60 protein-coding genes, 1 tRNA gene and 2 pseudogenes (2 of these 63 cut by a window edge) are annotated in these 55,043 nt (G+C 68.5%); 25 read left to right on the top strand and 38 right to left on the bottom strand.

Translation table 11 applies throughout. The features are described 5' to 3' along the window. The 4 genes in view from SBI80_RS12325 to SBI80_RS12310 are tightly spaced (at most 46 nt apart) and all read right to left on the bottom strand, a layout consistent with a single transcriptional unit that may run on beyond the window. Positions 1-659 carry the 5' portion of a shikimate 5-dehydrogenase gene (locus SBI80_RS12325; RefSeq protein ID WP_318974928.1) on the bottom strand. Its footprint begins 160 nt before the window's first position, so 659 of the gene's 819 nt are visible here — the first part of the coding sequence; the start codon lies at positions 657-659; the stop codon falls past the left edge of the window. Between the two features lie 3 nt (positions 660-662). Further along, positions 663-1,664 (bottom strand): acetyltransferase Pat, encoded by a 1,002-nt coding sequence (pat, locus tag SBI80_RS12320; protein ID WP_318974926.1) that lies wholly within the window; start codon positions 1,662-1,664, stop codon positions 663-665. A 41-nt stretch (positions 1,665-1,705) separates the two neighbouring features. Beyond that, positions 1,706-2,152, bottom strand: coding sequence for a hypothetical protein (locus tag SBI80_RS12315; protein ID WP_318974924.1), 447 nt, complete (start codon positions 2,150-2,152; stop codon positions 1,706-1,708). A 46-nt stretch (positions 2,153-2,198) separates the two neighbouring features. Further along, entirely contained in the window at positions 2,199-2,699 is a 501-nt protein-coding gene (locus tag SBI80_RS12310; protein WP_318975250.1) for a DUF6328 family protein, read from the bottom strand. Between the two features lie 263 nt (positions 2,700-2,962). On the opposite strand from SBI80_RS12310, the gene SBI80_RS12305 reads away from it, so the two are divergent. Then, complete coding sequence (locus tag SBI80_RS12305; protein ID WP_318974922.1) at positions 2,963-3,385, top strand: STAS domain-containing protein; 423 nt, start codon at positions 2,963-2,965, stop codon at positions 3,383-3,385. On the opposite strand, the gene SBI80_RS12300 is transcribed toward SBI80_RS12305, so the two are convergent. The 6 genes from SBI80_RS12300 to SBI80_RS12275 all read right to left on the bottom strand — a co-directional run bounded on the left by SBI80_RS12300 (position 3,382) and on the right by SBI80_RS12275 (position 7,406). Then, entirely contained in the window at positions 3,382-3,999 is a 618-nt protein-coding gene (locus SBI80_RS12300; RefSeq protein WP_318974921.1) for an SAM-dependent methyltransferase, read from the bottom strand. The two genes, SBI80_RS12305 and SBI80_RS12300, sit on opposite strands and share 4 nt — an antisense overlap. Next, complete coding sequence (locus tag SBI80_RS12295; protein WP_318974920.1) at positions 3,996-4,760, bottom strand: PIG-L deacetylase family protein; 765 nt, start codon at positions 4,758-4,760, stop codon at positions 3,996-3,998. Before SBI80_RS12295 ends, SBI80_RS12300 begins: the two co-directional genes overlap by 4 nt. After that, positions 4,757-5,701 carry an acyl-CoA dehydrogenase family protein gene (locus SBI80_RS12290; RefSeq protein WP_318974919.1) on the bottom strand — a complete coding sequence of 315 codons (945 nt, stop codon included), beginning with the start codon at positions 5,699-5,701 and terminating at the stop codon, positions 4,757-4,759. The genes SBI80_RS12295 and SBI80_RS12290 overlap by 4 nt, the downstream gene beginning before the upstream one ends. Further along, positions 5,698-6,408 (bottom strand): glycosyltransferase family 2 protein, encoded by a 711-nt coding sequence (locus SBI80_RS12285; protein ID WP_318974917.1) that lies wholly within the window; start codon positions 6,406-6,408, stop codon positions 5,698-5,700. The genes SBI80_RS12290 and SBI80_RS12285 overlap by 4 nt, the downstream gene beginning before the upstream one ends. 63 nt (positions 6,409-6,471) lie before the next feature. Further along, on the bottom strand, positions 6,472-6,747 hold the full coding sequence (locus SBI80_RS12280; protein WP_318974915.1) for a hypothetical protein: 276 nt from the start codon (positions 6,745-6,747) through the stop codon (positions 6,472-6,474). A gap of 92 nt (positions 6,748-6,839) precedes the next feature. After that, the gene (locus SBI80_RS12275; protein ID WP_318974913.1) at positions 6,840-7,406 is read right to left on the bottom strand and encodes a type 1 glutamine amidotransferase domain-containing protein; all 567 of its coding nucleotides are present in this window, start codon (positions 7,404-7,406) and stop codon (positions 6,840-6,842) included. 167 nt (positions 7,407-7,573) lie between these two features. On the opposite strand from SBI80_RS12275, the gene SBI80_RS12270 reads away from it, so the two are divergent. Next, positions 7,574-7,921, top strand: a complete 348-nt coding sequence (locus SBI80_RS12270) for a hypothetical protein (protein WP_318974911.1) — start codon at positions 7,574-7,576, stop codon at positions 7,919-7,921. Between the two features lie 45 nt (positions 7,922-7,966). Continuing rightward, positions 7,967-8,653 carry an HAD family hydrolase gene (locus SBI80_RS12265; protein ID WP_318974909.1) on the top strand — a complete coding sequence of 229 codons (687 nt, stop codon included), beginning with the start codon at positions 7,967-7,969 and terminating at the stop codon, positions 8,651-8,653. Positions 8,654-8,716: 63 nt separating this feature from the next. Here the strand turns inward: SBI80_RS12265 and SBI80_RS12260 are convergent, their stop codons facing one another. Continuing rightward, positions 8,717-8,935 carry a hypervirulence associated TUDOR domain-containing protein gene (locus SBI80_RS12260; protein WP_318974907.1) on the bottom strand — a complete coding sequence of 73 codons (219 nt, stop codon included), beginning with the start codon at positions 8,933-8,935 and terminating at the stop codon, positions 8,717-8,719. A 167-nt stretch (positions 8,936-9,102) separates the two neighbouring features. Between SBI80_RS12260 and SBI80_RS12255 the strand changes: the two genes are divergently transcribed. Both SBI80_RS12255 and SBI80_RS12250 read left to right on the top strand, forming a co-directional pair. Further along, positions 9,103-9,903, top strand: a complete 801-nt coding sequence (locus SBI80_RS12255) for an alpha/beta fold hydrolase (protein ID WP_318975249.1) — start codon at positions 9,103-9,105, stop codon at positions 9,901-9,903. Further along, complete coding sequence (locus tag SBI80_RS12250) at positions 9,900-11,054, top strand: PP2C family protein-serine/threonine phosphatase (protein WP_318974905.1); 1,155 nt, start codon at positions 9,900-9,902, stop codon at positions 11,052-11,054. Before SBI80_RS12255 ends, SBI80_RS12250 begins: the two co-directional genes overlap by 4 nt. Here SBI80_RS12250 and SBI80_RS12245 read toward each other — a convergent pair. Beyond that, positions 11,051-13,237: a SpoIIE family protein phosphatase gene (locus SBI80_RS12245; RefSeq protein WP_318974904.1), complete on the bottom strand. Its 2,187-nt coding sequence runs from the start codon at positions 13,235-13,237 to the stop codon at positions 11,051-11,053. The two genes, SBI80_RS12250 and SBI80_RS12245, sit on opposite strands and share 4 nt — an antisense overlap. Positions 13,238-13,523: 286 nt before the next feature. Here SBI80_RS12245 and SBI80_RS12240 point away from each other — a divergent pair, with 286 nt between their 5' ends. The 5 genes from SBI80_RS12240 to SBI80_RS12220 all read left to right on the top strand — a co-directional run bounded on the left by SBI80_RS12240 (position 13,524) and on the right by SBI80_RS12220 (position 18,670). After that, positions 13,524-13,877 carry an STAS domain-containing protein gene (locus SBI80_RS12240; RefSeq protein WP_318974902.1) on the top strand — a complete coding sequence of 118 codons (354 nt, stop codon included), beginning with the start codon at positions 13,524-13,526 and terminating at the stop codon, positions 13,875-13,877. Between the two features lie 106 nt (positions 13,878-13,983). Next, positions 13,984-15,204 carry a PP2C family protein-serine/threonine phosphatase gene (locus tag SBI80_RS12235; RefSeq protein ID WP_413232702.1) on the top strand — a complete coding sequence of 407 codons (1,221 nt, stop codon included), beginning with the start codon at positions 13,984-13,986 and terminating at the stop codon, positions 15,202-15,204. Positions 15,205-15,269: 65 nt separating this feature from the next. Continuing rightward, entirely contained in the window at positions 15,270-16,811 is a 1,542-nt protein-coding gene (locus SBI80_RS12230) for a sensor histidine kinase (protein ID WP_318975248.1), read from the top strand. Continuing rightward, a complete protein-coding gene (locus SBI80_RS12225) occupies positions 16,808-17,260 on the top strand; it encodes a response regulator (protein ID WP_318974900.1) in 453 nt (150 codons plus the stop codon). The genes SBI80_RS12230 and SBI80_RS12225 overlap by 4 nt, the downstream gene beginning before the upstream one ends. A 48-nt stretch (positions 17,261-17,308) precedes the next feature. Next, entirely contained in the window at positions 17,309-18,670 is a 1,362-nt protein-coding gene (locus SBI80_RS12220) for a WS/DGAT/MGAT family O-acyltransferase (RefSeq protein ID WP_318974898.1), read from the top strand. 14 nt (positions 18,671-18,684) lie between these two features. Here the strand turns inward: SBI80_RS12220 and SBI80_RS12215 are convergent, their stop codons facing one another. After that, positions 18,685-19,923, bottom strand: coding sequence for a KasA/KasB family beta-ketoacyl-ACP synthase (locus SBI80_RS12215; RefSeq protein WP_318974896.1), 1,239 nt, complete (start codon positions 19,921-19,923; stop codon positions 18,685-18,687). A 334-nt stretch (positions 19,924-20,257) separates the two neighbouring features. On the opposite strand from SBI80_RS12215, the gene SBI80_RS12210 reads away from it, so the two are divergent. Continuing rightward, positions 20,258-20,530, top strand: coding sequence for a hypothetical protein (locus tag SBI80_RS12210; RefSeq protein ID WP_318974894.1), 273 nt, complete (start codon positions 20,258-20,260; stop codon positions 20,528-20,530). Positions 20,531-20,539: 9 nt separating this feature from the next. Here SBI80_RS12210 and SBI80_RS12205 read toward each other — a convergent pair whose 3' ends face one another. From SBI80_RS12205 to SBI80_RS12190, 4 genes are all read right to left on the bottom strand, one after another. Then, positions 20,540-20,956: a DUF5078 domain-containing protein gene (locus SBI80_RS12205; protein ID WP_318975246.1), complete on the bottom strand. Its 417-nt coding sequence runs from the start codon at positions 20,954-20,956 to the stop codon at positions 20,540-20,542. A gap of 77 nt (positions 20,957-21,033) precedes the next feature. Next, positions 21,034-21,570, bottom strand: a complete 537-nt coding sequence (locus SBI80_RS12200; RefSeq protein ID WP_318974891.1) for a MarR family winged helix-turn-helix transcriptional regulator — start codon at positions 21,568-21,570, stop codon at positions 21,034-21,036. 233 nt (positions 21,571-21,803) lie between these two features. Next, entirely contained in the window at positions 21,804-22,043 is a 240-nt protein-coding gene (locus tag SBI80_RS12195; protein WP_318974889.1) for a hypothetical protein, read from the bottom strand. A 118-nt stretch (positions 22,044-22,161) separates the two neighbouring features. Then, on the bottom strand, positions 22,162-22,998 hold the full coding sequence (locus SBI80_RS12190) for a glycoside hydrolase family 16 protein (protein ID WP_318975245.1): 837 nt from the start codon (positions 22,996-22,998) through the stop codon (positions 22,162-22,164). A gap of 308 nt (positions 22,999-23,306) precedes the next feature. Between SBI80_RS12190 and SBI80_RS12185 the strand changes: the two genes are divergently transcribed. The 4 genes and pseudogenes from SBI80_RS12185 to hutH all read left to right on the top strand — a co-directional run bounded on the left by SBI80_RS12185 (position 23,307) and on the right by hutH (position 26,432). After that, positions 23,307-23,990, top strand: coding sequence for an ANTAR domain-containing protein (locus SBI80_RS12185; protein WP_318974887.1), 684 nt, complete (start codon positions 23,307-23,309; stop codon positions 23,988-23,990). A gap of 74 nt (positions 23,991-24,064) precedes the next feature. Further along, positions 24,065-24,187 (top strand): annotated as a pseudogene (locus SBI80_RS12180) (MerR family DNA-binding transcriptional regulator); the annotation flags it as partial. 64 nt (positions 24,188-24,251) lie between these two features. After that, positions 24,252-24,833, top strand: coding sequence for a GyrI-like domain-containing protein (locus SBI80_RS12175; protein WP_318974886.1), 582 nt, complete (start codon positions 24,252-24,254; stop codon positions 24,831-24,833). A gap of 63 nt (positions 24,834-24,896) precedes the next feature. After that, on the top strand, positions 24,897-26,432 hold the full coding sequence (gene hutH, locus SBI80_RS12170; RefSeq protein ID WP_318974884.1) for a histidine ammonia-lyase: 1,536 nt from the start codon (positions 24,897-24,899) through the stop codon (positions 26,430-26,432). Between the two features lie 23 nt (positions 26,433-26,455). On the opposite strand, the gene SBI80_RS12165 is transcribed toward hutH, so the two are convergent. Further along, positions 26,456-27,796, bottom strand: coding sequence for a serine/threonine-protein kinase (locus SBI80_RS12165; RefSeq protein ID WP_318974882.1), 1,341 nt, complete (start codon positions 27,794-27,796; stop codon positions 26,456-26,458). Between the two features lie 65 nt (positions 27,797-27,861). Further along, positions 27,862-29,775, bottom strand: coding sequence for an ArnT family glycosyltransferase (locus SBI80_RS12160; protein ID WP_318974880.1), 1,914 nt, complete (start codon positions 29,773-29,775; stop codon positions 27,862-27,864). A gap of 180 nt (positions 29,776-29,955) precedes the next feature. Here SBI80_RS12160 and aceA point away from each other — a divergent pair, with 180 nt between their 5' ends. Then, positions 29,956-32,268: an isocitrate lyase ICL2 gene (gene aceA, locus SBI80_RS12155; RefSeq protein WP_318974879.1), complete on the top strand. Its 2,313-nt coding sequence runs from the start codon at positions 29,956-29,958 to the stop codon at positions 32,266-32,268. A 68-nt stretch (positions 32,269-32,336) separates the two neighbouring features. Continuing rightward, entirely contained in the window at positions 32,337-32,621 is a 285-nt protein-coding gene (locus SBI80_RS12150) for a hypothetical protein (protein ID WP_318974878.1), read from the top strand. A gap of 5 nt (positions 32,622-32,626) precedes the next feature. Here SBI80_RS12150 and SBI80_RS12145 read toward each other — a convergent pair whose 3' ends face one another. Further along, positions 32,627-33,457: a class II aldolase/adducin family protein gene (locus SBI80_RS12145; protein WP_318974876.1), complete on the bottom strand. Its 831-nt coding sequence runs from the start codon at positions 33,455-33,457 to the stop codon at positions 32,627-32,629. A 171-nt stretch (positions 33,458-33,628) separates the two neighbouring features. Between SBI80_RS12145 and SBI80_RS12140 the strand changes: the two genes are divergently transcribed. Next, entirely contained in the window at positions 33,629-34,744 is a 1,116-nt protein-coding gene (locus tag SBI80_RS12140) for a GGDEF domain-containing protein (RefSeq protein WP_318974875.1), read from the top strand. A gap of 185 nt (positions 34,745-34,929) precedes the next feature. Then, complete coding sequence (locus SBI80_RS12135; RefSeq protein ID WP_413232701.1) at positions 34,930-35,631, top strand: cutinase family protein; 702 nt, start codon at positions 34,930-34,932, stop codon at positions 35,629-35,631. Between the two features lie 120 nt (positions 35,632-35,751). Here the strand turns inward: SBI80_RS12135 and SBI80_RS12130 are convergent, their stop codons facing one another. Further along, complete coding sequence (locus tag SBI80_RS12130) at positions 35,752-36,102, bottom strand: histone-like nucleoid-structuring protein Lsr2 (protein ID WP_318974873.1); 351 nt, start codon at positions 36,100-36,102, stop codon at positions 35,752-35,754. 203 nt (positions 36,103-36,305) lie between these two features. Continuing rightward, positions 36,306-36,890 (bottom strand): TetR/AcrR family transcriptional regulator, encoded by a 585-nt coding sequence (locus SBI80_RS12125; RefSeq protein ID WP_318974871.1) that lies wholly within the window; start codon positions 36,888-36,890, stop codon positions 36,306-36,308. 87 nt (positions 36,891-36,977) lie between these two features. On the opposite strand from SBI80_RS12125, the gene SBI80_RS12120 reads away from it, so the two are divergent. Further along, a complete protein-coding gene (locus SBI80_RS12120) occupies positions 36,978-38,120 on the top strand; it encodes an acyl-CoA dehydrogenase family protein (protein WP_318974870.1) in 1,143 nt (380 codons plus the stop codon). 28 nt (positions 38,121-38,148) lie between these two features. On the opposite strand, the gene SBI80_RS12115 is transcribed toward SBI80_RS12120, so the two are convergent. From SBI80_RS12115 to SBI80_RS12105, 4 genes and pseudogenes are all read right to left on the bottom strand, one after another. Beyond that, the gene (locus tag SBI80_RS12115) at positions 38,149-38,490 is read right to left on the bottom strand and encodes a rhodanese-like domain-containing protein (protein WP_318974868.1); all 342 of its coding nucleotides are present in this window, start codon (positions 38,488-38,490) and stop codon (positions 38,149-38,151) included. After that, positions 38,487-38,657 carry a DUF8730 family Cys-rich protein gene (locus SBI80_RS28295; protein WP_489685603.1) on the bottom strand — a complete coding sequence of 57 codons (171 nt, stop codon included), beginning with the start codon at positions 38,655-38,657 and terminating at the stop codon, positions 38,487-38,489. Before SBI80_RS28295 ends, SBI80_RS12115 begins: the two co-directional genes overlap by 4 nt. 59 nt (positions 38,658-38,716) lie before the next feature. Continuing rightward, positions 38,717-39,918 (bottom strand): annotated as a pseudogene (locus SBI80_RS12110) (NAD(P)/FAD-dependent oxidoreductase). 36 nt (positions 39,919-39,954) lie between these two features. After that, a complete protein-coding gene (locus SBI80_RS12105; protein ID WP_318974866.1) occupies positions 39,955-41,334 on the bottom strand; it encodes an MBL fold metallo-hydrolase in 1,380 nt (459 codons plus the stop codon). Between the two features lie 205 nt (positions 41,335-41,539). Here SBI80_RS12105 and SBI80_RS12100 point away from each other — a divergent pair, with 205 nt between their 5' ends. After that, a complete protein-coding gene (locus tag SBI80_RS12100; protein ID WP_318974865.1) occupies positions 41,540-42,415 on the top strand; it encodes a sulfite exporter TauE/SafE family protein in 876 nt (291 codons plus the stop codon). Between the two features lie 322 nt (positions 42,416-42,737). Here the strand turns inward: SBI80_RS12100 and SBI80_RS12095 are convergent. From SBI80_RS12095 to SBI80_RS12075, 5 genes are all read right to left on the bottom strand, one after another. Next, positions 42,738-42,810 (bottom strand) — tRNA-Ala (locus SBI80_RS12095). Between the two features lie 51 nt (positions 42,811-42,861). Continuing rightward, entirely contained in the window at positions 42,862-43,974 is a 1,113-nt protein-coding gene (gene sepX / locus SBI80_RS12090) for a divisome protein SepX/GlpR (protein WP_318974863.1), read from the bottom strand. Between the two features lie 133 nt (positions 43,975-44,107). Next, a complete protein-coding gene (locus SBI80_RS12085) occupies positions 44,108-44,761 on the bottom strand; it encodes a GNAT family N-acetyltransferase (RefSeq protein WP_318974862.1) in 654 nt (217 codons plus the stop codon). Positions 44,762-44,803: 42 nt separating this feature from the next. Then, entirely contained in the window at positions 44,804-46,066 is a 1,263-nt protein-coding gene (gene glp, locus SBI80_RS12080; protein WP_318974861.1) for a molybdotransferase-like divisome protein Glp, read from the bottom strand. 38 nt (positions 46,067-46,104) lie between these two features. Continuing rightward, positions 46,105-47,019: a UTP--glucose-1-phosphate uridylyltransferase gene (locus SBI80_RS12075; RefSeq protein ID WP_318974860.1), complete on the bottom strand. Its 915-nt coding sequence runs from the start codon at positions 47,017-47,019 to the stop codon at positions 46,105-46,107. A 72-nt stretch (positions 47,020-47,091) separates the two neighbouring features. Here SBI80_RS12075 and SBI80_RS12070 point away from each other — a divergent pair, with 72 nt between their 5' ends. From SBI80_RS12070 to SBI80_RS12060, 3 genes are all read left to right on the top strand, one after another. Beyond that, entirely contained in the window at positions 47,092-47,673 is a 582-nt protein-coding gene (locus tag SBI80_RS12070; RefSeq protein WP_318974859.1) for a 5-formyltetrahydrofolate cyclo-ligase, read from the top strand. Between the two features lie 103 nt (positions 47,674-47,776). Then, positions 47,777-48,136, top strand: coding sequence for an FmdB family zinc ribbon protein (locus tag SBI80_RS12065; protein WP_318974857.1), 360 nt, complete (start codon positions 47,777-47,779; stop codon positions 48,134-48,136). Positions 48,137-48,200: 64 nt separating this feature from the next. Further along, positions 48,201-48,866, top strand: a complete 666-nt coding sequence (locus tag SBI80_RS12060; protein WP_318974855.1) for an SAF domain-containing protein — start codon at positions 48,201-48,203, stop codon at positions 48,864-48,866. A 2-nt stretch (positions 48,867-48,868) separates the two neighbouring features. Here the strand turns inward: SBI80_RS12060 and SBI80_RS12055 are convergent, their stop codons facing one another. Further along, positions 48,869-49,078, bottom strand: a complete 210-nt coding sequence (locus SBI80_RS12055; RefSeq protein ID WP_318974853.1) for a hypothetical protein — start codon at positions 49,076-49,078, stop codon at positions 48,869-48,871. A 107-nt stretch (positions 49,079-49,185) separates the two neighbouring features. Between SBI80_RS12055 and mscL the strand changes: the two genes are divergently transcribed. After that, a complete protein-coding gene (gene mscL, locus SBI80_RS12050) occupies positions 49,186-49,632 on the top strand; it encodes a large-conductance mechanosensitive channel protein MscL (protein ID WP_318974852.1) in 447 nt (148 codons plus the stop codon). Between the two features lie 63 nt (positions 49,633-49,695). Here the strand turns inward: mscL and mspA are convergent, their stop codons facing one another. The 6 genes from mspA to SBI80_RS12020 all read right to left on the bottom strand — a co-directional run. Beyond that, positions 49,696-50,319: a porin MspA gene (gene mspA / locus SBI80_RS12045; protein ID WP_318974850.1), complete on the bottom strand. Its 624-nt coding sequence runs from the start codon at positions 50,317-50,319 to the stop codon at positions 49,696-49,698. A gap of 375 nt (positions 50,320-50,694) precedes the next feature. Continuing rightward, complete coding sequence (locus SBI80_RS12040; RefSeq protein ID WP_318974848.1) at positions 50,695-50,853, bottom strand: hypothetical protein; 159 nt, start codon at positions 50,851-50,853, stop codon at positions 50,695-50,697. 159 nt (positions 50,854-51,012) lie between these two features. Beyond that, positions 51,013-51,555: a MogA/MoaB family molybdenum cofactor biosynthesis protein gene (locus SBI80_RS12035; RefSeq protein ID WP_413232714.1), complete on the bottom strand. Its 543-nt coding sequence runs from the start codon at positions 51,553-51,555 to the stop codon at positions 51,013-51,015. Positions 51,556-51,584: 29 nt separating this feature from the next. Then, positions 51,585-52,916 carry a S1C family serine protease gene (locus SBI80_RS12030; RefSeq protein ID WP_318974847.1) on the bottom strand — a complete coding sequence of 444 codons (1,332 nt, stop codon included), beginning with the start codon at positions 52,914-52,916 and terminating at the stop codon, positions 51,585-51,587. A 150-nt stretch (positions 52,917-53,066) separates the two neighbouring features. Next, positions 53,067-54,539 (bottom strand): HAMP domain-containing sensor histidine kinase, encoded by a 1,473-nt coding sequence (locus SBI80_RS12025; protein ID WP_318974845.1) that lies wholly within the window; start codon positions 54,537-54,539, stop codon positions 53,067-53,069. 47 nt (positions 54,540-54,586) lie between these two features. After that, positions 54,587-55,043: the 3' portion of a response regulator transcription factor gene (locus tag SBI80_RS12020; protein ID WP_318974844.1), read on the bottom strand. Its footprint extends 230 nt past the window's final position; only the last 457 of its 687 coding nucleotides appear in the window; the start codon falls outside the window, past its right edge — the gene reads right to left on this strand; the stop codon is at positions 54,587-54,589.

Below are 55,043 nucleotides of genomic sequence, written 5' to 3'. Positions count from 1 at the left end.
GACGGCAGCGCGACGACGTCGAACACCGTGTCCGCGCGCGCGATGGTCGCCTCGTCGAACGCCTGCTCGGAGGCCTCGGCCGCGCCAGCCATGCCGATCGGGGTGACGTTGACGATCACCGCCGCGGTGTGTGAACCGACGTCGGTCGCGTAGTCGTAGCCCAGCCGGTCGGCGAGCGCACGGCCGCTCTCCTCGTTGCGGGCGACGACGATCCCCGAGCTGAAGCCGTAGTCGCGGAACGCCGCCCCGACGGCGCTGGCCATGCCGCCGCTGCCGCGGATCAGCACCCGCCCCGACGGATCGAGGCCGTGTTCGTCGATGAGCCGCTGCACCGCGAGGTAGTCGGTGTTGGACGCCGTCAGACGTCCGTCGTCGTTGACGATGGTGTTGACCGAGTGAATGGCCCGCGCCGAGGCCTCCACCTCGTCGACCAGCGCGATGACGTCCTCCTTGAACGGCATCGAGACCGAGCAGCCGCGGATGCCAAGGGCGCGCACCCCGCCGATCGCGGCGGTGATGTCGGTCGTGGTGAACGCCTTGTAGATGAAGTCGAGCCCGAGTTGGTCGTACAGGTAGTTGTGGAAGCGGGTGCCTATGTTGCTGGGCCGGGCGGCCAGCGAGATGCACAACTTGGTGTCCTTGTTCAGAGGTGGTCGCACGGGTCAGCCCACCGCGCGAATCACTTGGCGCGCCACCGAACGGATCTCCCGGTAGAGCTCGGGGGGCAGGGAGAGGTCACGCATCACCGGGACGTCGAAGCTGGTGGTGACGACGCCAAGGTCGTCGCGGTGCCATTTGGCGCCGTAGTGGTCGAGGATGGTTCGCATCGGAAGATTGTCCGCCAGCACCCTGGCGGTGAATCGCCGGATGCCCTCTCCCCGCGCGGCGACGGCGAGCGCCTCCATCAGGAAGCTGCCGATCCCGCGGCCCTGATAGTCGTCGCCCACGATGAACGCGACCTCGGCGACACTCGGATCGTTCTCGCGGACATACCGGCCGTCGGCGACGATCGGTGCCTCGATCGCCCTTCCGTCGGTGAGCACCCAGACGTAGTGATCGACGTAGTCCACCTCGAACAGGTAGGCCATCAGTGACGGCGTCGGCGTCCGGGTGGTTTGGAAGCGCCGGTAGAGGGTCTCGCTGGAGAACTGCACCGGACCGTGCGCCGCGCGTTCGTCGTCACCGGGCAGGGCGGGCCGTAGGTACAGCTCCGTGCCGTCGCGCAGGGTGACGGGGATGGGCGTGACGTAGGTGGCCAGACGCTGGCGGGCGGTGCGGACCAGCTTCTGCATCATCGCCGGCACGTCGAGCATGGCCGCGATGGCCTCTCGGCCACCGACCCATCCGTCGAGGGCTTCGGTGACCGCGACGGTCGCGGAGCGTGGCGCATCGCGCAGCAGCGCGATCTCGCCGACGATCAGGCCAGGGGTCGCGTCGACGTGGAACGTCTCCCCGCCCTCACCGACGTGCACGATGCTCGCCCGGCCCGAGCCGATGAGCAGGAACGAGTCCGCGTGCTCCCCTTGGCGCATCAGCACCTGTCCGGGCGGCGCACTCAGCGGGCGGAGCAGGGCCGCCAGCGGCTCGAGGGTCTCGACCGGGCAGCCGGCGAAGAACTCCAAGTCCGCCAGCTCGTCGGCGCTGACGGTGCTGGATCCCGCCATGGGAACGAGGTTACGTCACGCGGCCGTCGCAACGACGACTATCAGAGTGGGTCCATGGGCGGGCCGTCGAGGTTGCTGACCCGCTTCTCGGCCACCGCCGTGGCCACGGCGGTGCCATCGCGGACGACGCCGACGATCGACACCTCGTCGTTCACCTCGAACGTCGTTCCCGCACCTCCGACGAAGCTGCCGCTGGTGGTGATCGCGTTGGTGTCGGAATTGATGACGTATGTCCTGGCGAACCCGTCGACGCTGCGCGCCGTCACCGAGGTGGGCGTCACCGCGACGATCCAGCCCTCTTGGCTGACGGGCTGCTGCAGGGTGGGCGCCGTGGCCGCGGCCTGCCGCGCCGGACTGGGTTGACCTTCGATGACGTGCACGACGGTGGCGGCAACCACTGCGGCGAGCACCACCGCCAGCGACAGCGAGGCGGCGACGACGTTCGCCCTCGAGGACTTCCGCTTCCGGGCCAGATGCTTGTGGGCCATGTTCGGTGATCACTTCCCGTTCGACTGGCGAGCGAGTACCCGAGGCTCAGCGCCGGAAAACCCGCAACCACATCGGGACGGCCACCCAGCACGCCGTGAAGCCCGCCAGGGCCACGACCCCGGCCACCACGGCGGCGGTTGGACCGGACACCGCGTCGAACACGATCACCGTCACCCCTACCAGCGCCAACCCCAGCAGCAAGAGACCCGCGTAGGCGAGCCGGTGGGCGGCCGAGACGAGGGTGGGCAACCTCCGCTGGCGGAACAGCATGCGGTGGATCCCGACCGGGGCGATCAGCAGCAGCGACGCCGACACCGCGCACGACACGGTGATCAGGAACACCGCCTTCATGTCCCGGTCCAGCGCGTCGAACCGCTGCTGGAACGGCAGTGTCAACAGAAAACCGGTCAGCAGCTGGACGCCTGTCTGCACGACGCGCAACTCCTGCAACAGGCTCGACCAGTTGCGGTCGAGTCGCTCGGTCGAGGTCTCCGACCGGGCGACACGATCCCACTCCTGGTTCCGCTCGGGATGGTCGACGTCCATCGTCACCGCCTCCCGTCGTCCAGGTGTTGACGGGATGCCCGGCGACCCGGCCGGCAAAACGGCGATGAAGTGGGCCGACGCAGAACGCGAACGGCCAAGAACGTCATTGTTCGACTGGCGCAATGGGGCTACTCTCGACTCAAGGTTGAAATACAGCCGAGAACGACGTCATCGACACCCGGCACGCATTGCGAGCGGCGGCTTTAGGCAACAGGGCCCACTCTCTGACGTAAGTGTCAGCATCACGTCCCCTGGAGCCCATCATGTCCCTAGCCCCCGGCGCACCACCCGACGTTCCGCCACAACTCCGAGCGCGCGTCCGGTACAGCACCGCACTGGCCCGGTCGATCCCGGTCGTCACGGCCAACGGTGAGATCGACGCGGCCAACGCGCTGACCCTCAGCCGTCACGTCGAGGCCGAGCTCGACTCCGTCAGCCGCCTCGTCGTCGATCTGAGCGCCCTGGAATTCTTTGGCACCCAAGGATTTTCGATCCTGCACCGGATCAACGTCATGTGTTCCCGGTTCGCGGTGAACTGGACGCTGGTCGCCGGCCCCGAGGTCGACAGGGTGCTGCACATCTGCGATCCCGACGGCGGGCTGCCGGTGGCGGACACCCTCGAGGCAGCGTTGAGAGCCGTCACCCGGCCCCCGCGCAGCCACCTGCGACTGGTGTCGAACCGCTAGGTCGTCGCCCCGGGAAGGCCGGCCCGCACGGCCACCGACTCGGCCGGTCCCTTGCAGAACACCTCGATCACGACGTCGTCGTCACGGTAGCGCGCCAGCGCGCTCAGCTCCGCGGTCGCGGCGATGACCGCGTTCGCCTCGTCCCCCGACAACGGATAGTCCGCGACGCGGTGGCGCCAGTGCGCCGCGATCACCGTCGCACCCCGCTCCAGGCGGGCGCACTCGCGGTCGAGCACGCCGCGCAGCGACTCCTCCGACAGGTAGTACGCCACCTCCGAGAGCACGACCAGGTCGAACGCGGCGCGCGGCCAGTCCGCGTCCAGCGAGGCCACCGCCAAGGTCAGGTCGTCCCGCGCGCCGAGCCGCTGGCGGGTCGCGTCGAGCGCCGCCTGCGCGACGTCACACGCGGTGACGTGATCGCAGCGCTCCACCAGTCGGGCGGTCAACACCCCCACCGAGCAGCCCGGTTCGAAGGCGTGCCGGTAGCGCCGGTCGGGCAGCATCGCCATGGTGATGGCGTACTTGCGCGCCTCGTACCAGCGGTCGGCCAGCTGCCACGGGTCCGGAGCCGCCGCGTACATGTCCTCGAAGTACCGATCGGGTAACCGCATCATCGGATCACCGCCTCCCCCACCGCGAACAGGCGCTGCAGCACGAACGGCGGCAACACGGCGTCCAAGCCCGGTTCGTAGGGCTTGGACTGAGTCTCGAAGACCGCGGTGGCCCGGCGCTTGCGGGCCATCGCCGCGGCGTCGTAAGGGGCCATCTCCATGCGGTGCCACGGCACGGCCGCGTCGTCGGGCCGCGCCCAGTGCCACATCCACACCGGGTACTCCAGCAGCGAGGCGCCGGTGCGCTCGGCGGCGGCCGCGGCGCTGCGTCCGACGGCCTCGTGGTCGGGGTGCCCGTCCCCGCGCCACGTCGCCGCGCACCAGGTGCCCCTTGGTCCTGCGCCGACGATCTCGACGAGGCGGTCGGTGAGCTCGGCCTGATGCTCGGCCACCTCGCCGTCGGGCAGCTCCAGCCGGATCGCCTCGCCGAGGCCGAGGATGGCCGTCGCCTTCTCGAGCTCGACGCGGCGGTCGTCCTCCAGCCACCTCCGCTCCAGTTGCGACAGCCCGGGCACCGACCCTCCGCCGTCGGTCACGCACACCACGGTCACGTCGACCCCCCGGGTGTGCAGCAGGGACGCCGTGGCTCCGAAGCCAAGCGTCTCGTCGTCGGGGTGCGGCGCCACCAGCACCAGCGCCCTGCAGTCGGCGAGGTCGAGGACGGGAAAACGGCGGCCCCACTCGCGCCACTGCGCCGTCGAGGTGCCGCCCTCGGCGATCGGCCGGGCCGCGAACCTGGCGCCGTTGCCGCTTGGCTCGCTCACCGGGCCGCCAGCCGGCCGAGGGCGGCGAGATCACGCTCGGCGTGGCTTTGACGCACGTAGATGGTGAGGTCGGCGACTCGCTGGGCGTGGCGGGCATCGGTGACCAGGGGGGCCGGGCCAAGGGCTCGGCCGGTGCGGGTGATCGCCTCGTCGACGGCGTGCTCCACCACGGCGCGCACCCGCCGCGCGATGAGCTCGGCCCGGTCACCGCGGGGTTCGGCGTCGACGTAGCAGGCGGCCGAGACCAGCATCGCCTCCGCCGCCGCCAGCGCCGCGTCGACCGCCCCGAGATGCGCCCGCACGTGCACGTCGGCAACTGCGACGTCGTGATCCTCGGCCACCTTGCGGTACAGCGGCGCGGCCACACCGCGGGCGCCCCCGAGCCAGCACGCCGCCACGCCGATCGCGCCGTGCCAGAATCCGGGCCGCGACAGGTAGTCGCCGGGCCGGCCGACCGGTATGCCCACCGCGTCGCTGAACTGCACCGAGCGGGTGTCGGACCGGTGCATGCCGGCGTTGCGCCACGTGTCCGGCAGCGGCATCACCCCGCCCTGCCCGAGGTCGACGGCGTACAGGCCACGCACGTTGTCGTCACGACGGGCCGTGACCAGCGCGTGCGTGCAGATGTCCGCACCCGAGCACCAGGCCTTCGTGCCGTCGAGGACGGCCTGCCCATCGTCGCGTTCGCGGACGGTGACGATCGACTGGGGCGCCTCGGCGGCCCACACCCCCCAGAGCTGCCCAGCGGCGGGCGTCGGGCCGCCGAGCTCGGCGAGGATCGCCAGGGCATCGGCGTGGGCCTCCGCCAACCGCCCGGCGACGACGTCGTTCTCGGTCAGCGCCGCCAGTTTCCACCATCGGGACGCGGTCCGGCCGGAGCCCGGCGCGGGTAGGTCGAGCTCGCCCGCAGCCAGCCACCGCCGCACCAGAGCCGCCGTCACGCCACGTCTCCACGCCGCGACACCGACTTGAGATAGTTCGCGAAGCCGCGTGGGGCGCGCCCTTCGCGCCGGGCTGAGGTCTCGACCGACAGAGCGGTGTCGCGGTGGATGCGCCGGTCGTCGGCCTCGAAGCGCCGCACCAGGTCGACGTCCTCGTGGGAGGCCATGGCGGCGAATCCGCCGGTCGCCCAGTAGGCGTCGGCCCGGAAGCCCATGTTCGCCCCGTGCACGTGGCCGTGCCCGTCACGGCCGTTCGACTTGGCGCGGTAGGCGGCCAGATAGCGCCGCACGGAGGCTGCCGAGAAGTGCCGCCAGTTCGTCACCCGGACCACGCCGAGCACCATGTCGGCGTCGGCCTCGAGCTGCCGCGACAGCCAGTCGGCGTCGACCTTGCTGTCGGCATCGGTGGTGGCGTACCAGGTTCGGGACTCGTCGTAGCCGCTGGCGGCAACCGCCTCCCTGGCATGCCGAAATCCGGCTGCGCGGGTGGCGCCGACGTTCTTGGCGTCGACCTCGACGAAGTCCACGTCGGCGCCGAACCGGCCCGCCAGCTCCGCACTGTCGTCGGTGCAGGCGTCCAGCACCACGACGACCGAGACCGGCTGCGAAACACACGCGGCCGCGGTCAGAATCGCCTTCAGACACGCCGGCAGCTTCTCGGCCTCGTCGTGGGCCGGGACCACCACCACCACCCGGTCGAACGTCATCGCGGTTCGCCTAACTCGTCACTGGCCGGGGCGCCACCGTCCCATGCGTCACGCGCCCCGTGGCTAGAGGTGCGGCGCCTCCTTGATCTTGCTGTCTTCCTTGCCCGCGGTCTGACAGAAGGTCTGGACCGAGAGCTTGGTGCCGGTGATCTCGAGCTGCGCGGCGTCGGTGCCCTTCTCGTCCTTGAGCATCTTCGACACGGCGGTCTGCTGGTCGGAATCGTTGGCGGCCATGTAGTCCTTGCAGGACGTGTCGCCGCCCTCGACCTTGGCACCGCAACCGGTGACGAGGGCACCGAACGCCAAACTCGCCGCCGCAACGCTGGTCATCACCGTCATGCGCTTCAAGGTCGATTCCTCCTGAGGGGTTGCTGAGACCACGGTGGTCGACAGCGGTGTGCCCCGCCGCTTCGTCAGCGAAACGTCACGATCTAGCGCGGTTTCGCGAACTCCGCGACGACGGCGGCGCAGAACGCCTCGAGGTCCTCCGGTGAGCGGCTGGAGATCAGGTTGCCGTCGATCACCACCTCCTCGTCGACCGCGTCGGCGCCGGCATTGCGCAGATCGGTGCGCAGGCTCGGGTACGACGTCAGCGTCCGGCCCTCGACGACGCCCGCCTCGATGAGCGTCCATGGCGCGTGACAGATGACGGCGACGGGACGCCCGGAGGTGACGAAGTCGCGCACGAAGGCGACCGCGGCGGAGTCGAGCCGCAGCTTGTCGGCGTTCACCGTTCCGCCCGGGATCAGCAGCGCGTCGTAATCTGCGACGTCGGCATCGGAGACGACGGCGTCGACGTCGAATTCGCCCGCTGGTTCCAGGTCGTGGTTGCGCGCATCGATGGAGCCGGTGTCCAGGGACAGCAACCGGGTGTCACCACCGGCCTCGGTCACCGCGGCTCGCGGCTCCTCGAGTTCTCGGCGTTCGACGCCGTCGGTGGCCAGGATTGCGATGCGCTTGCCGTGCAGGGTCTCGGTGGTCACGGTTGCCTTCCCCATGGAGGTGTAACGGGTGGTGTGAACGCGTGGTGTGCGCGCGAGGGCTGCATTCTCCGGGCGGGCGCGACGTCAAACGTCGCGCCCGAATTGGGGCGGGCGCCGTTTTCGCGTCGACGAGCCCGGGTATCACCGCGCTGAGGATGCAGGCTCGACGAGAGGGGATGCTCGTGAACACGGCATCTACCGAGCGCGCCGACGTCGACCGCGCCAGCCACGGCGGGCGCACGGCACTGAACTGGATGTTGGCCATCCTTAGTGCAGTGGGTGCGTTGGCCGTCGTGGTCTACGCCTACCTGCAGGTGCTTGGTACCGCAGGCTGCACGGCGGGCGACTGCGGCGGGGTCGGCCCCAGCGAGTCGGTCTTCGGGCTCATCGAGTACGGGGTGCCCGTCGTCGCGGTGGTGTGCATCGCACTGTCGTTCCTCACGGCGCGGCGGCGGTACGGAATCGTGGTGCCGATCATCGCGTGGGCGCTCATCATCGTCGCAGCGCTGGTGCTGTACGGCACGTTCTGACTGCGCGGCCGGTTAGTCGGGCGCCGACCCGGGAATGCGGCGGAGATGACTGCACCCGCTGTGCTGTTCGACATCGACGGCACCCTGATCGACTCCAACTATCTCCACGTGCACGCCTGGCAGCGCGCGTTCAGCAAGGCGGGTTTCGACGTGGAGTCGTGGCGCATCCACCAGCGCATCGGCATGGACGGATCGACGTTGGTCGAGGAACTGGCGCCGGACGCCTCCGACGACGTCGCGGACGAGCTGAAGGAGCTCAACTCCCGGTTCTACTTCGATCTCACCTCGCTGCTGAAGCCACTGCCCGGTGCGCTGCGCCTGCTCGACGCGGTCGCGGACATGGGGCTGCAGGCCGTGCTTGCGACATCGGCACCCGAGGACGAACTGGAGGTGCTGCGCAAGGTGTTGCAGCGCGACGACATCGTCTCGGCGGTCACGTCCTCCGGTGACGTGGACACCGCCAAGCCCGAGCCCGGCATCGTCGAGGTCGCCCTGGAGCGGGCCGGCGTCACCGCCGATCGGGCGATCTTCGTCGGAGACTCGGTCTGGGACGTCCGCGCCGCGAAGCGCGCGGGGGTGGCGTGCGTCGGCGTCGAGAGCGGCGGGATCGACCGCAGGGCACTCGAGGCCGAGGGCGCGCTCGCCGTCTACGCCAACCCGCAGGATCTGCTCGACCACCTCCGCGAGGGGCCGATCGGACAGCTGAGTTCTCAGTCCGCGTCCACGCGCTGAGTCAGCAGCCGGGCCACCTGCTGCACGACGACCCGGCCCCGTTGCGCAGGCGCCGCGTCGACCTCAGTCCCGGTGTTTGCGCAATGCGTCCGGCCGGTGCACCGCGTCGCCACCGCTCTTGTCACTGCGCACCCGGTACTGCGGGTCGTCGTCGGAGGCCCGCACGGTGCGACCGGCAGCCTTGGTGTCCTCGGTGATCTTCTCGTCGACGTGGCCAACGGCCTTGCCGCCGTGGCTGTCCCATTCGACCCGGTCACCCTTGTGGAATTCACTCTTCGCCATGGGAGGTCAATACCCACGTTCGACCCGACGAAAGCACGCCGAGACCGTCGTCGGCCACGCCGGGATCGGGCGTCGAACGTCGCTGGGATCGGGCGTCGAACATCGCTGGGATCGGGCCTTGAACATCGCCGGGATCGGCCCTTGAACATGGTGGCAGGATGACTCGCGTGGACGTGATCGCGAGGAACAACGTGAGGGTGCGCGGTCGACCGACTGGGCCCACGTTGATGCTCGCGCACGGGTTCGGCTGCGACCAGAACCTGTGGCGCCTGATCGTGTCGCGGTTGCAGGACGACTTTCGTCTGGTGCTGTTCGACCACGTTGGCTCCGGCGCCTCGGATCCCGCGGCATGGGACGCCCAGCGGTACTCGTCGCTGCAGGGTTACGCCGACGACATCGGTCAGGTGATGGCCGCACTCGACCTGACCGAGGTCGTGTTCGTCGGGCACTCGGTGGCCGCCATGATGGGGGTGTTGGCCGTGGCGGACGATCCGCGCCGCTTCGCCAAACTGATCCTGCTGACACCCTCGCCGTGTTACCTCGACCACGACGGGTACACCGGCGGGTTCTCCCGCGCCGACATCGACGACCTCCTGGAATCGATGGAGAGCAACTACCTCGGGTGGTCGCGGACGATGGGGCCAACGGTGATGGGCACCCCGGACCGGCCGGAGCTCGAAGCCGAACTCACCGACGCGTTCTGCCGCAACGATCCGGCCAAGGCTCGGGTGTTCGCCCGCACCACGTTCCTATCCGACAATCGCGACGACCTGCCAAGGGTTTCGGTACCCACGCTGATCGTCGAGTGCTCGCATGACACGTTGGCGCCCAAGGCCGTCGGGGCCTACACCGCCGGCCACATCCCGGGGAGTCGGCTAGTCACGATCGACGCGACGGGACACTGCCCCCAGCTGAGCGCACCGGATCCAACGGCGGCGGCGATCGCCGAGTTCGCGGCCCATCCGTGAGCTCGCCGTCGCTCGGAGACGCGTTCGATCACGCGCCGTGCGGATACGTCCTCACCACCCCCACCGGGGTGATCTGCGCGGCGAACGCCACGATGGAGGCCTGGCTCGGCGCCGAACGGGGTGCGCTCACCGGCACGCCGTTCGTCGAACTGCTCACCGTCGGCGGCCGGATCCACTACGAAACACACTTCGCCCCAATGCTTCTGGCTTCGGGCAGCCTCGGCGGAATCGCGGTCGACCTCGCTGCACCCGAAGGCCGACGCATTCCGGTCCTGCTGACGGCGAACGTGAAGACCGGGAACGACGGACATCCGGAACTGATCCGCGTCATCGCCAACGACGCCTCCGACCGCAGATCCTACGAGCGCGAACTGCTGGCCGAACGCCGGCGGGCCGAAGACGAGCGCGCCCGCGCGGTGAGTATGGCTCGGACACTGCAGTATTCGCTCCTACCACCATCCCTGGCGCCGCCCCCGGGACTGGAGGCGGCAGCGCACTATCACAACCCGTCGGCCGGCGACGTCGGCGGCGACTTCTACGACCTGTTCCCGCTGAGCCGCGATGCCTACGGATTCTTCCTGGGCGACGTATGCGGAAAGGGCGTCGCCGCAGCCTCGTTGACCTCGCTGACCCGGTACACGCTGCGCGCGGCCGCCGTCGGCGTCGAGGACCCAGCAGCCGTTCTGCAGACCCTGGACCGCGTCCTCAAGCAGGACGCCTACGCCAAGCGCAGCTGGTTCTGCACCGTGCTGTTCGGCGTGATCGTGCGTCGCGGTGACCGTTTCGACGTCGAGATCGCCAGCGGTGGCCACCCTCCGCCCCTGCTGCTGCGGGCCGACGGGACCGCGGACTACGTGGCGACCGCGGGCGGCCAGGCGGTGGGGTTGTTCAGCACCCCGAAGTTCTCGTCGGCGCAGTGCGCGCTGGCGGCCGGTGACACCCTGGTGCTCTACACCGACGGCTTCACCGAGGCGCGGACCGGGGAGGGCACCCGACGATTCGACGACGAGGGCGCGCTGCTGGAGTTCGCCACCTCGCGGGCGCCGAGCTCCGCGGCCGACGTGGTGCTGGCGATGCGCGACCTCATCGGCGAGCTCGGCCCCGGCGTCGAGGACGACGCTGCGGTGCTGGCGCTCGGCGTCCCGGGTTAGGCCAGTTCGAACGTCATGATCACGGAGGTTCCGGTGGCCGTGCCGTTCAGCGTGACGTGCCCGCTGACCGCCCGCATCAACGGCACGCCCCGACCTCGCAGCCGAGGGTTGGCGTCGGGCAGCTTCCACGACCCGAAGTCGGTGATGCGGATCGAGATTCCGCGTCCCTTGGCCTCCGCGCACACCACGACGCGCCCCGGCGGCCGGTCGCGGTAGGCGTGCTCGATGCTGTTGGTGCACGCCTCGTTGACGACGAGGACGATGTCACCGGCGAGTTCGTCGGGGATGCCGGTGGCGCGCAGCCAGCCGGTGAGCTGACCCCGGATGTCACTGAGCTGGGCAGGGGTCGCCACGACGTCGATCTCGAGCGGCTCCGGCGGCCGCCGGTACACCACCAGCGCGACGTCGTCGTCGAAACCGTCGCGCGGCGCCAGGGCGCTCAGCACCGCGTCGGCGACGTCCCCGGCCGCCGACTCGGCCATCTCGGCAAGGACCTCCCCGGCCCGCTCGATGCCGTCGTCGATCAACTCGTCTCGGCGTTCGACGAGGCCGTCGGTGTAGAGCAGCAGGCTGGCGCCCGGCGCGAGGAACGTCGATGCCTGCGGCCGTGGGCCGGTCTTGGGCACCGCCAGCGGGACCGAGGTGGCGCCGGTCAGCGTCTCGGTGGCCGCGCCGGGAGCCCACAGCAGCGCCGGGACGTGACCCGCGCTGCTGTAGGTCATCTCACCGGTATCGGTGTCGATGGTCCCGACGAACACGGTGGTGCAGAAGGCACCGGAGATCAGCGCTGCCGCCGAGTCGAGTTCGTCGAGCAGCCGGCCCGGGGTCGTGCCGTTGATCAGCAACACCCGGGCCGAACTGCGCAGCTGGCCCATCACCGCCGCCGCGGCCAACCCGCTGCCGACGCAGTCGCCGACGATGATCCCGATCTGATGGTCGCCGACGGCCAGCACGTCGTACCAGTCGCCGCCGATCTCCAACGGTGACACCGCGGGTTCGTAGCGCACCGCGAAACCGACGGGCGGCTTGGTCGTCGGCATCATCGTCCGCTGCAGGGTCAGGGACGCCTCCCGCGCGGTCTCGAACTGTCGGACATGCTGCACCGCCAGACTCAGGTGCCCGACGAGGGCGGTGACGAGCAGGCGGTCGTCCTCCCCGACGACGCGTGGCGTGCCGTGTTCGAGCCACAATCCGATCGCGCCAGCGCCGGACAGCACCGCCATCAACCCGAGCCACGGACCGGCAGGGCCCGCGGTCCCGATGGCGCGCACCGACAGCGGCGGCCAAGCCCGCGCCTCCTCGAAGCGGTCCCGCAGGAAGGGGTCGAGGTCGAGCCAGGTCGTCGCCGCGTCGTCACCGGCCGCCTGCACCACGCACTCGGAGCCCGAACCGTCCCAAATCACCGCGACCACGCGCTGCAGGTCGATGGTGCCGCGCAGCTCGTCGAGCAGGATGTCGAGCACCTCCGCGACGCTGGTGGCGATGCCGACCGCGGTGGCCAGGCGGACCACGGCGTTCTCCCTGACCGCCGAGGCCCGGGCGGCGGTGACGTCACGGATGGTCCCGACGTACGCCCCGTGCTCGTCGCCGCCGGCGATGACGGAGTTGATGCTCACCGCGGCCCACGTGATTCGGCCGTCGCGGTGCCGGATCGGCGTTTCGGCCTGCAGACTGCTCGTCTCGACGAGCTTCGACAGCCGCTGACTCGCCTCCGCGCGGTCGACCAGCCAGGGGTACGGCCATTCGTAGGGCAGCCCCTCGGACCCGTAACCGGTGATGGCCGCGAACGCGTCGTTGACCTCGATGATCGTGCCCGCCCGATCGACGACGAAGAAGCCCTCCTGAAGCGCGTTGACCAGCGCGGCGCGGAAGGCGTCGCGGCCCTGGAAGTGGTCGGCCCTGGCGCGCTGGGCCTCGTAACCGGTGGAGGGTTGCCGCGAGAGCGCGTCGAAGGTGGCCAGCGTCTGCAGCAGGAACCGCCGAGTGGCCTCCCGGTCGGAATCGGCGGTGGGCGAATCGGTGACCCGCAAGTGGGTGTCGACGATCGCCGGAACGCCCAGCCGCTCGGTCAGAGCCCGGCGTGCCAGCTCGTCACTGGCCGACGAGTCCGCCTCGTCACCATCGTCGAGATAGCGGCGCAACGCCGCGCCATATTCGTCGGCGAAGGACGCGCCACCTGTCATCGAGCGCCGACCCCTCGGTGCCGCATCGAGCCCAGCGCATCGTCGATCACGGGCGTGTGTTCCCCGAGAACGCAATCGGCAACCGCATTCGGTGCAGCGGAATGGTCGCGGTCCGGGTTCGGGCCGTCCAAGTGGGGGTTTGGGTGAATCACCGATCTTGACATTAGCCTGAGGGGTGACTCGGCAGCCGCCTACTCGCCGGTAGCCGGCACGACGACGGTGGGCACTAGGCTTGCCGTGTCTCGTCGCCACGGCGGCGACCCGGGTCCTTAGGGAGGGATGACCGTTGTCAGCAGCCGATGCGATCTCGACGTCGGTCGAGCGTCGGGAGGGAATCACGGTGCTGTTGGTGGACGGAGTGGTCGATCTGGCCACTTCACCGCCACTGGAGGAACTTGTCACCGAGCTGATCGACGAGAACCCGAACGCATTGGTCATCGACCTGACGGCGGTGTCGTTCCTGGCCTCGGTCGGTTTGCGAATCCTCGCCGAGACCCACGAGCGGGTGGGCGGAGCCGGCAAGTTCGCGGTTGTCGCGACCGGGCCGGTGACCGCGCGCCCCATCCAATTGACCAAGCTCGACGAGTTCTTGGCGCTCTACTCGTCGATCGACGACGCCGTCGCCGCCCTACGCGCCTAGGACTCCCCCGCGCCCAGCGCGACGCACTACCCGCGCTACCGCGAGGACACCGGTACTGTCGGAGGACTGTCAAGCCGGGGCAGCGCCTCGATTTGACGTATGAAGGATGTGGTTGCCGGTGGCCTCTCTGTGCGGGACCGATCCGACCCCGGGGGTCGGCGTCGGCGCGCAGACCCGGCCGCTGGCGCTGCTGCTGGTGGAGGACGACCGCGGGGACGCCCTGCTCGTCGAGGAGCTGGTCGCCGATGCCGACATCGAGATCCGCATGGTGTGGGCGCCGTCGATGGCCGACGCGGAGGCCCAGCTGACCCAGCTGCGGCCCGACTGCGTCTTGCTGGACCTGAACCTGCCCGACGCGAACGGGATCGCCGCCCTCGGCCGAATCTCGCAGTTCGATCCGAACATCCCCATCGTGGTGCTCACCGGGCTGCACGACGAGCACTTCGGTGTGTCCGCCCTGGCGTCCGGCGCGCAGGACTACCTGGTCAAGGGCCGGGTCGAAGCCGAGGTGCTGCGCCGCACGCTGCTGTACGCCATCGAGCGCAAACGTGCCGAGCTCACCGCGACGAACCTGCGGGCCAGCGAGTTGCGGGCCCAGGAGAACGCGCGGCTGGAACGCGGCCTGCTGCCATCGCCGCTGCTGCTCGACGATCCCGGCGTCGACATCGTCGCCAAGTACCGCCCGAGCCGCAAGAACGCCCTGCTCGGCGGCGACTTCTACGACTTCGTCCAGACCCAGGACCGAACCGTGCACGTCATGGTGGGCGACGTGTCGGGCCACGGTCCGGACGAGGCGGCGCTTGGCGTCGCGCTGCGGATCGGCTGGCGGGCCCTGACCTTCGCCGGCCTGCGCGGCAACGAGCGCATGCGCCAGATGGAGCGCATCCTGCGCGCCGAGAGCCCCGGTAGCGGAATCTTCGCCACGGTCCTGAGCATCGCCATCGCGCCCGACAGCGCCGGCTTCACCGCAGTCCGGGCCGGTCACCCGGGCATGCTCCGCCACGGTGGTAACACCGTCGAGTGGCTGGAACCGCCCGCGGGCCCGGCGCTGGGCCTTGGCGGCACGAACTGGCCACTGACCGAACTGGAACTTCCGAGGGGTGAGGGCTTGCTGCTGTTGACCGACGGCCTGTTCGAGGGGCACTCCGGGGTGGGTAACGAGCGCCTCGGCGAGGACGGCTTGCTGGAGCTCGCCCGCTCGCGGGCCGATCTGTCCGGAGAGGCCTTCGTCGACGCCCTGATCGAGGCAGCCGACCAGCGGGCAGCATCCCGCGGCGGCCTGTCCGACGACGTCGCGGTGGTCCGGGTGGAACGGACCGGCGAGTGACGCCGACTCCCCGCCGCACTTCGCCGTTGACGGTCCAGGGCTGGCAGACGCTGGTGCTGTCCATCATGGGCGTGCTCGTCCTCGGCGGTGGGATCGCGGGCACCCTGCTGCTCCAGCGCACCGACCACGTATCCCGCGAGCTGATCGACGAACTGCAGCCGTCCCGGTCGGCGGCCTATCAGCTGCAGGCCGCGCTGCGGGATCAGGAGACCGCGATCCGCGGTTACGCGATCGCCGCCGACCGTCAGTTCCTCGAGCCCTATTACGAGGGGCAGCGCGCCGAGGCGTCGGCCGCGGCGGACCTGCGCGCGCGGGCCGGCGGCCGCACGGAGCTGATCGGCGACCTCGACGCGATCGAGCAGGCGTCCGAGGCCTGGCGGAAGAACTTCGCCGAACCCCTGGTCGCCGGCATCACGCCGGGCGTCGCCACGCCGGTTGATCAGTCCGCGATGGAGCGCGGCAAAGTCGAATTCGACCGCATCCGGGCGCTCTTCGACACCCAGAACGATCATCTGCGCGCGGCACGGGCCGCGGGCATCGCCAGCCTCGATGACATCAGACACTGGCGCAACGGGGTGCTGGAGGCCATCGTCGTGGTGCTGCTGGTGACGGCGATCGCGCTGGCGATCGTCATGCGGGTCGCGGTCACCCGGCCGCTGGAGGCGCTTGCCGCGTCATGCCGGCGCATCACCGAGGGCAACTTCGCCGAGCGCATCGTTCCGCAGGGCCCCAAGGACATTCGCAGCATCTCGGTCGACATCGAGAACATGCGGCAGCGCATCGTCGACGAACTCGAGGCATCCCGCTCGGCCGAGGCGCGACTGGACGAGCAGGCCGTCGAGCTACGCCGCTCCAACGCCGAACTGGAGCAGTTCGCCTACGTCGCATCCCACGACCTGCAGGAGCCGCTGCGCAAGGTCACCTCGTTCTGTCAGCTGCTCGAGAAGCGTTACGGCGACAAGCTGGACGAACGCGGGGTGGAGTACATCGCCTTCGCCGTCGACGGCGCCAAGCGCATGCAGGTCCTCATCAACGACCTGCTGACGTTCTCCCGGGTCGGCCGGCTGAACTCGGCGCAGACCGAGGTGGATCTGGACGCCGCCCTCGGTGATGCGCTCGGCAACCTGAGCCTGGCCGTCGACGAGTCGGGCGCCGAGATCGTCCGGCCCGCCGAGCCACTCCCGCGGGTCATCGGCGACCCCACGCTGCTGGTGATGCTGTGGCAGAACCTGATCGGCAACGCGATGAAGTTCCGCCGCGACGGTGTGGCTCCACGAATCGTCATCGAGTGTCGCCGGGGTGATTCCGACATGTGGTCGATCACCATGTCGGACAACGGGATCGGCATCGCACCCGAGTTCGTCGACAAGGTCTTCATCATCTTCCAGCGCCTACATGGCCGGGATGCGTACGGCGGCACCGGGATCGGACTGGCGCTGTGCAAGAAGATCGTCGAGCATCACGGTGGCACGATCTGGATCGACACGTCCTACACCGGGGGCACCCGGTTCCACTTCACGCTGCCCGTCCTCGCGGCCGCCTCCTCACCCGTTCCCGTGGCATCTGCCACCGGGACCTCAGCCCCTTCGGAAGGAACCCCCCGTTGACGTCAGCCGACCGGAACGCCGCCCGCCCCATCGACGTGTTGCTCGTCGAGGACGACCCGGGTGACGAGCTCATCACCCGAGAAGCCTTCGAGCACAACAAGATCAAGAACAATCTGCACGTAGCCCACGACGGCGAGGAAGGCCTGGACTTCCTCTACCAGCGCGGCGCCTTCAAGGACGCCCCCCGACCGGACCTGATCCTGCTCGATCTGAATCTGCCGAAGTACGACGGCCGGCAACTGCTCGAACAAATCAAGTCCGACGACAACCTGAACCACATCCCGGTGGTCGTGCTCACCACCTCCTCGGCCGAGGAGGACATCCTGCGCAGCTACAAACTGCATGCGAACGCGTACGTCACCAAGCCGGTGGACCTCGATCAGTTCATGAACGCGGTGCGCCAGATCGACGAGTTCTTCGTCCAGGTGGTTCGGTTGCCTCAGGGCTGATGCGATGGTGATGCGTGAATCCCCGCCGGTGTGGGTAACGTCACGTCCATGAAGCTCATCTCGCCGACGGACTCGATGTTCCTACTCGGCGAATCCCGCGAGCACCCGATGCACGTGGCTGGCCTGCAGCTGTTCGAGCCGCCGGCCGGCTCCGGCATCGACTTCCTGCGCGACATGTACGAGACGATCGTCAAGAACGACGACTTCCAGCCGACGTTCCGCAAGCATCCGGCCCGATTGCTGGGTGGCGTCTCCAACCTGGCGTGGGCCTTCGACGACGAACTCGACATCGACTACCACCTGAGGCGATCGGCGCTGCCCGCCCCCGGCCGGGTGCGCGATCTGCTCGAGCTGGTGTCGCGGCTACACGGCACCCTGCTCGACCGGCACCGCCCGCTGTGGGAGGCGAGCATCGTCGAGGGGCTCAGCGACGGCAGATTCGCGATCTACACCAAGATCCATCACTCGCTGCTCGATGGCGTCTCGGCACAGCGCCTGACGATCCGGTCGATGACGACCGATCCGGACGACCGCGAGATGCGGGTGCCGTGGACGCTCGGCCCCAAGGCGAAGAAGGATTCCGGCCCGTCGCGGTCGGCGCTGCAATCCCTTACCGGGACCGTCGGGTCGCTGGCCTCGCTGGCACCGTCGACGCTGGCGATCGCCAAGGCAGCCCTGCTGGAACAGCAACTGACGCTGCCCTTTCGGGCGCCCAAGACGATGTTCAACGTCCCGATCGGCGGTGCGCGCCGGGCGGCCGCGCAGTCCTGGCCGATGGAGCGCTTCCGCGCCGTCAAGTCCGCAACCGGCGTCACCGTCAACGACGTCGTACTGGCCATGTGCGCGGGCGCGTTGCGCGCCTACCTGATCGAGCAGGACGCGCTGCCAGAGACTCCGCTGGTCGCCATGGTGCCCGTCAGCCTGCGCTCGGAGGGCGAACAGGACGCCGGCGGCAACATGGTGGGCACGATCCTGTGCAATCTGGGTACCGACATCGCCGACCCGGCCAAGCGCCTCGACGCCATCAACACCTCGATGCGCGACAACAAGAAGGTCTTCGCCGAGCTACCGAGGACCCAGGCCCTCGCCCTGTCGGCGTTCCTGGTCTCCGGCATCGCCCTCGGGCTGCTTCCCGGGTTCGTGTCCTCGGCGCCGCCGCCGTTCAACATCGTCATCTCCAACGTGCCCGGTGCGCGGGAACCGCTGTACTGGAACGGTGCACGGCTGGACGGCAACTACCCGCTGTCGATCGCCCTCGACGGTCAGGCGCTGAACATCACGATGACCAACAACGGCGACAATCTCGACTTCGGGCTCGTCGGCTGCCGACGCAGCGTGCCACACCTGCAGCGGCTGCTGATGCATCTCGAGGACTCCCTGGCCGAGCTCGAGCGGGCCGTCGGCATCTAGGGTCCGACGCGCCCTCAGTACTTGCCGAAGGCCAACACCACGTTGTGGCCACCGAAGGCGAACGTATTGCTCACCGCCACGCGGTAATCGGCCCGGCGCGGTTCCCCGGTGACCACGTCCAGGTCGATCCGCTCGTCGAGCTGAGTCGTGTTCAGCGTCGCCGGCACGACACCGTCGCGAAGCGCCTGCACCGTCAGCACGGCCTCGATCGCACCTGCCGCCCCGAACGTGTTGCCCAGGGCCGCCTTCGGGGCGTACACCGCCGGACGGTGCGCTCCGAGAACCTTCTGCAGCGCGGTCGCCTCGACGAGGTCGCCGGCGACGGTGCCCGCGGCGTGCGCGTTCACCAGGTCGACGTCTGCCGGGGTCAGGCCCGCGCGTTCGATGGCCCGGTTCAGGGCATGCGCTTCCTGTCCGGCGTCGGGGTCGGAATTCATCGCGTCGAAGCCGTCCGAGGTGACGGCGGCGCCCAGCACCCTGGCCAGGATGCTCGCACCCCGCGCCGTGGCGTGTGCTTTCGTCTCCATGATCATCAGCGCACCGCCCTCGCCGAGGACCATGCCGTCGCGGTCGCGGTCGAACGGCCGACAGGCACCGGCGGGATCGTCGTTGTGCGTGGACATCACGCCGTCCATCTGGGAGTAGGCCGCGATCGGCACGCCCTCGATGGGTGACTCCACGGCACCGCAGATCACGATGTCTGCGTCACCGAAGACGATCTGCTGCCAAGCCTGGGCGATGGCGCCGGCGCCTGATGCGTCGGCCATCATCGGAGCGCTCACCCCCGCCCGCGCGGCGCGGTCGAGTCCGATCGCCGCCGCCGGACCGTTGGGCATGAACATCTGGACGGCCAGCGGGGAGACGGCCTTGAGTCCGCGCTTGCGCATGTCGATGTAGGCGAGGATGACCTCCTCGGCCGTACCGAACCCGGTGCCGACCGAAACGGCGAGCCGCGTGGGGTCCACCTCCGGCGTTCCAGCATGGGCCCATGCACGTCGGCTCAGGATCAGCGCCATCTTCTGCGGATAGGACAGTCGGCGCAGCTCGACCCGGCTCAGTTCGGAGTCGAAGTCCTCGAGGAGCTGACCCCCGATCTTCACCGGCAGGTCCAGCTCGTCGGCCAGATCCGGTGACAAGCGACGGATCCCGCTACGCCCGTCGAGCATGGCCGTCCAGGTGGCCTCTGCGTCGGTGGCGAGTGCGTTGGTCATCGCGTATCCGGTGATGACCACCTCGGGAAAGTCGCCTGCCATCTGAACCTCCCTTTCCGGTGTGGAGACCGTTCGCTTCCGTCCGCACCCATGGGAGACGGCGCCGTGCTCCTTCGATCACAGCACGTGGTTCGACCGAATCCGAAATCGTCGCCGCCAGCACCGGGGGCCGTGCCGACCGCCGACACCGCAGCAGGGCGAAGACACTTCGGATTGCTACCTTAGCTAGCCAATCTAGACCCATCCCAACGGCACGGCTCCCACCTGGAACAATTTAAGAAATCAAACAGTCGACGCAGCTATTGAACCCGGGATAATATTTGCGGAACGGCAGGAGGCTACGGCGATGACCACGGATACGTCGGCCCTATCACGAATGGCCTGGGAAACGGCTGCCTTGCAGGCGGTCTCGGCGGCCGGCAAGGCCGTCGCCGCCGCGAAGCGCACTCGATCCGCAGAACTCGTCGACATCGCGCAGCAGGAGCTTCAGGATGCCGTCGACGCAGCGCGCGACCTGGACGTCGAGTGGGGTCAGATCGGTATCGCACTGGGCATCGCGCGCGGCAACGCCTATCAGCGCTATCGGCGCAAGCCCACCCACGGGGCGTTTCGCGCGGCGGCCGGGGATCACCGCCACCACCGCGCGTAGCGCCGGGGCCTAGGGGGTGACGGGCCAGTCCCAGACCGACATGTCGCCGCGCGGGTAGTTCATGCAGACGTCGGTGGCCTTGGCCACGACGCCCTTGTTGTTGAAGAACAGCTTGGCCCAGTTGCCCCAGTGGGTGGCCACGTTCTCGTAGTAGACGTTGGTGGCGGTGTCCTCGGAGTATTGCCGGCGGGCGACGGGGTCCAGGGAGAAGAACCAGTGGATGCGGTCCTCGGCCTGCTGCTGGACGTCGGCGGGGCGGTTGCTGCGGTCGATCATGTAGCGCTCGAAGTACACCGGGCTGGTGTCGCGGGCGGCGGCCATGTACTGCTCGGTGTCACAGGTCGTGACGATCATCCGGTGCGGGATCGGGAAGTCGTCGGTGGCGTCGGCCGCCGCCGGACCAGCCAACGCCGTTGCGGCGGCCATGGCGGCGGCAGCGGCGAAGCCGATGCGCGCGGGCAGTCCCGGCTGCCGGGCGTCGCGCCTCGATTCTCGTTGTGTCATCACGACTTTCCTCCCCGTACGTCTTCGAATGCCGGCCCCTGGTCGGGGCAGTCGGCGGCCGCGACCTGAGCCGCCGCCGCTGCGAGCACGACTGCGTTGTCGTTGAGCCGCCGCAGGATCGGCAGGGCGACCTGCGCCGCGAGGGTGAGGGAGAACTCGTCCTCCGACGACAGCGTGTCCAGCAGATCGGCGAGCCGGCCGCGGCGCACGTCCCGGCGCTCGTCGAGGCGGACCTTGCCCTCGGCGGCGAGCGCCACCACGGCTGCCCTGCCGTCCTGCGGGTCGCTGAACCTCTGCACCCAGCCTTGGCGTTCCAGGCGCTGAATCATCTGGGTCATGGCCGGCTGAGAGGTGCCCTCGAGGCAGGCCAGCTGCGTCAAGCGCGCGGGACCCTCGTGCACCAAGCGGTTCAACAGCATTGCCGCGCCCGCACTGAGTCCGGCGCGATCGGTGAGGTGGCGGACGGTCAGATCCATCGCCTCTTCGATCGCGTCGCCGATCGGACCAATTCCGTCCTCGAGCCGGGAAGGTTCCACCAAGAATCTATATCACGATGCTTATGTAGATGTACTAGAAAGGAGCCGAAATGAGGCGTGGATCACACCGGCGGTCGTCAGATCCTTGCTGTGAAGCAGCCGGAACATTGCTGAGAGTGACACCCCGGCACGGGCTCTCGGCGCGAAACTGGCCCCGACGTCAATCGACGTCGAGGCCAGAATCGGTACCGCTCCTGCCATCTTCATAGGTCAACCTATGCAAATGGATCCGATCAGCCGGGCAGCCCCTGCTCCTCGACGGGCAGCGGGGCGGGGCCCTTGATGCTGGGCTGTGCCATGGGAATTGGCGGTGCGGCAGGCGCGGTGGTAACCGTGCTGGTGGTGCCGATGTTCATCGTCGAATCGGCGACGAAACCGGGCGCAGCCTGCGCGATGGTCGCGCCGACGACACCGAGGCTCACCAAGGCGCCACCGGCGGCGATTGCGAGCGTTCTGCTGTTGTTAGACCTCATGTTTGGGACCCCTCTCCAACTTGCAACAGTCCTTCGTCTAACTGAAGGACGGCGGGGCCCCATTTATTCCTGCGGTGTTCGACGTCTCACCGTCGGCGCGGGCGCGCGATGCGGCGCCTCACCACACCCGGACCCAGTCGACCAGCATGTCGGCCGGGTAGGTACCCCCACTGGGGTCACCCCCGCCGGACCCCCCAACCGCGAGGTTGAGCATCGGTGAGAGCTGGTAGCCCGGGTCGTTGAACGGCCAGTCGTCCAGCGAGTTGGCCGGCACCGTGAAGTACGGCTCCATGCCATCGACGTAGTCCCGCCAGAAGTACATCCCGCTGTCGTTCCAGGTGACCCGCCAGACGTGCCAGGCACTGTCGACGTCGAAGGGCTGGGTCGCGAAGGACGTGCCGTCCAGTCGCGCGTGCACGGTGGTTCCCGACGGCCAGTTGCCATTTCCGTACCACTCGACCAGGTCCACTTCGCCACCGCGCACCGGATCGTCGTTCAGCAGCCACCACGCCGGCCAGCAGCCAAGGGTCAGGCAGTCGAACTTCACCCGGGCCTCCCAGGTCAGCCCGATGCCACCCCGCCAGTTGCCGGTGAGCTTGCCGCCGAAGTACTTGCCGTTCTCCCTGGTGGCCCGAATGACCAAGTTGGACTTGCCATCCAGGAAGACGTTGCGGCGATCGTTGCGGTATTGCCCCATGTTCTCGGGCCGGTCCCAGAACACCGGGTTCTTGATCACCTCGCGCGCCGTCGCGATCGTCCACTTCGCCGGATCGGGTGCCGAACCCGCAGGGCCGTCGAACTCGTCGTGGAACAGGTACTGCGGCGTGGTCACCTGCGGCGGGGGCGCCAGCCCTGGCGTCCGCGATCCGGACGGCAGCGCGCCCGCCAAGGGAGCGGGGATGGCAGCGGCCAGCAGGCCGAGCCCCGACATGAACAGAAGGTTGCGACGATCCATCTCTGGCACAGCGACACGATAGAGCCCAAACCCGCAAAGGCGCGCGATTGGGGCGTGATTGGGGTCGCCGACGTCGTCGCGCGGCCGGGTCACCGCGCTCACCACCTGGGGAACATCGACGCCGCCCTGCCGGACCAATGCCCTGCGGTGACCAATTCATGACGACATCCCAGCAACGTAATTCTGGCTTGAGACGAGCCCCTATCGGGGGTAGGAAGATGGGTGCCCCAGATTCTTGGCAACACCAGTTGCTGGTGCGTTCACCGCCTGGCTGAGGCTCGCAGAGGTCGTATCAGCAGTGGAGTGGGATGAGCTTGGACGTCGACGGGCAGCCACGAGGCGGCCCGCAAGCCCCGGACTGGGATGACGATGCCGCGCGGCGTGTCGGCTGGTTGCGGTACTTCTTCGCCGACGACCGGTGGGAATGGTCGGCACAGGTGCAGATCATGCACGGATATGAGCCGGGCACCGTCACGCCGACCACCAAACTCGTGCTCTCGCACGCACACCCGCAGGACCAGCGTTCGGTGACGGCCACGCTGCACGGCGTCCGCAGGCACCTGCGCCCTCTCAGCACCAGCCACCGCATCATCGACACCGGCCGCGTCGTTCGCCAGCTGCTGCTGGTCGCCGACATCCTCGTCGGTGAGACGGGAGGCGTCGTTGGCGCGCAAGGCTTCTTCGTCGACGTCACCCCGTCGGCCGACGCCCAGCAGGACCAAGTCACCGCCGCGGTCGCCGACTTCACCGAGAACCGCGCCACCATCGAGCAGGCCAAGGGCATGCTGATGGTGGTCTACGCCATCGACGCCGACGCCGCGTTCCAGTTGTTGCGCTGGCAGTCACAGCACCACAACGTCAAACTTCGGCGGGTCGCCGAGCGGGTCGTGCGCGACTTCGCCCAGGCGTCGCGCCGGCAGCTCGTCGACCGCGCGGTCTACGACGACCTCCTGCTGACGGCGCACCGGCGGTCCGAAGCAGAGCAGCGGTAGCGCGACTCTCCCCCACCGGGAGGCTGCACACTGAGACGGTGCCACGGCGTCTGAGCATCGGGGACTTCTCCCGGATGACCCACCTGTCGGTGAAGACGCTGCGGCGCTACCACGAGTCGGGCCTGCTCGAGCCCGCCGAGATCGATCCGTTCAGCGGTTACCGCTACTACCGCGCCGGTCAGATCCCCGTCGCCCAGACCATCCGGAGGTTCCGCGACCTCGACATGCCGGTGCGCGAGATCGCCGAGCTCATCTCGACCGGTGATCCCGACGAGCGTGGTCTGCTCATCGGCCAGCACCTGCAGCGCCTCGAGACCCAGCTGGAACACCCGCACCGCCGTCGCGGCGCTCAAGCGGCTGCTCGACCCGGCCAACACGGTCGAGGTAAGCCGCCGGACCACCGCCGAGATCGTCGCGGCCTCGATCGCCGAAACCGTTGCCGCCCAAGATATCCTGTCCTGGTACGCCGATGCGATGGCCGAGGTCGACGCGGCCTTGGCGGCCGCCGGCCAGAGCGCCACCGGTCCACCGGGCGGGTTGTACGACAACGCACTGTTCACCGACGAGCGTGGTCGACTGGAGGTCTACGTGCCCGTCCGGGAACCCCCGCGATCGGGCCGGGTGGAGCCGCTCGTCATCCCCTCGACCGACCTGGCCTGCGCCGTGCACCGCGGCGCACACACCGACATCGACGTCACCTACGGCGCGTTGGGGGTGTGGGTGAACCAGCACGAGCTGACCATCGCCGGTCCCGTCCACGAGACCTACCTGGTGGGACCGCGCGACACCCCGACGGAACATCAGTGGCGTACCGAGATCGGCTGGCCCATCGCGCCCGCCTGACCGGCGGCGAGGCTACGGTTGCCTCGGAGCACCACTCGTCAGAGCACCAGGAGGATCCGCCACATGACCGTGACCGTTGGCGTGGGACCGGTCGACTTCTCCGAGCTCGTCGCCGTGGCGCGCGATGACGCCGCGGTGAGCATCTCCGCGGAGGCGGTGGCGGCCATTCACGCCAGCCGGGCCACCATCGAGGCCCTTGCCGACGACCCGGCCCCGGTCTACGGCGTCTCGACCGGGTTCGGCGCCCTGGCGACCCGACACATCCCCAAGGAACGCCGTACCCAGCTGCAGCGCAGCCTGATCCGCTCGCACGCCGCGGGCGCCGGCCCTGAGGTCGAGCGTGAGGTGGTTCGGGCGATGATGCTGCTGCGGCTGTCCACCCTGGCAAGCGGACGCACGGGCGTCCGCCTCGACACCGCGCAGGCCTACGCCGAGCTGCTGTCCGCCGGGCTGACGCCGGTGGTCCACGAGTACGGCAGCCTGGGGTGCTCCGGCGACCTCGCACCGCTGGCGCACGTGGCACTCTCGGTCATGGGCGAGGGATACGTGCGGACGCGTTCGGGTGAGCTGCAGCCGTCCGCGAAGGCTCTGGCCGAGCACGGCCTTCGCCCGGTCGTCCTGGCCGAGAAGGAGGGCCTGGCGCTGATCAACGGGACCGACGGGATGCTCGGTCAGCTCGTCCTCGCGCTGACCGACCTCGATGCGCTGCTGCGGCTGTCCGACGTCGCCGCGGCGATGAGCGTCGAGGGGCAGCTCGGTACCGACCGCGTCTTCGCGGCCGATCTGCAGCGGCTGCGCCCGCATCCCGGGCAGGCCGCCGCCGCGGCCAACATGACCCGCCTGCTGGCGGGGTCCGCCATCGTCGCCAGCCATCAGACCCCGGATTGCACGCGCGTGCAGGACGCCTACTCATTGCGCTGCGCGCCCCAGGTCGCCGGTGCGGCGCGGGACACGGCCGCGCACGCCAGGACGGTCGCCGAACGCGAATTGGCCAGTGTCATAGACAATCCCGTCGTCACCCTCGATGGCCGCGTGGAATCCAACGGGAACTTCCACGGCGCGCCGGTGGCCTACGTGCTCGACTTCCTGGCCATCGTCGTCGCCGATCTGGCCAGCATCAGCGAGCGGCGCACCGACCGGTTCCTCGACGTCAACCGCAGCCACGGCCTCAACCCGTTCCTGGCCGAGGATCCCGGCGTCGACAGCGGCCACATGATCGCGCAGTACACCCAGGCGGGCATCGTCTCGGAGCTCAAGCGGCTGGCGAATCCGGCCAGCGCGGACTCCATTCCGTCCTCGGCCATGCAGGAGGACCACGTCGCCATGGGATGGTCGGCGGCCCGCAAGCTGCGCCGCGCCGTCGACGGTCTGACCACCGTGCTCGCGATCGAGATCCTCACCGCCGCACGTGGATTGGAGATGCGTCGACCGCTGACGCCGTCACCAGCCACGGGTGCCGTCATCGGCGCGTTGCGCGAGCGCGTCGAAGGGCCGGGGCCGGATCGCTTCCTGGCACCGGAGATCGCAGCCGCCGTCGGATTGGCGCGCTCCGGAGCACTCGTCCGCGCGGCCGAAGGCGTCGTCGGCGCGCTGGACTAGCCGATCCCCGCTGGACTAGCCGATCACGGTGGGCCGTAGAGGTTTCCGCGCCGGATGTCCTCGCGGCACTGGACCCGGGACTCACCGGTCTGCTGCACGCAGACGCGGACCTGCTCCTCGATGCCCGCCGGGTACACCTGCTCGCCGGGCCCAGGCGTCACCGTGGGCACGGGCACCACCCCGGAGACCAGGGACCACATGATGTCGTTCGACGGGGGTAGCCGCGCGCAGAACGCCTTCGCCCCCGTCTCGGTGACACCCGCCGCGCCGAGCACCTGACAGTCGGCACCGACCAGCACCACCGGTACCGAGGGCGCGGCCGGTGCCGGCGGCGCCGCGGTCGAACTCTGATGCCGGGCGATGAGGATGCCCGCGACGACCCCGCCGACGAGCAGCAGTCCCACCACGATTGCGGCGACCAGCCCCAGGCGCCAGGTGCGGCTCTTGGCCGCCTTCCCCGAGCCCAAGCGCGCTACCGGAGTGGCCAGCATGGTGTCGTCCGTCTCGGAGTCAACCATGTCGCCATTGAGATTGCGGGACAACGCCTTTGCGAATTCGGTGCACGACTCGTACCGGTCGGCCGGCGACTTCGCCAGCGCCTTGGCCAGCACCGGGCCCAACCCCGACAGCTCGGGTTTGCGATCCGCGATCTGCGGCGGCGGGGCGCTGACGTGCTGGCTGATCACCACGGCCGGGTTGCGGTCCAGGTACAGGTGCGAACCGGTCAGCAGCTCGAAGGCCGTGGCGGCCAGCGAGTACTGGTCGGCTCGACCGTCGAGTGGCTGACCCATCAGCTGTTCGGGTGCGGCGTAGGCGACCGTGCCGACCGCCATGTTGGTCTCGGTGAGGCCGCTGGAATCGTCGACCCGCCGGGCGATGCCGAAGTCGGCGAGCAGGGCCCGCCACCCGCCGGAGGCTTGATCGGCCAGCAGGATGTTGGCGGGCTTGACGTCTCGGTGCAGCAGCTGATGCTGGTGGGCGTAGTCGAGGGCGTCGGCGATCGCCCTGACGATCCGCACCACGTCGGCCGCCGGCAGCCCGCGACGGTACTCCGGTTCCAGTAGCAGCTGGCCTGCGTCGGTGCCCTCCACGTAGTCCATGGCGATCCACAGCCGGCCCTCGTCCTCGCCGCGGTCGTGCACGGCGACGATGTTCTGGTGCCACAGCGCGGCGGCGTTCTGCGCCTCGCGGTTGAACCGCTCGCGATACTCGGCGTCGTTCGACACGCTCAGCGCCATGACCTTGAGCGCGTCACGCCGCGGCAAACGCGGATGCTCGGCCAGATACACCTCGCCCATGGCGCCGGCGCCCAACTGACGGACGATGACGTACCCGGCGAACGTCTCCCCGGCGGCTAATGGCATGCGGGCATCCTACTGAGACTGCCCCGCCCGGCCAGCGATTCGACGACGGCGTCACACCGCCCCGGTCACCGCCTCGGCGCGCTCAGGTCGTAGACGGTATCCGAACCGACCTTCATCGGGGTGAAGTTGGCCGCCACCCACTTGGTGATGTCGGCGTGCACCGACCGGCCGCCGAATCCGCCGGGGTGGTTGTTCTGGGCCGGGGCGATGTAGTACCCGATCCGGTGATTGGCCACGTCCTGCTGGAATTCGGAGAGCGTCGGCGTCGGGTCGCTGCCACCGAATCCGCCGATGGCCATCACGGCGGTGTCGGTGGACAGCTCCAGCGATGCGGCCGGGCTCGACCGGTCGATGGCCGCCGACCAGTCGGTGTCGGTGTTGCGCAGCAGGGCGTCCAGCTGGGGGTTGTCGACGCCCTGATCCCAGCCACCATGACGGGTGTCCGGCTGAGCGGGCCCGACCAGCGGCATGCCGCCGCTGTGCGGTTGGCCGATCGTCGCGATCGAGTAGGCGGCCGTGCCCAAACCGGCTCCGATCAGCCCCACCAGCAGCGCGGCGGCGGCGAGCCGCGGGCGCGCCTTGGCCGACGACGCCAGCAGACCCACTGCCGCGCCGACGGTGAGCACCAGGATCACCCAGCGCAGGGCGGGGAACCAGTCGGCGTTGCGGCCGAGCAGCCACCAGCTCCACACCCCGGTGCCGACGAGCATCGCGATCAAACCGCCTCGGCCGAGCCAGGATTCGCGCCGGCCCCACATCTCGTGACCGCCGATGGCCAGCATCCCGCAGACGGCGGGCACGAAGGACAGGCAGTAGTACGGGTGGACCATGGTCTTCATGTAGCTGAGCACCAGCCCGTCGACGAGCATCCAGCTGCCGAACACGATGGCGCCCGCCCGCACCACGTCGGTGCGCGGTGCACGGCCACGCGCGACGAGCACCAGCACGAAGGCCAGCAGGGCGGCGGGCAGCAGCCAGCCGATCTCGAAGCCGAATTCCCCGGTGAACAACCGGGTCAGCCCGTGGGAGTCGGCGCCGAACCCGCCACCGTGATGCCCGGCGCCGAGCTGAAACTCGGTCCCCGCCGCGGCACCGACGTCGGGACTCAGCGCAAAGGCGTGGTCGTTCTTGCCGAGGACGCGCGCAAACCCGTTGTACCCGAGCACCAGGTTCATGAAGTTGTCGTCGGTCGAGCCGGCGAGGTAGGGCCGCGAGCCCGCCGGCCACACCAGCGTCAGCACGACGAACCAGCCGGCGGAGACTCCGAAGGCCGCCAGCGCGCCGACCAGTTGCAGCAGTCGGCGGCGCAACGGCGTCGGCGCGGCGACCAGGTACATCAGCCCGATCGCAGGCATGACCATGATGCCCTCGAGCATCTTGGCCAGGAACGCGAACCCCAGCGCCACTCCGGCGAGCACGATCCACCGGGTGCTGGCCGCCTCGATCGCGCGCACGGCGCAGTAGACGGCCGCCATCATCAGCAGCACCATGACGGCGTCGGGGTTGTTGAACCGGAACATCAGGGCCGCGGCGGGCGTCAGGGCCAGCGCCGCTCCGGCGAGCAGCGCGGCGTTGGGACCGCTGATTCGCCGGACCGCCCCGTACAGCAGCGCCACGGTCGCCACGGCCATCAGTGCCTCGGGAATGAGCATGCTGGCGCTGCTGAACCCGAAGATCTGCCCCGACAAACCCATCACCCACTGCGACACCGGGGGTTTGTCGACGGTGATGAAGTTCTGGCTGTCCAGGGAGCCGAACAGCAGCGCCTCCCAGTTCTTCGACCCGGCCTGGGCCGCGCCCGCGTAGAACTGGTTGCCCATCCCGTTGATGGTGATGTTCCAGAGGTAGGTCACCAGCGTGGCGATCAGCAGGACGCCGAAGCCGATGCGGTCCCAGGTCTGGCGGGTGAACCGGAACGTGGCGGTGGGTGCGTCCGTGTCGTCGTTCGCCGGAAGCGGCAACTCCAATGTCGTCGTCACCACGCCAGTTAGCCAGGCCATCCGTTGACGCGGCTGTGAGGATGCGGTGACCCGGCTGGGATCCCGGCGTCGATGCGGTAACCCCGCCTCGAGAGGAGATGCCGATTCGAAACTTCCGGGGCGGCAGCCGCCATAGACTCGGACCATCAGAGCGGATGCCGGGACGAGGAGCGCACACCGATGACGATGACCGAACCGGACGTCCAGGCCGGTACCACGTTCGCCGAGTCCTTCGAGAAGGACGTCGCCGCCACCCAGCAGTACTTCGACAGCCCACGCTTCGAGGGAATCGTGCGCCTGTACACGGCACGTCAGGTCTGCGAGCAGCGCGGCACCATCGCATGCGAGTACCCGGTGGCGCGGGACGCGGCGGCGGCGTTCCACCCCCGGTTGCGGGAGCTGTTCGGCCAGCAGAAGAGCATCACCACCTTCGGCCCGTACTCGCCGGGGCAGGCCGTCACCATCAAGCGGATGGGCATCGAGGGCATCTACCTCGGTGGCTGGGCGACCTCGGCAAAGGGCTCCATCAGCGAGGACCCGGGGCCAGATCTGGCCAGTTATCCGCTGAGCCAGGTGCCGGACGAGGCAGCGGGACTGGTGCGTGCGCTGCTGACCGCCGACCGCAACCAGCAATACCTGCGACTGAAGATGACCCCCGAACAGCGTGCGGCAACACCGGCCTACGACTACCGGCCGTTCATCATCGCCGACGCCGACACCGGACATGGCGGAGATCCCCATGTGCGCAACCTGATTCGCCGTTTCGTCGAAGCCGGCGTACCGGGTTACCACATCGAGGATCAGCGCCCAGGCACCAAGAAGTGTGGCCACCAGGGCGGCAAGGTGCTGGTGCCGTCCGACGAGCAGATCAAGCGCCTCAACACCGCCCGCTTCCAGCTCGACATCATGCGCGTGCCCGGCATCATCGTGGCGCGCACCGACGCCGAGGCCGCCAACCTGATCGACAGCCGCGCCGATGAGCGCGACCAGCCGTTCCTGCTCGGTGCGACGAATCTCAAGGTGCCGCCGTACAAGTCCTGCTACCTGGCGATGATGCGGAGTCTGTACGCCCAGGGCGTCACCGACATCCGCGGGCATCTGCTCTACGCCATCCCCGACGGCGAGTACGCCACGGCCGACGCCTGGCTGGACCGGCACGGCATCGCGAACGTGGTGACCGAGGCGGCCACGCAGTGGAAGGACGGCAAGGCCTCCTCCATCGACGACCTGTTCGACGACGTCGAGTCGCAGTTCGTCGACGCCTGGCAGGCCGATGCTGGGCTGGAGACCTACGGCGAGGCGGTGGCCGAGCTGCTGGCGTTCCGCGAGCGCGAGGGCGAGCCGCTGGAGATGACGCCCGCGGCCTGGCGTGAATTCGCGACCAGCGCGTCGCTGTACGCCGCCAGGGAGAAGGCGCGGGAACTCGGCGCCGACGCGCCGTGGGACTGCGAGCGGGCCAAGACCCCCGAGGGTTACTACCAGGTCCGCGGCGGCATCCCCTACGCCATCGCCAAGTCGCTGGCGGCCGCGCCGTTCGCCGACATCCTGTGGATGGAGACCAAGACTGCCGACCTGGCCGACGCGAAGCAGTTCGCGGACGCAATTCATCGCGTCTACCCGGACAAGATGCTGGCCTACAACCTGTCGCCGTCGTTCAACTGGGATACCACCGGCATGAGCGACGACGAGATGCGGGCCTTCCCTGCCGAAATCGGGAAGATGGGCTTCGTCTTCAACTTCATGACCTACGGCGGTCACCAGATCGACGGCGTCGCCGCCGAGGAGTTCGCCACCGCCCTTCGGCAGGACGGGATGCTCGCGCTAGCCCGCCTGCAGCGCAAGATGCGCCTGGTCGAGTCGCCGTACCGCACGCCGCAGACGCTGGTCGGCGGACCCCGCAGCGACGCCGCACTGGCGGCGTCGTCGGGTCGCACCGCGACGACCAAGTCGATGGGCAAGGGCTCCACCCAGCATCAGCACCTGGTGCAGACCGAGGTGCCCAAGAAACTGCTGGAGGACTGGCTCGCGCTATGGGGCGAGCACTATCACCTCGACGAGAAGCTGCGCGTCCAGCTGCGACCCCGGCGGGCCGGGGGCGAGGTGCTCGAACTCGGCATCTACGGCGCCAGGGAGGATGGCGAGGAGGAGTTGCTCGCCAACGTGCTCGTCGATCCGATCAAGGACCGGCACGGCCGCAGCATCCTGACGGTGCGCGATCAGAACACCTTCGCCGAGAAGCTCCGCAAGAAGCGCCTCATGACCCTGGTCCACCTCTGGCTGGTGCACCGCTTCAAGGCCGAGGCCGTCTACTACGTGACGCCGACCGAGGACAACGTCTACCAGACCGAGAAGATGAAGTCCCACGGCATCTTCAGCAACGTCCGCCAGGACGTCGGCGAGATCGTGGTGGCCGACGTGAACCAGCCGCGGATCGACGAGCTGCTGGCGCCCGACCGCGAGGCGTTGATGCGGTTGATCCGCAAGGAGGACTGAGCGGGTTTCACATGCTCTTCAAAGCCTCGCCTTGGGCTGCCAACATGTCGGCCGAGCATCGTGGGGACATGAGCGCATTCGCCAATCCCATGGCTGGTGAGCGGACGGCCGCTGCCGGCAACCGGGACCGTCGGCGGTCCGCACTGACCGCCATCCTGGTCCTCGCGGGCATGTCGTCGTTGGTACTGCTGGGCGATCTGCGGATCGGGCCGTCCTGGGTGCACTGGCTCGGATCCCTGATCGCCGTCGTCGCCGCACTCGGCGTGGTGGTGATCGTCGAACTCAGCTGGGACCGCGCGATCGACACCGCCAAGTCGGTGGGCCTCGTCGCCCCCGAGACCCGCATCAGCTGACGGTGCTACCCCGGCGCCCCCGATTCGACGACGGCCAGGTTGGGCACGTAGCTGCGCTGCGCCCACTGGAAGACCTGCCACCCGGCGGCCTCGTCGAACTCGTCGTGGACGCGCCGGGCGGCCTCCGCGCCGATCGGTCGAGCGTCTCGCGCCTTCACCTGAACTTCGGCGCACCGCTCCATCAGCAGGAAGAACCCGACCGCCGAATCGACGGTGGTGCCGACCGTCAACAGGCCGTGGTTACGCAGCACCACTCCGCGCGCGGTCCCGAGTGCCGCGGCAATGCGCTTACCGCCGTCGACGGACCCGATGCTGACCTCCTCGTCATCGAAGATCTCGTGGTCGCCGTAGAACGCACACGCCTCCTGGGAGATCGGCTGAAGTTTGGTGACGGCGGCCGAGAAGGGCGTGCCGTAGGGCGTATGGCAATGCGCGGCGGAGACCAGCTCCGGCACGGCCTCGTGGACCGGTGCATGGATGTAGTAGGCCGCGACGTTGATGTGGCCGCCGCCTTCGACCGTGCCGTCGGGACGGACCAACACCAGGTCGTCGACCGTCATCGACCGGAACGGCACGCCGTAGCGGCCCAGCCAGAAGCAGTCCGGGCGCTCGGGATCGCGCGCGGAGATGTGGCCGTCACCGAGCGAACCCCAGCCCATCGCCCCAAATACCCGGTACGCCAGGGCAAGTCGACGTTTGCGGTGGTCCCGGAGCTTGGCGGGGTCGTCGAAGTCCGGCTCGAAGGCCGAGGGATCGAGGAACTCCGCGAAGTCACCGGTTCTCGGCGTACCCGTCATCGAACTCCGCTCCGTCCCGCCGCCGCGCGATTGATCCACCACTTCACGCTAGGCCAGTCGCCGCGTTGGTGCGCGGCGGTACCTGCCCGGCTCGTTCACCGAATTATCGTTTGACCATCCCGGTCGGTTAACGTTCCGGCAGGCAAGCTGGCCGCCCCGGCGACATTGCCCCTCCGCTCTCGAACACAGACCCATCCGTTAGGCACAGACATGCTGACCGCGGTCAAGCGCCGGTTTCAGTCCGAGGACCACTACTACTGGATCACGTCGTATCTGGCGGCCAGGGGACGTCAACGGGTGACGTGCCGGTTCATCGCGTTCAGCACCGTCGGGCTCGGTGTGATCCCGACGGTGATGATGCTTGGTGATCTGGGCCCGCGCGGGCCGCTCGCCCAGGGGCTCGCGGTCGCGGTGTTGGCCTGCTGCGTGGCCATGGCGTCACTGTGGTCGAGGGCGAAATGGCCAAGCCGTGCGCAAAGCCAATCAAGCGTCCTGCTCGGCAGCGCGTGCATCGCAGTGGCCTGTCTCATCCAGCAGGATCCCCGACTCGGGCTGGCGGGCGCCAATGCGTTCATCGTCGTCTCCGCCTTCAGCGCCCTGTTCCACGACGGGCGGATGGTCGCGGCCGCGTGCACCGTCGGGGCCGTCACCATCGGTGCACTCGCCATTCGGCTCGGCGACTTGGAACCCGCGGCCACGGTGTCCGGCATCGCACTCTGCGCCTTCATCAACGCGTTCGTGATCTTCTCCAGCCGCAACCTGGTTCGGCTGGTCAACCCCGACGTGCACTACGGCGAACTGGAACCCTTGACCGGGTTGCTGACGCGCGACGCGTTCTCCGACCGGGTGGCCACCATGATCGCCGCCCGCGACCGGACCGACGATCGATTCCTGGCCATCCTGGTGGTCAGTCTGGACAGCTTCTCGCTGCTGACGGCCATGAGCGGTGACGCCGGTGGCAACGAAGCCAGGGTGTCCATCGGGCATCGCCTCGGTGCGACCCTGCGTCGCGACGCCCTGCTGGCCCACGTCGGTGAGTCCGAGTACCTCGTCGCCGACTCGTTCACCACCACCGACGCCGCGGTGCTCACCGACCGACTGCAGCACACCGTGCGTACCGCTCCCTACCGACTGACCGCGAGCATCGGCGTGGTGGTGACGCCGTTGTCCGAACTCGTCGGCCACCCGCCGCACGACCTGGTCGAAGAGCTGATCACGATCGCCTCGTCGAACGTCTACACCGCTCGTCGGCAAGGGGGCCAGCGCGCGGTGGTCACCACGAACCCGAAGCTGACCTCCACCGAGGAATACGGCTCCAACGACTGACCCGCGTCACTGGTCACCCCGTGGGCCGACCGTGAATAGCTGCACTGCAACACGAATCCGACGTGGGCTCGACCGTCGGCGGAATCGCGCCAACGCCCGCCATATAGTTAGATAGGCTGGGTAATCAGCTGCGGTCGCCACGGCGACGGTGCAACTGCGGGGGAATTCGAGAGCAGGCGGTCAAGATGAAGAGCATTCTCAGTCGTTCGTCGATGGCGGCGGCGTCGGCACTGTTGACGATGGCCGGCTCAGCCGTGGCCGCGGCACCCGCCAGCGCGCAGGCCTGCCCCGACGTGCAGGTGGTGTTCGCCCGCGGCACATTCGAACCCGCCGGCGTCGGCGCCACCGGCCAGGCCTTCGTCGACTCCCTGACGGCGAAGGCACCCGGCAAGACGATCGACGTATACCCGGTGAATTACCCTGCGTCCCTTGATTTCGCGGCCGCCGGCCAGGGCGTCGTCGACGCCAGCAACAAGGTCAAGGAGACCGCGGCGAACTGCCCGAAGACCAAGATCGTCATCGGTGGTTACTCCCAGGGCGCCGCGGTGGCCGCCTACATCACCGAGGATTCCCTACCCCAGGGCTTCGCTCTGCCGGCGGGCCTGACCGGACCGATGCCGCCGTCGGTGGCAGACCACGTGGCAGCCGTGGCATTGTTCGGCAAGCCATCGAGCGGTTTCATGCAGATGATCTACAGCGACGCGCCGCCGATCGACGTCGGCTCGCGGTACGCGTCGAAGACCACCGACCTCTGCATCCCCGGCGATCCGGTCTGCTCCTCGGGCGGCGGCAACAATGGCATGCACAGCATGTACATCGCCAATGGACTGACCGACCAGGCCGCCGACTTCGCGGTGAGTAAGTTGGCGCGCGGCGGAACTGCCTAGCCGCGTCGGTGCCGGCGCGAAATCACCGGCAATCGATTCGACGGAGTTTCGATTACTCCAAAATCGGGACGGCCCCGGTATCGACCCGACGCCGTCTCGGACGGCGATGGGTCGACCCGACTAGTGAGCTGCTTCGAAAGCCTCGACGACCTCGGTCTTGATCCGTCCGCGATCGGCGATTTCATGGCCGTTCTTGCGGGCCCATTCACGAATCGCCGACAACTGTTCCTTGGATGCCGACCCGTTTCCGTTGGCAGCGGCCTTGACCCGCGAACCACGGCTCTTGCGAACCTTGGTAGCTGCCGAGATGTACGGTTTCAGCGCCTTGTCGAGCTTGGCGATATTGGCAGCGGAAAGGTCGATCTGATAGGAGGCACCCCGCAGCGAGAACTCAATTCGTTCACCGCCACCTTCGGGGATTTCACTGCCATCGATGTCATCGATCAACTGGTGGACAATGCGTTCAGCCACGCGGTAACTCCTTCTGAATAACCCCTCGCGGAAAACGATACCAGTGGGAAACTCCAGAGCCGCAAAAGCGACTTGTCGACTCGTTATGCCGCCACCTCCCGGCGTTATGCGAAAACGGCATTCTTCGCTTCGCGCTTCACCTCGCGTGATGAGCAACGCGCATATTGCGTGATGCCCGAGGGCACGGTCGAGACCCACGTCGATTAGGCGCTGATACCCGCGGTGAGGATGGCCGCCAGTTCGCGGTAGGCACTGGCATCATCGAGTCCGGTGCTGGCCCGCACCGTGCGCTGCTGGATGCGCACCATCATCGTCGAGGCGAGGTCGGCTGCGAATGCGGCGTGCACGTCCCGGAATTCGCCGCTGGCCACCCCGGCGGCGATTATCTCCTGCACGCGGCGAGCCGCGATCCGGGTGTTCTGCTCGTACACGGCCCGGGCGGGGCCGAACGCATCCAGGTCGGCCATGAACCGATCCGAGGCCGTGCCGAGGGCGGTACCCACCGCCGACAGGTAGGCCGTGATCCGGGCCCGCGCACCCGTGACCGCGGCGACCTCGCGTTCGACGTCGTCGGTCGCGCCGCGGAAGAAGTGCACCGTGACCGCCCGCACCAGCTCCTCCTTGCTGCCGGTCAGGGTGTACAAAGTCGACTTCGAACAGTGCAGCCGCGCGGCGACGTCGTCGAGGGTGAGATGCGCGAATCCCTCTGCGAGGAACAGCCTGGTCAGCGCGTCGAACAGCTCCGTGCGCCGGCGGGTGCCGAACGTCGGGGCCTGCGGGTGCGACACCGCCCGATAGTACTGTACGTAGCCTTTCAGTACTGTTGATAGTACTCTGCAAAACACTTCAGTACTCGTCGCAACGAAGGAATGCCGGTGCCCGTCGACCGTCTACTGCCCTCCGCGGAGGCCCGCGAGCTGATCGGCCTGGTCGGTCAGGTCGCCGACAAGGTGCTGGCCCCGATCGTCGACCAGCACGAGAAGGACGAGACCTATCCCGACGGCGTCTTCGCCACCCTCGGCGAGGCGGGTCTGCTGAGCTTGCCGTATCCCGAGGAGTGGGGCGGGGCTGGGCAACCCTACGAGGTCTACCTCCAGGTGCTCGAGGAGATCGCCGCGCGCTGGGCGACGGTGGCGGTGGCCGTCAGCGTGCACAGCCTGTCGTGTCATCCCATGATGTCGTTCGGCACCGACGAGCAGCGGTCCCGCTGGTTACCGGACATGTTGGGCGGCAACCTGATCGGGGCCTACAGCCTGTCCGAACCCCAGGCCGGTTCCGACGCCGCAGCGCTGTCGTGCAAGGCGGTCTCGGTCGACGGCGGATACCGCATCACCGGCGAGAAGGCGTGGATCACCCACGGCGGCATCGCCGACTTCTACACGCTGTTCGCCCGCACCGGTGAAGGATCCCAGGGCATCTCCTGCTTCCACGTTCCCAGGGACACCGAGGGCCTGTCCTTCGGACGCCCCGAGGAGAAGATGGGGCTGCACGCGATACCGACCACGACGGCTCATTACGACGATGCGCACCTGCCCACCGAACATCGCATCGGCGCCGACGGCCAAGGCCTGCAGATCGCCTTCAGCGCGCTGGATTCCGGACGCCTGGGCATCGCCGCCTGTGCCGTCGGCCTGGCCCAGGCCGCACTCGACGACGCGGTCGCCTACAGCCAGCAGCGAACGACGTTCGGGCGCAAGATCATCGACCACCAGGGATTGGCCTTCCTGCTGGCCGACATGGCGGCGGCGGTCGAGTCCGCCCGGGCCACCTATCTCGACGCCGCCCGCCGCCGCGATGCCGGACTCGACTACTCCCGGCAGGCGTCGATCGCCAAACTCGTCGCGACCGACGCCGCGATGAAGGTCACCACCGATGCCGTCCAGGTGCTCGGCGGTGTCGGCTACACCCGCGACTATCGCGCCGAACGTCTCATGCGCGAGGCCAAGATCACTCAGATCTTCGAGGGCACCAACCAGATTCAACGATTGGTCATCAGCCGCAGCCTCGCCAAGGGATGACGGAGTCGGCACTTCGGCCGGATCGCCGTTAGGCGATCGTTCCCGGGGTTCCGTCGTCGCGAACGACGGGTCGCCCCTCCCGGGCCCACGCCGTCATTCCGCCTTCGAGATTGACCACCGTAAGGCCCGCGGACTGCAAGGCCGCGGCCGCCTTGGCCGACCGACCGCCCGAGCGGCACACCAAGACGATCGTGTCGCTGGTCGCATAGTCAGCGGGATCGACCAGGCCGAGCGGCCGGTGCTCGGCGGCTGGCGCGTGCCCGGCAAGCCATTCGTCGTCCTCGCGGACGTCGAGTAGACGCGAACCACTTTCAATGAACTCGAGCGCCCGGGTGGGATCGACGCAGACGAGTTCGTCGGGTGTGTTCATCGACGCCACCACCGTCGGGGCGGCGTCACCGACGGCGCTGGGGCCGGGTCGTTGGCGCAGGTGCACCGCTGCCCCGCGGGCACGGACTTCATCACGCTCTCGGCATGCCGGCCGCAGCCGGCCCAGCCGGTCTTTCCGCACCTATTGCACCTCTGCGGGTAACACATGAAATCTCCTCGGTTGGTCCGGGTTCGACCAGGATGTCGATCGGGTCGCAGGGTGGCGCTCAGGCCAGACCCTTGAGCATCAGGTTCCAATACATGAACGGCAGGCCGTACTTCTTGAGGTACCAGTACGCACGATGCGGCGCCGTCGGATTCAGCAGTGGCAGTGTGGGTTTCAACTTCAGGCCGTAGTCGAACTCAGCCAGCAGCACCGACTGAGACGAGGTGACGATCGGGCATGACGAGTAACCGTCGTAGCGGCCCGCCAACGATCGGCCCTTCAAGAAGGCGTCGACGTTCTCGACGACGACGGGTGCCTGCTTGCGGATTGCCGCACCGGTCTTGGAGTTGGGTGACGAACCGCATCCCCGAGCGCGAATACGTTGGGGTAGCGCACGTGCTGCAGCGTGTACTCGTCGATGTCGACGTATCCCATTGCGTCGCCGGTCGACAGCGGACTGGACTTGATCCAGTCCGGCGCCGACTGCCGCGGCACGACGTGCAACAGGTCGTAGGGCAGCATGGCGTCGGTCCCGCCGGCGGCCACACTGCTGACCACGACCTTGCGGGACTCCCCGTCGACCGACGTCACCTCGGAATTGGTGTGCAGGGTGATTCCGTAGTCGGCGATCACCGCGTCGAGGCTGTCGGCGATCGCGGGGATGCCGAAGGGCCGGGCTCCCGGCATGACCAGGTGTACGTCGATGTCGCCGAGGACGCCCTGGGACCGCCAGTAGTCGGCGGCCAGGTAGGCGATCTTCTGCGGCGCCCCGGCACACTTCATCGCACCAGACGGGACCGTGAATACCGCGGTGCCCGATCGGGTGTTACGGGTCAACTCCCACGTGCGCGGCGCGAGGTCGAACCGGTAGTTCGACGAGACCCCCCTTCGCCCGAGCGCCTGCTCGAGTCCCTCGGTGCGTTTCCAGTCCAGCTGGATTCCCGGACATACGACCAGGACCTCGTATTCGTAGACGGTGCCGTCGTCGCAGGTGACGATGTTGTCATCGGGGTCGACGACGCTCGCCGCCCGTCGAATCCACCTCGCGCCCCTGGGCATCACCGAGGATTCGGAACGCCTCGTGGTCGACGCACGTGCCTGCCCGCCGCCAACCAGTGTCCACAGCGGCTGGTAGTAGTGCACGTTCGACGGTTCGACGACGGCTACGTCGCCGAAACCCTTGCGCAGCATGCGTGCGGCGACCGTGATGCCGGCCGTACCGCCACCGATGATTAGGACTTGATGCTTGCCCGTGATGGTCACGTTCGTTCGTCTTCCTCGAATATTGCGGCGGTGCCGTCAGACGGGTTGGTGAGCGTCGTCCCAGGCGCCGAAGCCGCCAAGGATGTCGCTCACGTCGCGGAAGCCACGCTGGCGCAACAGACTTGCCGCGACCGAGGAGCGGTATCCGCCGGCGCAGTACACGACGGTCGGCTTGGTGGCGTCGAGTTCGGCCAGCCTGCCGGGCAGTTGGCCCACCGGGATGGTGATCGCGTTCGGGATCGTTCCCGCCGCGACCTCACCGGGATTGCGGACGTCCACGATCTGCAGACCAGACAGGTGGGAGACGCGCTCGTCGAAGGCGCTCACCGTCAACCGCGATGCCATCCGGACGTCATCCCGATGGGCGAGCATCACCTGGTAGGGCTCGGCGAGGTAGCCGATGACCCGATCGAAGCCGATGCGGGCCAACCGATTCTTCCCCTCGAGCTCCCGGCCGGGTTCGGTGAACAACACGACGTCCACGTCGGACGGCAACACCGAACCGGCGAACTCCGCGTAGCGCCCCTCCAGGCCGATGTTGATCGCACCGCGCAGGTGTCCCAGTGCGAAGTCCTCCGGGCTGCGTCCGTCGACGAGCACCGCACCGGCATCGACTGCCTCGCGCATCCGCTCGTAGGACAGGGCCGCCGGCATCTTGGTCTCGTCGAGCAGGTCGCGGTCCTTGCGGTTGAGGATCGCGTCGTAGACGAAGTACCCCGGCGCGGGCGGCTGCCCCTCGGTGACGAGCGTCATGAACGTCGCCTTGTCGGGAGCGCGCAAGGCATAGTTCGTCGCCTTCTGGTCACCGATCGTCGACCACAGGTCCGTCGAGAGGTTCTTCCCGCAGGCCGAGCCGGCACCGTGCGCGGGGAACACCCGGGTCGCATCCGGCAACGTCATCAGCTTGTCGTGCAGCGAGTCGTAGAGCTCGTCGGCGAGTTCCTCGCGCGTGAACCCGATCGACGAGAGCAGATCTGGCCGGCCCACGTCACCGATGAACAGGGCGTCGCCGGTCAGCACGCCATAGGGCACGGCATCCTCGGCGTGCTCGTAGACCACCACGCTCATCGACTCCGGCGTGTGCCCGGGGGTGTGCCGGAATTCCAGCGTCACTTCACCCAGCGAGTACCGCTCGCCATCGGCGACGCCCACCGATTCGAACTCGGTCTGCGCGACTGAGGAGTAGACGATCCGGGCGCCGGTCGCCTTCGCCAGCTCGAGATGGCCGGAGAGGAAGTCGGCATGGAAGTGCGTCTCAATGACCAATTCGATTCGCAGTCGGTGCTTTTCGGCATCGGCGATGTATTCGGCCACGTCGCGCTGCGGGTCCACCACCACGGCCCGGCCGCTGGCCTGGTCACCGATCAGGTACGACGCGTGTGACAGGCAATCGAGGTAGTACTGCTGGAAGATCATCGTCTCATCCTTCTGTTACTTGCTTCGATGACACCATCGTGTCATATACCCCTACGGGTATATGAAGTACCCCCCAGGGTATTTTATTTCCGACCTTGACAATGCCCCTCGGGGTATCGCTAGGATCGAGCTCCAAGATACCCCGGTAGGTATATCGCGCCAGGGCCATCCGTCACTCGCGGAACTGTCGGAAGGAACACCCCGAATGATCACCCTCACCATTGCCTTGGCCGTCCTCGTCGGCGTCGCCCTTGGCCTGCTCGGCGGCGGTGGATCGATCCTGACCGTCCCCCTGCTGACCTACGTGGCGGGCCTGGAGGCACGCCACGCGATCGCCTCGTCCCTGCTGGTGGTTGGGGTGACCAGTGCCATGGCGGCCATCACCCACGCGCGCGCCGGCCGGGTTCAATGGCGCATCGCCGCCCTCTTCGGCCTGACCGCAATGGCCGGCGCCTACGGCGGCGGCCGGGTGGCCCACGTCATCCCGGGAACTGCGCTGCTGGTGGCATTCGCGATCATCATGGTCGCCGCCGGCCTGGCGATGCTGCGCAGCCGCCCGGAACCCGCCGAATCAGGCGAGCACCCGCTACCGACCGTTCGGATCGCCCTGCTGGGCGCGGCGGTCGGCCTGATCAGCGGCCTCGTCGGCGCCGGAGGTGGCTTCCTCCTGGTTCCTGCACTGACCCTGTTGGCGGGGCTGCCGATGCCGATCGCGGTCGGGACCTCGCTGGTGGTCATCTCGATGCAATCGCTCGCCGGCCTGGCCGGACATCTCGCCAGTGAACAGATCGACTGGCGCCTGGCCGGCTTCGTCACCGCTGCCGCGGTCGTGGGAGCCCTCATCGGGGGACGTTTGGTACCCCTGATCGATCCAGGCACGCTGCGCCGCGCCTTCGGCTGGTTCGTCCTGCTGATGGCATCGGTCATCCTGGCCCAGGAACTCGACCCCGCAGTCGGTGCCACCCTCCGGGCGTTGACCCTGGGCGCCGCCGCAGCGTCGTTCGCCTGCACCAGATACGCACACTGCCCGTTGCAACGGTTGCTGGGAGCGTCGAGGCCGTATCCGGCCCGGACAATCTAGACGAACTGGACGTTCTGAACTATGCGGCGGGTACTGAACGTTCCGTAGGACATCGGGCAAGGACGCGGGCCTGCAGTTTGGGGCCGCGCACGGAGGCAATGAGTCAGGTGGCGACGGGGGGATACACATCCGAGGTTGCGGTTCCTCACCGTCGCTACGAACGAGCCGAGGACAACCCCGGGTGTTGAGACCGCAGCACCCGGCCTCGGCTCGGCAATCCGGGGCGCGCCGGGCCAAGTCGGACTCGTCATCTGGGAGGGGCATCAAGCCGCACGACGAGCGACGAACGTCGCATGGGCGGACCCGAGCTGCTCAATCTTTGTGGAGCTAAGGGGAATCGAACCCCTGACCTTCTCGATGCGAACGAGACGCGCTACCAACTGCGCTATAGCCCCTTGTACCGGAAGCACAGGCTACCAGTGCCGGTGCCGACCGAGAAAACCGCGTTACTGACCCGCAGCTCGGGGCAGGTCGTAGTCCCTCGCGAAGGCCGTGTACTCCAGGTGCTCGAAGATCGGATCCTCGTCGTCGATCTCCAGCACCACCGAGCCGGGACGGCGCAACCGGGCGGGCACGACGTCGAACTCCGGGTCGCGGGTGTTCTCCACGCCAAGGTGCGACCGCATCATCCGCTGTGCCCGACGGCGCCGCACCTGCTCCTCGATGCGCGTCTGACGACGCAGGTAGCCGAGGTACAGGATCGTGATGACCCCGATGGTCCCGCACGCCCACCAGAAGGTGGACGACAGGAAGAACGCGGCGATGGCGGTGAGCAGCAGCAGGGACGCCATCGCCATCAGCATCCTGGTGCGGAAGCGGAACTTGCGTGCGCTCACCGCGGCCGCAGTCTTCGACTCGTAGCTGCGGCGGCGTTCCTGGGACTTCGAACCCGCCACGTGCAGATCGGGATCCGGGGCGACGGCCTCGAACTCCGACGAGTCGTCGACGTACTCGTAGTCGTAGTCGGTACCTGCGCCGGCATCCTCTCCGGACGCCGCGGCGAACTGATCGGTCGTCGCACTCTCGTCCTCGACGTCGGGTTCGGCCCCGGCCCGCACCGGCTCGTCGACCTCTTGGAGGTCGTCGACGGAGAACGTGCGCGTGTCGTCGGCCGAGAGCGGTCGCGGGCCCTCGCCGAACTCCAGCGGCAGCTCGGGTTCCGCGGCCACCGTGGGCCGGGCAGACGCGCCGACGGGCAGCGCCCCGGAGTCCTCCTCGACGACGTCCACGTCGAGGTAGTCGGGTTCAGTTTGGGCCGTGGCCGGTGCCATCGCGACGACGGCCTGGCGCGGCGCGGCCGGCTCGTCGTCTTCGTCGTCGTGGTAATCGTCGAGGTCGTCGTGCGTCGGACGCCAGTGGGGATCACTGTGGTGGCCCGCGGCCGGCTTGCGCCGGCGCAGCAAGCGCTCGGCGGTTCCGGTGTTCAGTACTCGGGTGGCGAGCGCGACGTCGCTGGTGCGACGCACGTTGTCACGCTTGCTGATCAGCATGGGAACGAGTACGAACAACCAGAGCACGACCAGGGAGATCCACAAGAGGGATTGGGGGATGCTTGGCATGTCGCCGGCTCCTTTCCCCGTAAGGCTAGGTCCGTGACCAGCGCATCCGGGGTCGACGCGCCGAGGTCAATTACACACCTGTAATTCATCCCTGACAAGCACATCTGCCTCAGAAGTCACAACTGCCACACAGCTAGGCCCACGTTGCACGTCCGGCGCGGACCAGCGCAGACGCCGCGGAACCGTTTAGCTCCTCGACGGTGATCGCCACCAGCAGGTGATCGCGCCACGCCCCGTCGACCTCGAGGTAGCGCTTCAGCAGACCCTCCTCGCGGAAGCCCGCCCGCGCCAGCACGGCGCGACTCGGCGCATTCTCCGGCCGTACCGTCGCCTCGATGCGGTGCAGGCCGACCGGCCCGAAGCCGTGGTCCACCCCAAGCGCCAGGGCTGCCGTGGCCACCCCGGCTCCATTGCGGTCCTTGGCCACCCAGTACCCGATCCACGCCGAGCGCAGCGCGCCGTGCGTCACGTTGCCGATCGTCAACTGCCCGCAGAACTCACCGTCGAGCTCGATGACGTACGGCAGCATCCGCCCCCTGCGGGCCTCGGCGCGCAAGCCCGAACAGATCGACGGCCAGGCCGACATCGAATGGCGCACTTCCCAATTCACCTCGGCAACCGGCTCCCACGGCTCGAGGTGGGCTTGGTCGGCCAGCCTGATCCGGCTCCACACCGCCCCGTCGCGCAGGCGCACCGGCCGCAACCCGACCACCCCCGCGCGCACCCGCAGCGGACCGACGGGCTTGGGCCAGCCCGGATGCATGGACGTCGACCGCCAGAGGTTCATTGCCCGGCCATCCTGCTCCTCGCATCCGCGGCGGATTCGTCGTCAGCCCCGTTGGGCAAGGAACGCCACGTCGACGGTTTCACCGGTACGGATCTGCTCGGCCTCGCTGGGGATCACCACCAGGCAGTTCGCCTCGGCGAGTGTCGCCAGCAGGTGCGACGACGCTCCGGGTGCGCCACCCAGCGCCTGCACCAGGTATTCGCCGGTGTCCTGATCGCGCATCAGCTGCCCGCGCAGGTAGCCCTTGCGCCCGGCGACCGACGTGATCGGCGACAGCGTGCGCGCCTGGACGACACGCCGAAGGGGTTGGCGCTTGCCCAGCGACATGCGGATCAGCGGCCGGACCATCACCTCGAACACCACCAGCGCGCTCACCGGGTTGGCCGGCAACAGGAACACCGGAACGCCGTCGCGACCCAGCTGGCCGAAACCCTGCACCGATCCCGGGTGCATCGCGATGCGCGCGACTTCCATGTCACCGAGTTCGGACAGCACGGCCCGGACGCTCTCGGCGGCCGTGCCACCCACCGCCCCGGCGATGACCAGCACCTCGGCGCGGTTGATCTGGCCCTCGACCACGTCGCGCAACGTCTTGGACTCGGTGTCGACGATGCCGACCCGGTTCACCTCCGCCCCGGCGTCCCGCCCCGCTGCGGCCAGCGCATAGGAATTGACGTCGTACACCTGCCCGTTGCCGGGCGTGCGCGAGACGTCGACGAGTTCACCGCCCACGCTCATCACCGACAGCCGCGGCCGCGGATGCACTAGCACCCGTTCCCGCCCCACGGCCGCGAGCAGTCCGACCTGAGCTGCTCCGATGATGGTGCCCGAGCGCACGGCAACGTCACCTGGCTGAACGTCGTCACCGGTGCGCCGCACGTAGGCGCCCGAACGAACACCGCGCAGCACGCGTACCCGCGAGTCCCCGCCGTCCGTCCAGCGCAGCGGCAACACCGCGTCGGCGAGCGTCGGCATCGGCGCGCCGGTCTGGACCCGGGCCGCCTGCCGGGGCTGCAACCGGCTCGGCGTCTTGGCGCCCGCCTCGATGAGACCCATCACGGGCAGGCTGACCTCGCGATCGGATCCGCCGTCGTCACCGTCGTCACCGGGACCGACGCCGAGCACGTCGACGCTACGTACCGCGTAGCCGTCGATCGCTGCCTGATCGAAACCGGGCAGCGGACGTTCGGTGACGACCTCCTCGGCGCACATCAAGCCCTGCGCCTCGGCGATGGCCACCCGCACCGGCCTCGGCGCCACTGCTGCGGCAGCCACCCGTGCCTGCTGCTCCTCCACCGAACGCACTCATGCGCCTTTCTTCAGTCGCGGAGCCCACACGCTAGTCAGTTGACGTTCAGGCCCAATCGCTCGACCAACCAGCGCCGCAACTCCGGTCCGTAGTCGTCACGCTCCAACGCAAAGTCAACCGCAGCCTTGAGGTACCCGCCGGGATTTCCCAGGTCGTGTCGAGAACCGCGGTGCACCACCACGTGAACCGGATGTCCCTCCTCGATCAGCAGCGCGATCGCGTCGGTCAGCTGGATCTCGCCACCGACCCCACGCGGCACCCGGCGCAACGCGTCGAAGATCGCACGGTCCAGGACGTAACGGCCGGCGGCCGCGTACGGCGACGGCGCGTCCTCGGCCTTCGGCTTCTCCACCATGCCCTTGACGCGCAACACGTTGGGATTGACCGCGTCGGGCACCACCTCGACGTCGAAGACGCCGTACGCACTGATCTCGTCGGCGGGCACTTCGATGGCGCACAGCACGGAACCGCCGCGCTTGGCGCGCACCTTGGACATCGTCTCGAGCACACCCGTCGGCAGGACCAGGTCGTCGGGCAACAGCACCGCGACGGCATCCTCGTCGGGCAGCAGCGTCGGCTCCACGCAGCTCACGGCGTGGCCGAGGCCCAGCGGCTCATGCTGCACCACCGACTCCACCTTGATGAGGGCGGGCGCGCGGCGCACCTTCTCCAACATCACGTGTTTGCCGCGAGCCTCGAGCGTGCCCTCGAGGATCAGGTCCTGAACGAAGTGTGCGACGACGCCGTCCTTGCCCTCGGACGTCACGATGACGAGCCGCTCGGCCCCGGCCTCGGCAGCCTCGGCGGCCACCAGCTCGATGCCTGGGGTGTCGACGACGGGCAGCAACTCCTTGGGAACCGTCTTGGTAGCGGGGAGAAATCGCGTTCCCAGGCCGGCGGCCGGAACGATCGCGGTGCGCGGGATCGGCACCAGGGCCCGTGTGGTCATCGTTGACACCATAACGTCATCGCGCTCGCGCATCCGGGCAAGCCCTGATCTGGCACGTGACATCGTGGACCGATGCGGCAGACCAAGGCCCAGCTCCGCGCCGAGATCCTCACCGCGCGCCGCGCCATCCCGGCCGACGTGCGACTGGCGGAGGCCGGCGCGCTCGGCGTCCGACTCGCACGTTTGGCCGACGGGGGCGAGACGGTCTGCGCCTACGTGCCCGTGGGCTCCGAACCCGGTTCGGTGGCCATGCTGGACGCGCTCGTCGACGCCGGTGCGACGGTGTTGCTGCCCGTCGCCAGGGAGGACGCAGCGGGCACTCCCCTACCGCTGAGCTGGGGTGAATACCGTGCGGGCAAGCTCGTCGCCGCCGGTCACGGACTGCGCGAACCGGCCGGGCCGACGCTGCCGCCCGAGGCGATCGCGCGTGCGGCACTCATCGTGGTCCCCGCTCTGGCGGTGGACCGGGCCGGCGTTCGGCTGGGCCGCGGCGCCGGGTTCTACGACCGCTCGCTGACATTGGCCGATCCAGCGGCGCGTCTGGTGGCGATCGTCCGCGACGACGAGCTGCGCGATCGGCTCCCCGGCGCCGCGCACGACGTCGCGATGACGCACGCGCTGACACCAGGGCACGGGCTCGTCGAACTCGGCTGACCTGGGCGGGACACGTCGGCCGGGAATGACCGGGCCCACATGGCGGTTCTAGCACTTGAACAGTTAGAGTGCTAAAAAGTTTCGTCACTTCTCGGAGGTTTTCGTGCCGACCTATTCGTACGCGTGTACCGAGTGCGACAACCGCTTCGATGCGGTGCAGGCGTTCACCGACGATGCACTGACGACGTGCCCGAAGTGCTCGGGCCGGTTGCGCAAGCTCTTCGGCTCGGTGGGCGTGGTGTTCAAGGGCAGCGGCTTCTACCGCAACGACAGCCGCGATACCTCGAAGAGCACCATCAACGGGTCGAGCAGCAGCGGCGAGTCCTCGAGTTCGTCGGACAAGTCCTCCGACAAGCCGGCCGCGAAGTCGACGTCGTCGGAGAAGTCCTCGAGCTCCTCGTCCGGCTCGGACAAGTCCAGTTCGAGTTCTTCGTCGAGTTCTCCCGCGGCTGCCTCCAGCTAGCAGTTATCCACAGGTCGCTCGGCGCCCCCTCCCACGACGCCGTCGCGCTGCCTAGCGTGGCCGCATGGGGGAATCGCTCAATCCATCGCTGATGTCGCGCATCGCGGCCGGGCTGCGGCCGGACTGGACGCGCACGGTCGCCGCCCGCCGCGCCGCGGCCGCCGCTCTCGTCGTCCTGGCCGGGGTTGCCGCGCTGCGACCCGACCCCGCCGACGGGCGCGCCGACGTCGTCGTCGCAGCCCGCGACCTGGCGCCGGGCACGGCGCTCACCGCATCCGATCTGCGAGTCGAATCACGCTCCGCCACAACCATTCCCGACGGCTCGCGAGACGATGCCGGCACCCTCGTCGGTAGCACGCTCACGGGTCCGGTGCGCCGGGGCGAGGTCATCACCGACGTGCGGGTGCTCGGCTCACGACTCGCCGAGGCCAGTGCAGGACCAGACGCGCGCATCGTGCCCGTGCACCCCGCCGACGCTGCCCTGCTGGATCTGGTGCGCGCCGGGGACGTCGTCGACGTTCTCACGGTCACCGACGCACCGGGAACGGCTCGGGCCGACGCCCAGGGCCGACCGCGGGTGGTCGCCACGGACGCCGTCGTGGTCATGGTGTCGGCCAAGGCGAAGGAACCGGGCCGGGAGGGCGTCGTCATGATCGCGCTGCCAGCGCCTGTGGCCAATGAGGTCGCGGGTGCCTCGCTGTCGCAAGCGATCACGCTGACCTTCCACTGAGGTCAGTTGGGCGGGGCGGTGTCCGGCGAGGTGCTTGGGGCCGGCGCGCCGTGCGCAATGGCTTCGAGCACCATGTCCACCAGCTCGTCGTCGGTCGAGGTGGCGGTCGGCCCGGGTGTGGGAGGCGCAGGGTCGGCGTACCCGACGGCTGCGAAGGCGATCGACAGGCTCGTCGACACGGCCATCATCGCGATCACGATCCGCATCCCCACGCGACGAAATTAGCACCTGGAGTCTCCGTCCGCAGTGTCTCCCCGGCTAGCGTTGACACACGGGGATCGAGCACAGGGCCGGTCCACATACCGGAAGGAGACCCCACGTGCTGAAGGGTTTCAAGGAGTTCCTCTCCCGAGGCAACATCGTCGACCTATCGGTCGCGGTCGTCATCGGCACGGCGTTCACCGCACTCGTCAAGACCTTCACCGACAGCATCATCACCCCCCTCACCAGTCGGATCGGCGCCAGCAACACCGATGTCGGCATCCTGAAGATCAGCATCGGCGGCGGCCAGTTCGTCGACCTGAACACCCTGATCTCCGCGGCGATCAACTTCGTGCTGGTGGCTGCGGTCGTCTACTTCCTGGTGGTCGTGCCCTACAACCGGCTGCGCAAGAAGGGCGAGGTGGAGCAGGCCCAGGACACCGAATTGAGCCTCCTCACCGAGATTCGCAATCTGCTCAAGGACGGCGTCAGCGCCGAGACGGTCACCGGCCCAGGCACCGGCCCGGAACCCGACACCGCGAAGTACACCAGCTCGGACAAGTAACGCCCATCAAACGAAGACAGCCCCCGGCCACAGGCCGGGGGCTGTTCTCGTTGAACTAGGGAGTTAGTTCATGTTCCACGGTTCGCCGTAGGTGGTGACGCTGTCACCGGTGGAGGCGATGAGCCGCGCGAACGGACGCAGGAGAACGCCGCCGGCGGCGCCGGTGACCGTTCCGTGTGCGTTCGAGACCGCGACACCACCGGAGGCACCGGAGACGTCGACCGAGAAGGTCGCGACTTCCTGGATGCCAGGGCCGTTGCCGAGGTCGGCGCTGATGGACACACCCGGGAACAGGTTGGGCGTGATGACCTGCAGCGGGTTCGCCGGGGTCGCGTCGTCGAGCAGGATGTTCGGCGTCGTGTAGCTGAAGTTGATGCCAACGCCCAGCGACCACGGGAAGCCGATCTGGTAGCCCAGTTCCAGCGTGCCCTTGAAGTCGGAGGCACCGGGACCGGCGACGATGAACTTGGCCCGGCCGGAGTGGAACCACTCGCGAGTCAGGCGGTTGCGGTCAAGCGGGAACACACCGTTGAGGAAGGTGTCCCACTGTTGGACCGTCAGGGTCCGGTCCTGGCCATCGACCAGGCTCAGCTCGTTGTCCAAACCTGCGTGTGAGGTGCCCGTGCTCGTGAACAGAGCGGCGAGGGCCGCGATCAACGCGACCAGCACCCGACTGATTGCCTTCATGATCTCCCTAGCTTGTCGTGACGGACTGGGTCGTCCGCCGTTTCCTGTGAGTGCCCGGCTCTACCGCTAACCTGCACTCCGCAAGACCTCGATGTGAGGGGAATTAGAAACCTCACATGTTGTTCTTACGTAGAGCTCATCGTTTGACAGCGAGAAACATAACGGCGGGGCATCCGCCCGGCAACGCGTACACATCCGCTCACGAAGGCTGGCGACCCCATCGCCGAAGTTTGCCGGCCGCCGCCGACCGCGCATCCGGTTCGTACGCGTCCCCGCCGGTGGCCGGCCGCATTGCCCGCCCCATGGCAGATTCCGGCATTGCAGAAGTGTTGTTCGCGCTGTGAACATTTCCCACGCATGGGGAGAAAGTGCAGCTCAGCCGTGGTGCGGGGGGACGTTCTCGCGCAACCAGCGATCGCGCTCGGCATCGCCTTCGACGTCGCGCTCATCACGCTCATCCCGGGTGATCTCGGGAAGGAAATCGCCGAAGATCTTGTTAACTGAATGGCCGCCGGGGCGTGTCTGGTCGTTCACAGTCTTCCTTTGGTGTGACGAAGATCACAGTACGGTGGTAATAGCTGTTCACTTAGCGGTAACGCAATTTGGCGAAGCAACTTCTCATTTGACGCTAATGCAAATAACCCGGCTGAGCGTGCAATACGCACAGCCGGGTCGGGACGGGTCGGCAACGAGTTAGATCTCCAGACTGGATAGCTGGTCGATTATTTGGACCGCCAGCGGACCGAGCGTGGCCATGCCGTCGCGGACCGCGCCCCGCGACCCGGCGATGTTGACGACGAGGGTGCTACCCGAGACGCCCGCCAACCCGCGCGAGACCCCGGCATCGACGATCCCCGCCGACAGCCCCGACGCCCGCAGGGCCTCGGAGATGCCGAGCAGCTCACGATCGAGGATGGTCGTGGTGGCCTCCGGGGTGACGTCCCGGGGAGTCACCCCGGTGCCGCCCACCGAGACCACCAGGTCCACGCCGCCGATCACGGCCGTATTCAATGCATTGCGGATCTCGATCTCGTCGGCCGCGACGACGACGACGCCGTCCACGACGAATCCCGCCTCCCCCAGCAACTCGGTGACCAGCGGACCGCTGTGGTCCTCTTCGTCTCCGTGCGCAGTCCGATCGTCCACGACCACGACCAGCGCACGCCCCACCAACTCACCTGGCTGTTCCATGAATGCCACCGTATATCCCGCCACCGACGACGGCGCATCAGCCATCCTCAGGCCGGGACGCCCCGGCGCCACCGTCACGGCTGCGCCTTTCCGAGGGTGACGTCCACGGTCTGGGGCTTGCCGCCCTGATCGAGGTAGGTCAGCGTGACCTTGTCACCGGGTGCCCGCGAGCGGACGGCCGCCACCAGCGCGTCGGCACTGCCGATCACCCTGTCGTCGACCTTGGTGACGACGACCCCGCTGGGAAGCCCCGCGGCGGCGGCCGCGCCTCCGGCCGTGACGTCGACGATCTTGGCTCCGTCGACGCTGGCGTCGTTGCCGACCTGCACGCCGAGCGACGCATGCGACGCGGTGCCACTCTGGATCAGCTCGTCGGCGATGCGCTTGGCCTGGTCGACGGGAATGGCGAATCCGAGACCGATCGACCCGCTCTGGGTCTGGCCGGACTCGCCGCCCATGGTCGCGATCGCGGAGTTCACCCCCACCAGCTCACCGTTCATGTTCACCAGCGCGCCGCCCGAGTTGCCCGGATTGATCGCGGCGTCGGTCTGGATGGCGTCCAGCACGGTGTTCTGGTTCTGCGCGTCACCGCCGGCGGCAACGGGCCGGTTCAGCGCGCTCACGATGCCGGTGGTGACGGTGCCCTCGAGCCCGAGCGGCGAGCCAACGGCCACCACGTCCTGACCGACCCGCAGGTTGGCCGACGACCCGAGCGTGATCGGCGTCAGTCCGGTCGCGCCAAGGGCCTGCACGACCGCGATGTCACTGCTGGGGTCGGTGCCCACCACCTTGAAGGAGGTGGTGGCGCCGTTGGCGAACGTGACCTTGGTCTGCACGTTGCCGGGGGCACCGGGGCCGCCGCCGGCGGCGGCCACCACGTGGTTGTTGGTCAGGATCAGCCCGTCGTTGGACAGGATGATGCCGGAGCCCTCCTCGGACTGCCTGCCCATGTCGGTCTCCAGCTTGACCACGCTCGGCACGACCTTGGCCGCGACCTGTTCGACCGAACCGGCAGGAAGGCTCGCAGCGGGTTCACTCGGTGCGGCGCCGCTGATCGAGGAACTCAACGCCGGCCGGCCCGGCTGCATCAGCGTCGCCACGCCGCCTCCGATACCGGCGGACACCACGGCGATCGCCAGTGCACCGACCGTCAACCGGCCCGCGCGCGAACGCCTCCGCGGGCTGACCGGCGGCGGCGGCATCATGCGTGTCGGGTCGGCCGGACGGTAAGGATCGTGCGGACCGCGGTGTGACTGCGGCGGTTGAGTGGCATACCGCCAGTCGTAGGACTGCTGCGAATGGGTACCCGCGCGGTGCTGGCCGGGGTAACCCGGCGCCGCGCCCTGGTGGGCGCCTGGTCGATGACCGGGCGCGGGGGGAGGCGAGTACCTCGGATCGTTCGTCATCGCGACTGTTGGCTCTACTTTCGGGTAGGTGGCGTCGGCGGTCTGTCATGAGTAACGAAGGGCGCGCCTCGAACAGTGCCCCCCTGGGCTGAGAATCGACTTAGAGATCGTTCGGGACTCGCCCAGACTTCGTCGCGGTTCGACCCCTGGTCACCCATTCTCGGGCTTGCCGTTCACCCCGTCCACCGCACTGGTCGCGCGTGTCGCGGCCGTTCCGATGCCGTTCTCGAGCACCAGCCGGCCCGGCAACACCAGATGGATCGACGCCCCTGGCGATTCGGCACCGGGCACCGTCTCGTCGATCCACAGCGTCCCACCGTGTTTCACCACGACCTGTTTGACGATCGCCAGGCCGAGACCTGAGCCGGACATCGCACGCGCCGACGTCGACCGGTAGAAGCGTTCGAACACCAACTCCCGCTCGCTCGGCGGTATCCCCGGGCCGAAGTCGGAGACCACCAGCTCGGCGTGCAACGGGTCGACTTGGGCCAGCCGCACCCCGACCCGGCCGCCGGGTGGGCTCCACTTGGCCGCGTTGTCGAGCAGGTTGAGCACGGCCCGAGACAGCCCGGCGTCGTCACCGTAGACCTGCCACCGGATGGTCTGGACGTCGAAGTCGATGTCGTTGCGGCGCCGCCGAACTCGCTCGAGGCTGCGGTCGACGACCTCGGACAGGTCGACGGGCTCGTGGATGGTCACACCGGCGTCGTCTCGGGTGAGGTCGACCAGATCGCCCACCAGCGTGGATAGTTCCTCGATCTGCGCGATCACGTCGGCACGCAACCCAGCCATCTCCTCCTCCGGGATGCTGGGCGCACCGGGAGCCATCGAGGCCATCAGCAGTTCGACGTTGGTGCGTAGCGACGTCAGCGGCGTGCGCAGCTCGTGGCCGGCATCCGTGACGAGCCGGGCCTGGCGTTCCCGCGACTCGGCCAGCGCCCGCAGCATCATGTTGAACGCCTCGGTGAGCCGGGCCAGTTCGTCGCTGCCATGCACGGGGATCGGCCGCAGGTCGTCGGTTCTCGCGACCCGCTCGGCGGCGTCGGTCAGGCGTGCGACGGGCCGCAGTCCGGTGCGGGCCACGGTGCCACCCGCGATGGCGGCCACCGCCATCCCCAGACCACCGACGATCAGCAGAATCGTGCCGAGCCGTTTGATCACCCGGCCGGTGGGATCGAGGCTCTTGGAGATCAGCAGCGAGTCGCCGCTGGGCAGATGAACGGCAAGCACCCGCTGAAAGTTCACCGTGCGCAACGACATTCGCAGCGTGCCGCCGATGACCTCCTTCTCGGGGTCGCCAAGCGGCAGGGTCTGCCCCTCCTGGTTCGCCGTGTAGATCGACCGGCCCGGCATGACGAACATCGCGTTGACGTCGGAGTAGGCGGTGCCCTCGATCGCCTTGCCGGGGTCGACGGCCAGCAGACCGCTCTCGATCAGCAGCCGCGCGCGGATTTGCAGCTGGTTGTCGATGTCGTCGTAGAGGGCGCGTGACACCACGGCGTAGACGGCCAGCGCCATCAGCACCACGACCATCGCCACCATCGACATGGCCAGCAGCATCACCCGCCAGCGCAACGACACCGAACTGGCGTAGTGCGATGCGTCGTCGCGACCCTCGGCCATCCGCCGCTCACGGGATCGCCACCAGAATGGCGACCGGGCTGAACCCATCAGGGCGGGGTCTCGCGCAGCACGTATCCGACGCCGCGCACGGTGTGGATGAGCCGGGGTTCCCCTTCCGCCTCGGTCTTGCGGCGAAGATAACCGACGTAGACCTCCAGCGCGTTGCCGGACGTGGGGAAGTCGAAGCCCCATACCTCTTCGAGGATGCGGCTGCGGGTGAGCACCCGGCGCGGGTTCGCGATCAGCATCTCCAGAAGCGAGAACTCCGTGCGGGTCAAGCTGATTTGCCGCTCGCCGCGGGTGACCTCGCGAGTGACCGGGTCCAGGCTGAGGTCGGAGAACGTCAACGCCGCCGACTCGCGGTCCTCGGGCAGGACCCGACGGCGCAGCAGCGCACGCATCCGCGCGAGCAGTTCCTCGAGCGCGAACGGTTTTGGCAGGTAGTCGTCGGCACCGGCATCCAGGCCGGCCACCCGCTCGGATACCGAGTCGCGCGCGGTGAGC

Origin of the sequence: Mycolicibacterium sichuanense (assembly GCF_033741125.1) — a bacterium.
Taxonomy (GTDB): Bacteria; Actinomycetota; Actinomycetes; order Mycobacteriales; family Mycobacteriaceae; genus Mycobacterium.
This window is presented reverse-complemented; position numbering and strand designations above follow the sequence as displayed.

Bases quoted from the DNA above. Each gene is read 5' to 3' on its own strand.
- pat (WP_318974926.1), bottom strand. From the start codon at position 1,664: ATGGCGGGATCCAGCACCGTCAGCGCCGACGAGCTGGCGGACTTGGAG.
- SBI80_RS12315 (WP_318974924.1), bottom strand. From the start codon at position 2,152: ATGGCCCACAAGCATCTGGCCCGGAAGCGGAAGTCCTCGAGGGCGAAC.
- SBI80_RS12310 (WP_318975250.1), bottom strand. From the start codon at position 2,699: ATGGACGTCGACCATCCCGAGCGGAACCAGGAGTGGGATCGTGTCGCC.
- SBI80_RS12305 (WP_318974922.1), top strand. From the start codon at position 2,963: ATGTCCCTAGCCCCCGGCGCACCACCCGACGTTCCGCCACAACTCCGA.
- SBI80_RS12300 (WP_318974921.1), bottom strand. From the start codon at position 3,999: ATGATGCGGTTACCCGATCGGTACTTCGAGGACATGTACGCGGCGGCT.
- SBI80_RS12285 (WP_318974917.1), bottom strand. From the start codon at position 6,408: ATGACGTTCGACCGGGTGGTGGTGGTGGTCCCGGCCCACGACGAGGCC.
- SBI80_RS12280 (WP_318974915.1), bottom strand. From the start codon at position 6,747: ATGACGGTGATGACCAGCGTTGCGGCGGCGAGTTTGGCGTTCGGTGCC.
- SBI80_RS12275 (WP_318974913.1), bottom strand. From the start codon at position 7,406: ATGGGGAAGGCAACCGTGACCACCGAGACCCTGCACGGCAAGCGCATC.
- SBI80_RS12265 (WP_318974909.1), top strand. From the start codon at position 7,967: ATGACTGCACCCGCTGTGCTGTTCGACATCGACGGCACCCTGATCGAC.
- SBI80_RS12260 (WP_318974907.1), bottom strand. From the start codon at position 8,935: ATGGCGAAGAGTGAATTCCACAAGGGTGACCGGGTCGAATGGGACAGC.
- SBI80_RS12245 (WP_318974904.1), bottom strand. From the start codon at position 13,237: ATGACAGGTGGCGCGTCCTTCGCCGACGAATATGGCGCGGCGTTGCGC.
- SBI80_RS12235 (WP_413232702.1), top strand. From the start codon at position 13,984: ATGTGGTTGCCGGTGGCCTCTCTGTGCGGGACCGATCCGACCCCGGGG.
- SBI80_RS12230 (WP_318975248.1), top strand. From the start codon at position 15,270: ATGGGCGTGCTCGTCCTCGGCGGTGGGATCGCGGGCACCCTGCTGCTC.
- SBI80_RS12220 (WP_318974898.1), top strand. From the start codon at position 17,309: ATGAAGCTCATCTCGCCGACGGACTCGATGTTCCTACTCGGCGAATCC.
- SBI80_RS12215 (WP_318974896.1), bottom strand. From the start codon at position 19,923: ATGGCAGGCGACTTTCCCGAGGTGGTCATCACCGGATACGCGATGACC.
- SBI80_RS12210 (WP_318974894.1), top strand. From the start codon at position 20,258: ATGGCCTGGGAAACGGCTGCCTTGCAGGCGGTCTCGGCGGCCGGCAAG.
- SBI80_RS12205 (WP_318975246.1), bottom strand. From the start codon at position 20,956: ATGGCCGCCGCAACGGCGTTGGCTGGTCCGGCGGCGGCCGACGCCACC.
- SBI80_RS12195 (WP_318974889.1), bottom strand. From the start codon at position 22,043: ATGAGGTCTAACAACAGCAGAACGCTCGCAATCGCCGCCGGTGGCGCC.
- SBI80_RS12190 (WP_318975245.1), bottom strand. From the start codon at position 22,998: ATGGATCGTCGCAACCTTCTGTTCATGTCGGGGCTCGGCCTGCTGGCC.
- SBI80_RS12185 (WP_318974887.1), top strand. From the start codon at position 23,307: ATGAGCTTGGACGTCGACGGGCAGCCACGAGGCGGCCCGCAAGCCCCG.
- hutH (WP_318974884.1), top strand. From the start codon at position 24,897: ATGACCGTGACCGTTGGCGTGGGACCGGTCGACTTCTCCGAGCTCGTC.
- SBI80_RS12165 (WP_318974882.1), bottom strand. From the start codon at position 27,796: ATGCCATTAGCCGCCGGGGAGACGTTCGCCGGGTACGTCATCGTCCGT.
- aceA (WP_318974879.1), top strand. From the start codon at position 29,956: ATGACGATGACCGAACCGGACGTCCAGGCCGGTACCACGTTCGCCGAG.
- SBI80_RS12150 (WP_318974878.1), top strand. From the start codon at position 32,337: ATGAGCGCATTCGCCAATCCCATGGCTGGTGAGCGGACGGCCGCTGCC.
- SBI80_RS12140 (WP_318974875.1), top strand. From the start codon at position 33,629: ATGCTGACCGCGGTCAAGCGCCGGTTTCAGTCCGAGGACCACTACTAC.
- SBI80_RS12135 (WP_413232701.1), top strand. From the start codon at position 34,930: ATGAAGAGCATTCTCAGTCGTTCGTCGATGGCGGCGGCGTCGGCACTG.
- SBI80_RS12115 (WP_318974868.1), bottom strand. From the start codon at position 38,490: ATGAACACACCCGACGAACTCGTCTGCGTCGATCCCACCCGGGCGCTC.
- SBI80_RS28295 (WP_489685603.1), bottom strand. From the start codon at position 38,657: ATGTGTTACCCGCAGAGGTGCAATAGGTGCGGAAAGACCGGCTGGGCC.
- SBI80_RS12105 (WP_318974866.1), bottom strand. From the start codon at position 41,334: ATGATCTTCCAGCAGTACTACCTCGATTGCCTGTCACACGCGTCGTAC.
- SBI80_RS12100 (WP_318974865.1), top strand. From the start codon at position 41,540: ATGATCACCCTCACCATTGCCTTGGCCGTCCTCGTCGGCGTCGCCCTT.
- sepX (WP_318974863.1), bottom strand. From the start codon at position 43,974: ATGCCAAGCATCCCCCAATCCCTCTTGTGGATCTCCCTGGTCGTGCTC.
- SBI80_RS12085 (WP_318974862.1), bottom strand. From the start codon at position 44,761: ATGAACCTCTGGCGGTCGACGTCCATGCATCCGGGCTGGCCCAAGCCC.
- SBI80_RS12075 (WP_318974860.1), bottom strand. From the start codon at position 47,019: ATGACCACACGGGCCCTGGTGCCGATCCCGCGCACCGCGATCGTTCCG.
- SBI80_RS12070 (WP_318974859.1), top strand. From the start codon at position 47,092: ATGCGGCAGACCAAGGCCCAGCTCCGCGCCGAGATCCTCACCGCGCGC.
- SBI80_RS12060 (WP_318974855.1), top strand. From the start codon at position 48,201: ATGGGGGAATCGCTCAATCCATCGCTGATGTCGCGCATCGCGGCCGGG.
- mspA (WP_318974850.1), bottom strand. From the start codon at position 50,319: ATGAAGGCAATCAGTCGGGTGCTGGTCGCGTTGATCGCGGCCCTCGCC.
- SBI80_RS12035 (WP_413232714.1), bottom strand. From the start codon at position 51,555: ATGGCTGATGCGCCGTCGTCGGTGGCGGGATATACGGTGGCATTCATG.
- SBI80_RS12030 (WP_318974847.1), bottom strand. From the start codon at position 52,916: ATGACGAACGATCCGAGGTACTCGCCTCCCCCCGCGCCCGGTCATCGA.
- SBI80_RS12025 (WP_318974845.1), bottom strand. From the start codon at position 54,539: ATGGCCGAGGGTCGCGACGACGCATCGCACTACGCCAGTTCGGTGTCG.